Annotated in this window: 70 protein-coding genes, 2 tRNA genes and 1 pseudogene (1 of these 73 running past the window's edge); 3 read left to right on the top strand and 70 right to left on the bottom strand. The window is 41.2% G+C overall.

Annotated elements, in window-relative coordinates; genetic code table 11:
- Positions 1–161: the 3' portion of an anaerobic ribonucleoside-triphosphate reductase gene (gene nrdD, locus P22_RS17825; RefSeq protein WP_054261585.1), read on the top strand. 127 nt of this gene lie to the left of the window's left edge; only the last 161 of its 288 coding nucleotides appear in the window; the start codon falls outside the window, past its left edge; the stop codon is at positions 159–161.
- 566 nt (positions 162–727) lie between these two features.
- On the opposite strand, the gene P22_RS17820 is transcribed toward nrdD, so the two are convergent.
- The 10 genes and pseudogenes from P22_RS17820 to P22_RS17780 all read right to left on the bottom strand — a co-directional run bounded on the left by P22_RS17820 (position 728) and on the right by P22_RS17780 (position 7,265).
- Entirely contained in the window at positions 728–1,294 is a 567-nt protein-coding gene (locus tag P22_RS17820) for a hypothetical protein (RefSeq protein WP_054261584.1), read from the bottom strand.
- 198 nt (positions 1,295–1,492) lie between these two features.
- Positions 1,493–2,815, bottom strand: a complete 1,323-nt coding sequence (locus tag P22_RS17815; protein ID WP_054261583.1) for a replication-associated recombination protein A — start codon at positions 2,813–2,815, stop codon at positions 1,493–1,495.
- A 193-nt stretch (positions 2,816–3,008) separates the two neighbouring features.
- Positions 3,009–3,380, bottom strand: a complete 372-nt coding sequence (locus P22_RS21280; RefSeq protein WP_255351813.1) for a GNAT family N-acetyltransferase — start codon at positions 3,378–3,380, stop codon at positions 3,009–3,011.
- A 107-nt stretch (positions 3,381–3,487) separates the two neighbouring features.
- A pseudogene (tnpA, locus tag P22_RS17810) lies at positions 3,488–3,842 on the bottom strand (IS200/IS605 family transposase).
- 246 nt (positions 3,843–4,088) lie between these two features.
- Positions 4,089–4,292 carry a DUF1657 domain-containing protein gene (locus P22_RS17805; protein ID WP_054261582.1) on the bottom strand — a complete coding sequence of 68 codons (204 nt, stop codon included), beginning with the start codon at positions 4,290–4,292 and terminating at the stop codon, positions 4,089–4,091.
- A gap of 26 nt (positions 4,293–4,318) precedes the next feature.
- A complete protein-coding gene (gene spoVAE / locus P22_RS17800; protein ID WP_054261581.1) occupies positions 4,319–4,672 on the bottom strand; it encodes a stage V sporulation protein AE in 354 nt (117 codons plus the stop codon).
- Between the two features lie 16 nt (positions 4,673–4,688).
- The gene (gene spoVAD, locus P22_RS17795; protein ID WP_054261580.1) at positions 4,689–5,690 is read right to left on the bottom strand and encodes a stage V sporulation protein AD; all 1,002 of its coding nucleotides are present in this window, start codon (positions 5,688–5,690) and stop codon (positions 4,689–4,691) included.
- On the bottom strand, positions 5,691–6,170 hold the full coding sequence (spoVAC, locus tag P22_RS17790; RefSeq protein WP_054261579.1) for a stage V sporulation protein AC: 480 nt from the start codon (positions 6,168–6,170) through the stop codon (positions 5,691–5,693).
- A gap of 12 nt (positions 6,171–6,182) precedes the next feature.
- Entirely contained in the window at positions 6,183–7,043 is an 861-nt protein-coding gene (locus P22_RS17785; protein ID WP_054261578.1) for a DUF421 domain-containing protein, read from the bottom strand.
- Between the two features lie 15 nt (positions 7,044–7,058).
- Complete coding sequence (locus tag P22_RS17780) at positions 7,059–7,265, bottom strand: DUF1657 domain-containing protein (RefSeq protein ID WP_054261577.1); 207 nt, start codon at positions 7,263–7,265, stop codon at positions 7,059–7,061.
- 182 nt (positions 7,266–7,447) lie between these two features.
- Between P22_RS17780 and P22_RS17775 the strand changes: the two genes are divergently transcribed.
- Positions 7,448–8,161: a YetF domain-containing protein gene (locus tag P22_RS17775; protein WP_054261576.1), complete on the top strand. Its 714-nt coding sequence runs from the start codon at positions 7,448–7,450 to the stop codon at positions 8,159–8,161.
- The gene (locus tag P22_RS17770; RefSeq protein WP_054261575.1) at positions 8,134–8,544 is read left to right on the top strand and encodes a DUF4363 family protein; all 411 of its coding nucleotides are present in this window, start codon (positions 8,134–8,136) and stop codon (positions 8,542–8,544) included. The genes P22_RS17775 and P22_RS17770 overlap by 28 nt, the downstream gene beginning before the upstream one ends.
- A gap of 438 nt (positions 8,545–8,982) precedes the next feature.
- Here P22_RS17770 and P22_RS17765 read toward each other — a convergent pair.
- From P22_RS17765 to P22_RS17470, 60 genes are all read right to left on the bottom strand, one after another.
- A tRNA-Ala gene (locus P22_RS17765) sits at positions 8,983–9,058 on the bottom strand.
- Positions 9,059–9,131: 73 nt separating this feature from the next.
- Entirely contained in the window at positions 9,132–10,046 is a 915-nt protein-coding gene (locus tag P22_RS17760) for a chemotaxis protein (protein WP_054261574.1), read from the bottom strand.
- A 136-nt stretch (positions 10,047–10,182) separates the two neighbouring features.
- A complete protein-coding gene (locus tag P22_RS17755) occupies positions 10,183–11,055 on the bottom strand; it encodes a CvfB family protein (RefSeq protein ID WP_054261573.1) in 873 nt (290 codons plus the stop codon).
- 11 nt (positions 11,056–11,066) lie between these two features.
- Positions 11,067–11,417, bottom strand: coding sequence for a ribosome silencing factor (gene rsfS, locus P22_RS17750; RefSeq protein ID WP_054261572.1), 351 nt, complete (start codon positions 11,415–11,417; stop codon positions 11,067–11,069).
- Positions 11,418–11,545: 128 nt separating this feature from the next.
- Positions 11,546–12,511 (bottom strand): LCP family protein, encoded by a 966-nt coding sequence (locus P22_RS17745; RefSeq protein WP_054261571.1) that lies wholly within the window; start codon positions 12,509–12,511, stop codon positions 11,546–11,548.
- A 26-nt stretch (positions 12,512–12,537) separates the two neighbouring features.
- On the bottom strand, positions 12,538–13,119 hold the full coding sequence (gene yqeK / locus P22_RS17740) for a bis(5'-nucleosyl)-tetraphosphatase (symmetrical) YqeK (protein WP_054261570.1): 582 nt from the start codon (positions 13,117–13,119) through the stop codon (positions 12,538–12,540).
- A gap of 107 nt (positions 13,120–13,226) precedes the next feature.
- On the bottom strand, positions 13,227–13,478 hold the full coding sequence (locus P22_RS17735) for an RNA recognition motif domain-containing protein (RefSeq protein WP_054261569.1): 252 nt from the start codon (positions 13,476–13,478) through the stop codon (positions 13,227–13,229).
- A gap of 112 nt (positions 13,479–13,590) precedes the next feature.
- Complete coding sequence (nadD, locus tag P22_RS17730; protein WP_054261568.1) at positions 13,591–14,205, bottom strand: nicotinate-nucleotide adenylyltransferase; 615 nt, start codon at positions 14,203–14,205, stop codon at positions 13,591–13,593.
- 46 nt (positions 14,206–14,251) lie between these two features.
- Positions 14,252–14,416 carry a hypothetical protein gene (locus P22_RS20960; protein WP_172675873.1) on the bottom strand — a complete coding sequence of 55 codons (165 nt, stop codon included), beginning with the start codon at positions 14,414–14,416 and terminating at the stop codon, positions 14,252–14,254.
- A gap of 33 nt (positions 14,417–14,449) precedes the next feature.
- On the bottom strand, positions 14,450–15,577 hold the full coding sequence (gene proB / locus P22_RS17725) for a glutamate 5-kinase (RefSeq protein ID WP_054261567.1): 1,128 nt from the start codon (positions 15,575–15,577) through the stop codon (positions 14,450–14,452).
- A 30-nt stretch (positions 15,578–15,607) separates the two neighbouring features.
- Positions 15,608–15,910 (bottom strand): ribosome assembly RNA-binding protein YhbY, encoded by a 303-nt coding sequence (gene yhbY / locus P22_RS17720; protein WP_054261566.1) that lies wholly within the window; start codon positions 15,908–15,910, stop codon positions 15,608–15,610.
- Positions 15,911–15,920: 10 nt separating this feature from the next.
- Positions 15,921–17,192 carry a GTPase ObgE gene (gene obgE, locus P22_RS17715; RefSeq protein ID WP_054261565.1) on the bottom strand — a complete coding sequence of 424 codons (1,272 nt, stop codon included), beginning with the start codon at positions 17,190–17,192 and terminating at the stop codon, positions 15,921–15,923.
- 58 nt (positions 17,193–17,250) lie between these two features.
- Positions 17,251–17,493, bottom strand: a complete 243-nt coding sequence (locus P22_RS17710; RefSeq protein ID WP_054261564.1) for a Spo0B domain-containing protein — start codon at positions 17,491–17,493, stop codon at positions 17,251–17,253.
- A gap of 172 nt (positions 17,494–17,665) precedes the next feature.
- Positions 17,666–17,965, bottom strand: coding sequence for a 50S ribosomal protein L27 (gene rpmA / locus P22_RS17705; protein ID WP_054261563.1), 300 nt, complete (start codon positions 17,963–17,965; stop codon positions 17,666–17,668).
- Positions 17,966–17,983: 18 nt separating this feature from the next.
- On the bottom strand, positions 17,984–18,292 hold the full coding sequence (locus P22_RS17700) for a ribosomal-processing cysteine protease Prp (RefSeq protein WP_054261562.1): 309 nt from the start codon (positions 18,290–18,292) through the stop codon (positions 17,984–17,986).
- 3 nt (positions 18,293–18,295) lie between these two features.
- Positions 18,296–18,607: a 50S ribosomal protein L21 gene (gene rplU, locus P22_RS17695; protein WP_054261561.1), complete on the bottom strand. Its 312-nt coding sequence runs from the start codon at positions 18,605–18,607 to the stop codon at positions 18,296–18,298.
- Between the two features lie 152 nt (positions 18,608–18,759).
- Positions 18,760–20,199, bottom strand: coding sequence for an Rne/Rng family ribonuclease (locus tag P22_RS17690; protein WP_054261560.1), 1,440 nt, complete (start codon positions 20,197–20,199; stop codon positions 18,760–18,762).
- A gap of 31 nt (positions 20,200–20,230) precedes the next feature.
- Complete coding sequence (locus P22_RS17685; protein ID WP_054261559.1) at positions 20,231–20,929, bottom strand: TIGR03936 family radical SAM-associated protein; 699 nt, start codon at positions 20,927–20,929, stop codon at positions 20,231–20,233.
- On the bottom strand, positions 20,922–22,781 hold the full coding sequence (locus P22_RS17680; RefSeq protein ID WP_054261558.1) for a TIGR03960 family B12-binding radical SAM protein: 1,860 nt from the start codon (positions 22,779–22,781) through the stop codon (positions 20,922–20,924). The genes P22_RS17685 and P22_RS17680 overlap by 8 nt, the downstream gene beginning before the upstream one ends.
- Before the next feature lie 121 nt (positions 22,782–22,902).
- The gene (locus tag P22_RS17675) at positions 22,903–23,778 is read right to left on the bottom strand and encodes a M50 family metallopeptidase (RefSeq protein ID WP_054261557.1); all 876 of its coding nucleotides are present in this window, start codon (positions 23,776–23,778) and stop codon (positions 22,903–22,905) included.
- 5 nt (positions 23,779–23,783) lie between these two features.
- Positions 23,784–24,491: a murein hydrolase activator EnvC family protein gene (locus tag P22_RS17670; protein ID WP_054261556.1), complete on the bottom strand. Its 708-nt coding sequence runs from the start codon at positions 24,489–24,491 to the stop codon at positions 23,784–23,786.
- 92 nt (positions 24,492–24,583) lie between these two features.
- Positions 24,584–25,690: a rod shape-determining protein RodA gene (gene rodA / locus P22_RS17665; protein WP_054261555.1), complete on the bottom strand. Its 1,107-nt coding sequence runs from the start codon at positions 25,688–25,690 to the stop codon at positions 24,584–24,586.
- A 250-nt stretch (positions 25,691–25,940) separates the two neighbouring features.
- Positions 25,941–26,219, bottom strand: coding sequence for a cell division topological specificity factor MinE (gene minE / locus P22_RS17660; protein WP_054261554.1), 279 nt, complete (start codon positions 26,217–26,219; stop codon positions 25,941–25,943).
- 13 nt (positions 26,220–26,232) lie between these two features.
- Positions 26,233–27,024 carry a septum site-determining protein MinD gene (minD, locus tag P22_RS17655; RefSeq protein ID WP_054261553.1) on the bottom strand — a complete coding sequence of 264 codons (792 nt, stop codon included), beginning with the start codon at positions 27,022–27,024 and terminating at the stop codon, positions 26,233–26,235.
- An 11-nt stretch (positions 27,025–27,035) separates the two neighbouring features.
- A complete protein-coding gene (gene minC, locus P22_RS17650; RefSeq protein WP_054261552.1) occupies positions 27,036–27,644 on the bottom strand; it encodes a septum site-determining protein MinC in 609 nt (202 codons plus the stop codon).
- Positions 27,645–27,750: 106 nt separating this feature from the next.
- Positions 27,751–29,583 carry a penicillin-binding protein 2 gene (gene mrdA, locus P22_RS17645; RefSeq protein WP_054261551.1) on the bottom strand — a complete coding sequence of 611 codons (1,833 nt, stop codon included), beginning with the start codon at positions 29,581–29,583 and terminating at the stop codon, positions 27,751–27,753.
- A gap of 91 nt (positions 29,584–29,674) precedes the next feature.
- Entirely contained in the window at positions 29,675–30,172 is a 498-nt protein-coding gene (gene mreD / locus P22_RS17640) for a rod shape-determining protein MreD (protein WP_054261550.1), read from the bottom strand.
- Positions 30,169–31,083, bottom strand: a complete 915-nt coding sequence (mreC, locus tag P22_RS17635; protein WP_235814705.1) for a rod shape-determining protein MreC — start codon at positions 31,081–31,083, stop codon at positions 30,169–30,171. The genes mreD and mreC overlap by 4 nt, the downstream gene beginning before the upstream one ends.
- Positions 31,084–31,125: 42 nt before the next feature.
- Positions 31,126–32,157 carry a rod shape-determining protein gene (locus P22_RS17630; protein ID WP_255351811.1) on the bottom strand — a complete coding sequence of 344 codons (1,032 nt, stop codon included), beginning with the start codon at positions 32,155–32,157 and terminating at the stop codon, positions 31,126–31,128.
- A gap of 39 nt (positions 32,158–32,196) precedes the next feature.
- Positions 32,197–32,904: a RadC family protein gene (radC, locus tag P22_RS17625; RefSeq protein WP_054261549.1), complete on the bottom strand. Its 708-nt coding sequence runs from the start codon at positions 32,902–32,904 to the stop codon at positions 32,197–32,199.
- Complete coding sequence (locus P22_RS17620) at positions 32,901–33,476, bottom strand: Maf family protein (protein WP_054261548.1); 576 nt, start codon at positions 33,474–33,476, stop codon at positions 32,901–32,903. The genes radC and P22_RS17620 overlap by 4 nt, the downstream gene beginning before the upstream one ends.
- An 11-nt stretch (positions 33,477–33,487) precedes the next feature.
- Positions 33,488–33,766, bottom strand: a complete 279-nt coding sequence (locus P22_RS17615) for a DUF4321 domain-containing protein (protein WP_054261547.1) — start codon at positions 33,764–33,766, stop codon at positions 33,488–33,490.
- 325 nt (positions 33,767–34,091) lie between these two features.
- A complete protein-coding gene (locus P22_RS17610; RefSeq protein ID WP_054261546.1) occupies positions 34,092–34,619 on the bottom strand; it encodes a SpoIIIAH-like family protein in 528 nt (175 codons plus the stop codon).
- Positions 34,620–34,632: 13 nt separating this feature from the next.
- Complete coding sequence (locus P22_RS17605) at positions 34,633–35,238, bottom strand: hypothetical protein (protein ID WP_054261592.1); 606 nt, start codon at positions 35,236–35,238, stop codon at positions 34,633–34,635.
- A gap of 15 nt (positions 35,239–35,253) precedes the next feature.
- Positions 35,254–35,889, bottom strand: a complete 636-nt coding sequence (gene spoIIIAF, locus P22_RS17600) for a stage III sporulation protein AF (protein WP_054261545.1) — start codon at positions 35,887–35,889, stop codon at positions 35,254–35,256.
- 37 nt (positions 35,890–35,926) lie between these two features.
- On the bottom strand, positions 35,927–37,087 hold the full coding sequence (gene spoIIIAE / locus P22_RS17595; protein ID WP_054261544.1) for a stage III sporulation protein AE: 1,161 nt from the start codon (positions 37,085–37,087) through the stop codon (positions 35,927–35,929).
- A 21-nt stretch (positions 37,088–37,108) separates the two neighbouring features.
- Positions 37,109–37,495, bottom strand: coding sequence for a stage III sporulation protein AD (spoIIIAD, locus tag P22_RS17590; protein ID WP_054261543.1), 387 nt, complete (start codon positions 37,493–37,495; stop codon positions 37,109–37,111).
- Between the two features lie 30 nt (positions 37,496–37,525).
- Positions 37,526–37,723 carry a stage III sporulation protein AC gene (gene spoIIIAC / locus P22_RS17585; protein WP_054261542.1) on the bottom strand — a complete coding sequence of 66 codons (198 nt, stop codon included), beginning with the start codon at positions 37,721–37,723 and terminating at the stop codon, positions 37,526–37,528.
- A 15-nt stretch (positions 37,724–37,738) separates the two neighbouring features.
- Complete coding sequence (locus P22_RS17580; RefSeq protein WP_054261541.1) at positions 37,739–38,260, bottom strand: stage III sporulation protein AB; 522 nt, start codon at positions 38,258–38,260, stop codon at positions 37,739–37,741.
- Complete coding sequence (spoIIIAA, locus tag P22_RS17575; RefSeq protein ID WP_054261540.1) at positions 38,238–39,230, bottom strand: stage III sporulation protein AA; 993 nt, start codon at positions 39,228–39,230, stop codon at positions 38,238–38,240. Before spoIIIAA ends, P22_RS17580 begins: the two co-directional genes overlap by 23 nt.
- A 131-nt stretch (positions 39,231–39,361) precedes the next feature.
- Complete coding sequence (locus tag P22_RS17570) at positions 39,362–39,814, bottom strand: CD1247 N-terminal domain-containing protein (RefSeq protein ID WP_054261539.1); 453 nt, start codon at positions 39,812–39,814, stop codon at positions 39,362–39,364.
- Between the two features lie 123 nt (positions 39,815–39,937).
- Positions 39,938–40,495, bottom strand: coding sequence for an elongation factor P (gene efp / locus P22_RS17565; protein WP_054261538.1), 558 nt, complete (start codon positions 40,493–40,495; stop codon positions 39,938–39,940).
- Between the two features lie 29 nt (positions 40,496–40,524).
- A complete protein-coding gene (locus tag P22_RS17560; RefSeq protein ID WP_072169824.1) occupies positions 40,525–41,610 on the bottom strand; it encodes a M24 family metallopeptidase in 1,086 nt (361 codons plus the stop codon).
- A 2-nt stretch (positions 41,611–41,612) separates the two neighbouring features.
- On the bottom strand, positions 41,613–42,068 hold the full coding sequence (gene aroQ / locus P22_RS17555) for a type II 3-dehydroquinate dehydratase (protein ID WP_054261537.1): 456 nt from the start codon (positions 42,066–42,068) through the stop codon (positions 41,613–41,615).
- An 88-nt stretch (positions 42,069–42,156) separates the two neighbouring features.
- Positions 42,157–43,815: a peptidoglycan D,D-transpeptidase FtsI family protein gene (locus tag P22_RS17550; protein WP_054261536.1), complete on the bottom strand. Its 1,659-nt coding sequence runs from the start codon at positions 43,813–43,815 to the stop codon at positions 42,157–42,159.
- A 41-nt stretch (positions 43,816–43,856) separates the two neighbouring features.
- Positions 43,857–44,072: a DUF4911 domain-containing protein gene (locus P22_RS17545; RefSeq protein ID WP_054261535.1), complete on the bottom strand. Its 216-nt coding sequence runs from the start codon at positions 44,070–44,072 to the stop codon at positions 43,857–43,859.
- Complete coding sequence (locus tag P22_RS17540; RefSeq protein WP_156319041.1) at positions 44,069–45,295, bottom strand: peptidase U32 family protein; 1,227 nt, start codon at positions 45,293–45,295, stop codon at positions 44,069–44,071. The genes P22_RS17545 and P22_RS17540 overlap by 4 nt, the downstream gene beginning before the upstream one ends.
- Positions 45,296–45,297: 2 nt before the next feature.
- Entirely contained in the window at positions 45,298–45,912 is a 615-nt protein-coding gene (locus P22_RS17535) for an O-methyltransferase (protein ID WP_054261533.1), read from the bottom strand.
- Positions 45,912–46,922 carry an endolytic transglycosylase MltG gene (gene mltG / locus P22_RS17530; RefSeq protein ID WP_069972863.1) on the bottom strand — a complete coding sequence of 337 codons (1,011 nt, stop codon included), beginning with the start codon at positions 46,920–46,922 and terminating at the stop codon, positions 45,912–45,914. Before mltG ends, P22_RS17535 begins: the two co-directional genes overlap by 1 nt.
- Positions 46,923–46,992: 70 nt before the next feature.
- On the bottom strand, positions 46,993–47,328 hold the full coding sequence (locus tag P22_RS17525; protein WP_054261532.1) for a DUF1292 domain-containing protein: 336 nt from the start codon (positions 47,326–47,328) through the stop codon (positions 46,993–46,995).
- A 56-nt stretch (positions 47,329–47,384) separates the two neighbouring features.
- Positions 47,385–47,813 (bottom strand): Holliday junction resolvase RuvX, encoded by a 429-nt coding sequence (ruvX, locus tag P22_RS17520; RefSeq protein WP_054261589.1) that lies wholly within the window; start codon positions 47,811–47,813, stop codon positions 47,385–47,387.
- 59 nt (positions 47,814–47,872) lie between these two features.
- A complete protein-coding gene (locus P22_RS17515) occupies positions 47,873–48,133 on the bottom strand; it encodes an IreB family regulatory phosphoprotein (protein WP_054261531.1) in 261 nt (86 codons plus the stop codon).
- A gap of 163 nt (positions 48,134–48,296) precedes the next feature.
- Complete coding sequence (gene alaS, locus P22_RS17510; protein ID WP_373432683.1) at positions 48,297–50,906, bottom strand: alanine--tRNA ligase; 2,610 nt, start codon at positions 50,904–50,906, stop codon at positions 48,297–48,299.
- Positions 50,907–51,097: 191 nt separating this feature from the next.
- Positions 51,098–51,292: a hypothetical protein gene (locus tag P22_RS17505; protein ID WP_054261529.1), complete on the bottom strand. Its 195-nt coding sequence runs from the start codon at positions 51,290–51,292 to the stop codon at positions 51,098–51,100.
- 325 nt (positions 51,293–51,617) lie between these two features.
- Positions 51,618–52,739 carry a tRNA 2-thiouridine(34) synthase MnmA gene (mnmA, locus tag P22_RS17495; protein ID WP_054261527.1) on the bottom strand — a complete coding sequence of 374 codons (1,122 nt, stop codon included), beginning with the start codon at positions 52,737–52,739 and terminating at the stop codon, positions 51,618–51,620.
- Between the two features lie 5 nt (positions 52,740–52,744).
- Positions 52,745–53,116 (bottom strand): Fe-S cluster assembly scaffold protein NifU, encoded by a 372-nt coding sequence (gene nifU / locus P22_RS17490; RefSeq protein ID WP_054261526.1) that lies wholly within the window; start codon positions 53,114–53,116, stop codon positions 52,745–52,747.
- 25 nt (positions 53,117–53,141) lie between these two features.
- On the bottom strand, positions 53,142–54,347 hold the full coding sequence (gene nifS, locus P22_RS17485) for a cysteine desulfurase NifS (RefSeq protein WP_054261525.1): 1,206 nt from the start codon (positions 54,345–54,347) through the stop codon (positions 53,142–53,144).
- A complete protein-coding gene (locus P22_RS17480; RefSeq protein ID WP_054261524.1) occupies positions 54,328–54,783 on the bottom strand; it encodes an RrF2 family transcriptional regulator in 456 nt (151 codons plus the stop codon). The genes nifS and P22_RS17480 overlap by 20 nt, the downstream gene beginning before the upstream one ends.
- 267 nt (positions 54,784–55,050) lie before the next feature.
- Positions 55,051–57,144, bottom strand: a complete 2,094-nt coding sequence (locus P22_RS17475; RefSeq protein WP_054261523.1) for a glutamine synthetase III family protein — start codon at positions 57,142–57,144, stop codon at positions 55,051–55,053.
- A gap of 448 nt (positions 57,145–57,592) precedes the next feature.
- Positions 57,593–57,668: transfer RNA gene (locus tag P22_RS17470), tRNA-Asn, on the bottom strand.
- Positions 57,669–57,671: the final 3 nt, after the last annotated feature.

Below are 57,671 nucleotides of genomic sequence, written 5' to 3'. Positions count from 1 at the left end.
ACATTACTGTTGATAAAGAATACGTGGACATTCACTACCGTACCGTCCCGATTCCTTTTGAACGTATTCGCCGAATTACCGGTTATTTGGTGGGTACCACAGAGAAATGGAATAATGCCAAAAAACAAGAAGAACGTGACCGTGTAAAACATGCTATATAAAAAGCTACATATTCCATTGTTGGTTGCCCTCTAATTTCAGTATCCGAAAAAAACGGCATATTTGCCAGCATACTCTATCGGAATGATCAGCTTAAGATAACAGGCTGTTACCGTTTAAATAACCCGGACAGCGAATAAACGCTATTGAGTTAATTTTCAGATTATTCCGAGACCCTAATCATTATCATCATTCCCCGTCCGGTACGTAACAAAAACGGGAATTTATTTATGTAGATTTAAATTTTTTAATTATTATATGACACCCAGTAATACCAATCCTCCGAGTGTTCTCATGGTTTCTTCATGATGTGCCTTCTCACGTTACCGTTCACGTTACACAATATGTTGCTTAATAATAAACAGTTCTCCATTTTCATTTTATCGAATACAAAAAACCGTAATAAAAAATCCGGTAGCTGAAGCCACCGGACAAGTTCTTCCTCGAAACAAGTTTTAAATTAGTAGGTATGTAACATACCAATTATCGCAAAAATATCGTGAGAATGTTTTATTTGTAGAAATAAAAAAAAGGTGTTTATCTTTTTATTCTGATATATTTAAGCTATTCAAACACTAACATTAGTTACAGGAACGGCTGTTTTTTGTTCTACTTCTTCACGTCTAGTTATTTCGGCATTATATTCACTTTGAGTAATCTTACCGTTATTTAACATTTGCTTTAATTCATATTCACTGTATTGTGTAAGATTGGTAGAACTGGAGTCGGAAGTAGAGTCAGTTTCGCTATCTTCAGCGCTTTCCGTTTTATTCGCAGCCACACTGGCTTGAGAAATGATCGCAGAATCAGTAGAAGAACTTACTGCATTCTCCTTAACCGGTGATTGACTAGCGGTAGCTGTAGGTGCAATAGAGGAACCGAGAGCACTTAAGCGGGCACCCTCCTCGCTGATTTCAACCGTATATGCTGGGGAAACAGCTGCATTTGCATCTTCCGAAGTCGCTTTATCGGTACTAAGCTCAAATGATGATGCGACATTTACTGCGTTGTTAGTTGAAACCGCACTCTGAGACTTTTCTTCATCTTGCGTTATTTTTTGCTGATTTGCTTGCCTAGAAGAATTTAAGGTATTAGTCATATTAACATTAGATGTTGTATTAAGGATTGGGGACATTTTGCACCTTCTTTCTTAGATTTATTTTATAGATATTAAATCATTTACAATCATAACTTATCAATCTAAAATATATATCGAACAAAATTATGCATTAAATAACCAATTTTTTTACGTAATTTTGTTCTTATTTAATAATTCTTTAAGGAATACAAAAGTCCTTTAAAAAACAACTCCTTGCTTCTCCTTAACTGATTTCTAAGTTTTTCTAGTCTTCAGCTTTTTGATAAGCCCCAAGCGTTCTTTTATATTTTTTTCAAGGCCTTGATCAGTAGGCTGATAATACTGCCGGTCTTTCAAATTTTCCGGCAGACACTGCATATTGGTTACTTTATCTGCAACATTATGTGCATATTGATAACCCTTACCATAGTTGAGGTTTGCCATCAGCTTAGTTGAAGCATTTCGAAGGTGCAACGGCACACCATCTGCCATGGTGCTGTTAGCATCCTTCTTAGCGTTTTCATAGGCCATATATAGCGCATTGGACTTGGCAGCTACGGAAAGATATACCACCGCCTGGGTTAAGTGCACATTACACTCAGGCATGCCCAAATAATGGGCGGCATTATACACGGCGATAGTCATTTCCAAGGCCCTAGGATCAGCCAGGCCGATGTCTTCAGAAGCAAAGCGGATCAGCCTTCTGGCAATAAACAGCGGTTCTTCCCCGGCTTCCAGCATTCTGGCCAGCCAGTAGACCGCGGCATCGGGATCACTGTTGCGCATGGATTTGTGCAAGGCAGAGATAAGATTATAGTGTTCTTCCCCATTTTTATCATATAATAACGCCTTCTTTTGGATACAGCCTTCCACGATATCTTTACTTATTATCGTAGCGTCACTCCGCTTATCAGCGCTCATCACGGCCATTTCCAACACATTAAGCGCTGTCCTGGCATCTCCATTGGAATATACAGCGATTAAATCCAGCAGCTCATCGGCAATTTTAATATTCTGGCCGCCGTAGCCTCTTTGATCTTGCAAGGCATGCTTTAATAGCTTCAGAATATCTTCTGTTTGCAGAGAATGCAGAACAAACACTCTACTCCTCGAGAGCAAGGCAGAGTTAACCTCAAAAGAAGGATTTTCGGTAGTGGCGCCAATGAGAATAATATTGCCTTTCTCGACGTGAGGGAGAAAAGCATCCTGTTGTGCTTTGTTAAAGCGGTGAATTTCATCCACAAAGATTACGGTCCGCTCGCCCATCAACCTGCTCTGTTCCGCTTTTGCCATTATCTCCTTAATCTCTTTGATGCCAGAGGTTACAGCGCTAAAGGTTATAAACTTGGCGTTGGTTATATTGGCGATTATCATCGCGAGGGTAGTTTTGCCAACACCAGGAGGTCCCCATAGAATCATCGAAGTAATATTATCTGATTCTATGAGCTGTCTCAGTACCTTGCCTTTACCAAGGATATGTATCTGGCCAATATATTCTTCCAGGGTTCTTGGCCTGATTCTATCAGCTAGGGGAGCTTTATGCACATTTTCAAAAAAAGTGCCTTGTACATAATCCATTCATTACACCTAATTTCCTCAAATAGTACATATGTTCTATTATATATATTATCATCTAATTGCCAAATTATTCAATGGGTAGACCAACATATATAGTAAGGGTGCTGGTCCTCTCCCTACTTACAGGGTTTTTTTTAAACAAGCAAAAAGGGAAAGCCCCATATCCTGATAAACGACCAGTTCTCCTAAGGATTCAAACATTACAGTCACCTTCTTCTAATTTTCGGTGCAATAGCTGGGAAGATAAAGGACAAATGCCATTAAAAAATGGAGAAGTAAGTATATCAGCAGGTACAGTCTCACGGGAGACCTCGTTAAATCCATAACATTTCAGCATATCACCAATGGTTTCTGTGAGCAGATAGGCATCAATGATTTTTTCATTACGAGCAAATTGGAAAGCCTCTTTTAGTAATACACATGCTATTCCTTTGTTGCGATGTTCTTTACTGACAGCCAGTGAACGAAGCAGACAGGATTGTCCATACCTTTTTATACCAATCACTCCGATTATCCGCTTTCCTTCATCGAATCGACAAAAGAGAGTAAGTTCTTCCTTTTCCAGTCCTTCAGGAACTAAATCAGAATCAATTAATAATGTATGAGCTTGTGAAAGGAGGATCGCTATGAAGATCGATGTTAAAACTCCCGAATTACTTAATTGCTCGGTTACTATATATCTTCTTGCAGCTGCTCTCTGATGTATTTTTGCGATTGCCTCTTTATTTCGTCCTACTGTATCTACATAATATCCCTTACACCAGAAATGTCTGTTTCCGTACTTATATTTCAAATTCGCATGTTTATCAAATATCATTAGCGAACTTTTTCCCTTTAAGTACCCCATAAAAGACGCTACACTGATCTTAGGAGGAATGCTCACTAACATGTGAATATGATTTGGACACGCATTCGCTTCGAGAATTTCCACCCCTTTATATTCACATAGCTTTCTTAATATCACTCCTATATCTGCTTTTATTTTTCCATATATTACTTGCCTTCTGTACTTTGGAGCAAATACTATATGATATTTACAACGCTATTTACTATGTGCTAAACTCTTAGTATCCAATTGGATGTGCCTCCTTTGTTCAGAGTTATGAGGTCGGCAAACCTGCATTTATTCTAACAAAGGTGGCTCTTTTTTTCGCCCCATAGCTATAAGCTTTCTAGAACCACACGCGTAGCGTGTGGTATTCTGCTTACGCAAAAAATCCCGAGACAGCAATAAATGCTATCCCGGGCTACTAATGAGATATGACACCCTGCATTACTGTTTGAACTGTGGTTCTTGCTTTTCAATGTATTTTTGTCTTCCTTTTAATGTTTCAACTGCATTGTCAAGGGTCTGCGCCAATTGCTCAAAGGTTTGTTTTGCCTGCTGATCCTGCGTCTCCAAAGAAAATGTTTTCATGGTGGCGGCAGCGTTTTGTACAGTTGCAATAGCCTGAGTCATTTGAGTACCTACTGTCATTTTTTTCACCTCCTTTTAGGACTATTCTATCCTTTTGGTTTAAACAGTAACGCTGACAGAAATCCGAATATAATCGCCGCTGAAATGCCTGCGCTGGTAATTTTAAAAATACCTGTCAATACACCGACAAGACCGGTTTTTTCTGCCTCCTGGAGGGCCCCTTTTACCAGTTGATTTCCAAAGCTGCTTATAGGCACCGAAGCTCCGGCACCTGCAAACCTAACTAAATCGTCATAGAGCCCAAATCCTCCTAAAACAGCTCCGGATACGACTAGGGCAACCATCGTATGGGCAGGAGTTAATTTCAGTCCGTCCATTAAGAGTTGTCCAATTACACAGATCGTTCCTCCAACGATAAACGCTAATACAAACTTCTCCAAGCTTCAGCCTCCTTTGCTATATTTCTATTGATACTGCATGGGCAACACACGGTATTGTTTCTTTTTGTTGATAAGACATGGGCGAAAGTAAAGCACCTGTGGCAATGATCAGCACGCGGCTCAGTTCTCCTCGGCGCATACGATTTAAAAGATGCCCAAAGGTAGTTGTAGCAGCACAGGCACAGCCACTGGCGCCTGCTAAAACCGGCTGACTTTCCTTGTACATCAAAATACCACAGTCAGTCAATTTTTCCACAGGAATGATGAGTCCATGCTTGGTAAGCAAATCTCCGGCAATCCGGTGACCTATCTTACCTAAGTCACCGGTCGCAATGAGATCATAGTGTGATGGCTCGATATTCATATCCCTAAAATGGGCTTCGATCGTGTCAACTGCGGCTGGGGCCATGGCTGCTCCCATATTAAAAGGATCGGAAAGCCCCATATCAATTACGCGTCCAATAGTTGCCGCAGTAACACGCGGCCCCTGACCCTGCCGTGCAACAACCGCGGCACCTGCTCCCGTAACAGTCCATTGCGCTGTGGGAGGTTTCTGTGCGCCATATTCGGTGGGATACCGATATTGTTTTTCCGAGGCTGCGTTATGGCTGGATGTGCCAATAAGTGCATTGTGCGCAAACCCACTATCCACAATCAGTGAAGCGAGAGACAGGCCTTCTATCGAACTGGAGCATGCACCATAGATGCCTAAATAGGGAACGGCTAGAGTACGGGCAGTAAAGCTGCTGGGTATAATCTGGTTAATTAAATCTCCACTCAGGAAAAACTGGATATCCTCTTTTTTGAGTCCTGCCTTTTTAATCGCAGTCTCACAGGCTTGCTCCAGAAACTTTTTTTCCGCTTGTTCGTAACTGTCCTGCCCCAGCCATATATCACCGTGCAGCAGGTCAAAATCGTCTGCCAGGTTCCCTTGTGCCTCGAAGGGTCCGCCTATCGCCGCAGAGCCAATGATTACCGGTTTGGATGCAAAAATCCATGTTTGATGACCTAGTAACATTCACATCCCACCTAACAAATTAATAACTACTTTTATAATAGCAACTACAAAAGCGGAAAAAACTCCATACACAATAACCGGCCCGGCAATTTTAAACATATTTCCGCCGACACCTAATACAAACCCTTCACTTTTATGGTCAAGCGACGCTGACGCGATAGTATTGGCAAACCCTGTAACCGGAACGGCAGTTCCAGCCCCGCCCCATTGTGCAAGATGATCATATACCCCAAAGCTTGTAAGTAACACGGAAAGCAAAATCAAAACCGCAACGGTAGGGTCTCCCGCGGTCTTTTCATCAAAGTTAAAATAGGTCATAAAAAACCATTGTATTCCCTGGCCTATAGTACAGATAATGCCTCCGGCAATAAAGGCCCGTATGCAGTTCCGTACTATTGGGCGCTGCGGCTCTCTGGCATGAGCAAAGTCCTGGTACTGCTGTTGTACAGGGGTTAGGTTTTTCCTTTTTATGCTGGACATTAAAATCACCTTCTATCGCAATAAATACGGCTTAAGCTTTTTCATAAGTTGCTGTAAGGTATCAGCATGCTCCGAATACATCCTCTTAGCCGCTTCATTCTGTGTCTCCAACGCAAATGTTGTGAGATCCGCCTGAATTTTCTCGAAATTTGCATAAAGCATTTCCTTTACTTTAGGCTGTGGCATTTGCACACTATCGTCAAAAAGATCCAGATATAACTCGCCGGACGAATCTACTTGCCCGATAAAAACATTGTCCAGCGATACTCCCATGTTTTCCAACTGGATACCCAGCCATTCCTTATTAAACCCTAAAGAAGCGAGGGGTTCATTTAACATGTTGCCATCCAGTATAACGGTCTGCGGTTCCGTCTGTGGTGCCACTTTTATCCCTAAATCGTAGGCGGACACAGGCTTTTTATGAGATTTCAGAATTACATTTATATCTCCAGTGCCTTCCATTACGGCAAATTCAACATCCCCTAGATTAAATGCATTTTTTGAGCGAAGCTCCCGCAAAAGTTCCTCTCCTGTTAGCCTGGTTTGCAAAAGATTCTCTTCCATAATTTTCCCATGCTTAATTAAGACGGTTTCCTTCCCGCTAACAACGTCATGAACCCACTTGCTTTTTATGGACAAATAATCTAGTGCTATAGGAAGCAGTACCCAAACACCTAGCGCAATCAATCCGAAAACAAAGTTTGTAATTATATTCAAGGACATTAATGCCGCAATTATTGCAATTATCATGTAGTTTACAAACTGAAAAGGCGTCAAACGGACAATATTTCTTTTTCCCATGCTCCTGGTCATGAGGAGTATCAGAAAAAATAATGAAACTGAACTTAGTAATATCTGTATCCATTCCTGCATTTTTCAATCTCCTGATTAGTTTCCTTTAAATTGTGGCTCTTGATATTCTAGAGTCTGCATTCTTTTCTCAAGATCATTTGTTATTACCCCTACAGTCTCCAATGCTTCATTGTATACTAATTTGGTTTCTTCGTCCCCCGTCTGTAACGCATATAATCGTAATGTACCCTGACTGCCTTTAAGGGTCGCTAACGTTTTTTTTATTTGAGAAGCAACTGTCATATATATTCCCTCCATTTACTCTATTATTCTTCCAATTCCAACTTTAATCCGTCAAATATTGCTTAAAAATTATGGAAATTTCTCCTCTGTTTTTTATCCTCTCAACTATCCCGTAATTCCTGAATAACTGAATCTTACTCTAGTAATACTAGTAAACAAACGCATTAGGGGAGGTCGCTTTTTTGTCAATTACGCTGGTTGTAGTAATTCGATCTGTTATTTCTTTTGTTATTTTATTATTGCTTGTGCGACTTATGGGCAAGCAGCAGGTTGCCCAGCTGACCTTTTTCGACTATGTCGTTGGGATTACCATCGGTTCCATGGCTTCTACTTTATCTGTACAGGTAAATGAAGATTTACTGTCTACGTTGGCAGGGTTGGCTACATGGACAATACTGGCGATATTACTGGCAATTTTGAGCCTCCATAGCGTATGGATTCGTAAGATGGTAGATGGTGAAGCAACAGTTGTAGTTGAAAACGGAAAAATTCTTGAAGATAAATTAAAACAAATTCGTATCCCAATAGAACAGCTTATATCCGAACTACGCACCCAAGGAGTATTTAATATAACCGATGTAGAGTTCGCAATGTTTGAGCCAGGAGGAAAGATCAGCATACAAAAGAAATCTCAAAAGCAACCCGTTACTCCCGGAGACTTAAACATCTCCACAAAATATGACGGGCTGCCGACAAACCTTATTTTAGACGGTATTGTACTGCAAGATGCGCTTCATTCACTTAATTTAACCAAGGCCTGGTTAGAACATCAACTCAGTAAGCAAAATATTCAGGATATCACAGAAATTTCATTGGCACAATTAGATACCAAGGGAAACCTATATGTTGACTTAAAAGGAGATAAATCATGTTGTACAATATCAATAAAAAGATAAAATTACTGGATAACCGGTTTCGTCTAATCAAAACAATTGTTATCGCAATTTTATTGAGTAGTACTTTAGTAGCCTTAAGTGCCTGTACGTTACTGACAAAGCCTTTAGATAACCGTATAGGATTTTCCAAGCATTTGGAACAAGTGGAAAATAATATTCGTAATGAGGATTGGCAGCAAGCAAAAACAAATTTGGAAGATTCAAAAGAATCCTGGAAGAAATTAAAGCCATTTATTCAAGTAGATATTGACCATGATTACGTAAAAGACATTGAGGATGGTTTTACAAAATTAGATGGATACCTTGCCACCCAAGATCAATCAAACTCCCTGGTATCTATTCTCCTAATAGAAAGTACGTGGGAAAATATAGATTCATTATAGATGCAACCGCAGTCAACGTACTTCGCCCCCCTCCTGCTCAACCGCAAAAAAAGAGAATGGCTAGAAGGCTTTGTATCAATTATGTTAAATCTAAAATTTTTAGCATTGAGAAATCCGTTCGATTGTGGAGAACATCAATAAAAGTATTGCTGCAACCTCTGTTAATCATTTAACTGAAATAAAAGTCCTGGAAAAAGAAAAAAATCCGTCCTCTGTAAAATCGATAATCTGTATATCCCTGCAGAAGATAGCCAGATAGATCAATCTTTACGCGAACGGATTTCTCAAAATAAACGTCGCCTGGAAGATATTCACAATTCTCAATTTCGAGGAAATCGAAGATATACTAATACCGAGATAAGGTATAAAACTAACAAAAAAAGCCATGACAAACTCATGGCATAAATAACAATTATTTCCTATTATTGGTCCTATAAATGGTGGAGGTAAGCGGGATCGAACCGCTGGCCTCTTGAATGCCATTCAAGCGCTCTCCCAGCTGAGCTATACCCCCACATATATCTTACCAACAGATATAAGTATATACTAAAAATTAATTTGTGTCAACAAAAATTAATAGTCTATGTTTACAAAATTATTTTATCCACTAAATCAATTAACTGACCGATTTCAGGCTTAGATATCTGCCCATTGGCTCCTATGGCCTCGCCTTTACGCCGCATTTCTTCATTGATAAGTGATGAGAAAATAATAACTGGAAGTTCACGCAATCTTGGATGATTTTTTATTTTCTTTAATAAATGATGTCCGTCCATTTGGGGCATTTCAATATCGGTTATAACCATTTGAATTTTTTCGGCTATCGGAATTTCGCTTTCCGCCATAGCCTCCAAAGCCTCCCAAGCCTCCTTGCCATTATAGTACGCTTTAATGTTTTGATACCCGGATGTATGCAGAGTACCTACCAACAACTCACGCAACATGGGCGAGTCTTCAGCCACAACAATGGTTTTAGTCTGACGTATTTTTTCCAAATCTGGAGCACTCTGTGGAATCGTTGTCAGCTTTATGTTGATTTCAGGATTAATTACAGAAACAATCTTTTCGAAATCCAATAAAACGATGATCTTTTCATTCATTTTTATCAGGCCAACCACTAAATCTGAATCACTAATGTCCGGTGGTGTTTCCATTGCCGTCCAGGAGACCCGGTAGATCCGCGACACTTCATCTACTAAAAAGCCTACGAAATAATTATTAAGCTCACTAACGATAATATTTTTTGTATTGGATTGTTCTTCCGCATCCAGACACCGCGGCAAATTTACAAGAGGCATTACTCTGCCACGTAAGGTAAAAACCCCATCGACATAAGGATGAGAATGAGGCATTTTAGTTACCGGAACAGGATTAATAACCTCACGAACTTTGGCAACATTTATGCCATAGCTTACTTTACCGACCGTAAATTCAATAATTTCAAATTCATTTGTCCCTGTTTCTAATAATATCCCTTTTTTATTTCCGGCTTTCTCACTCATCTTTCTGCCTCCTTAGGGTATTTAATCACAATAACGACTTAGCCTAACTTGCCTATTATTAAATTAGATCATTTGTTAAAAAAATCCTTCACATTTATCTCAAAACTCAACAAAATTCGTAAAAAATCGCAACTTGTTAAATAGGATTTTTCTTATAGGTCCATCCGTCTTTTTGCTCGATTCTTTGTGCTTTTAGTAAACTGCCCATAGCTCTCTTAAAGGCGGATTTGCTGATCCCAAATTTTTCTTTGATCACTTCGGCAGGGGTATCATCCGTATAGGGAATCTTTCCATCGCATGAATCTAAAAGATCCCAAATAGCCTGAGCATCCAATTTCTGTGCCTCTTGCTTTACCGGCCGCATAGAGACATTAAGACGACCATCCTCACGGATGTAGGTAACACGAACTATAACTTCGTCACCTATACGTAAATTTCTTGTAGTTTCGCTGGTATGTAAAAAAGCTATATATCTTTCTTGTGTAAATAAAAAAATACCTTCCTCAGTTTGATTATAAACTACACCATTAAGAAAATCCCCGACTTTGACTTCAACTGCAGGCTTAGAGGCTTTTTGCAATTCTTCTGCAACATCCATAGTAACAGCCATACGATCGCTTTTATCTCGGTACAGCTTTACCCATATTTTGTCGCCTTTACGCACTTTACCGTGCATTTCTGAAAAAGGGAGAAAAACGCCACGTTCGGCACCAATATTAACAAAAGCACCATCCCGGGTTGTATTAATGACCACCACTCTAGCTACCTGCCCTTCCCGCATTTGTGGCAACCGCATGCTGGCTGTTAGCCGTCCTTTGGGATCAAGATAAAGATATACTTCCACTTGCTCGTTAATGTTTATCTCTCGCATTTGCTGTGCTTTATGCAACAGAATATCATCTGACGTATTGCCCGTTCCTGCGTCTAAAAATGCTCCCAGTTCATTCATACGAACCACCCTTAGTGAGACAACATTCCCAGGTTTAAGAGAACTATGTATACTCTTCATTGCTCTCCTCCTTATCCTTTAAACGAATGTACTTCTGCATCGCCCCAAAGTTGTTCCAAATTGTAAAAGACACGATCTTCCTCAATAAAGATATGTGCAACACAGGCACCATAATCTAACAGAATCCAGCGCCCTTCACGGTAACCCTCTCTGCTCAATGAATGGAAACCATGCTTAGCAAGCTTCTCCTCTATATTGTCGGCAATAGCTTTTACTTGTATTGAAGAATTAGCGCTACAAATAATAAAAAAATCAGTAACACTGGAAATTCCATCAACATCAAGAATTAAAATATCTCTTGCCTTTTTGTCACTTGCAGCCTCAGCCACTAGCTCGGGTAAGTATGAACTTATTTTGGTCATATAGGCCTCCTTGTTATTCAATGCATCATTCATTAATTATTTTCCATATCGCTGTATTATATTCTTGTTATTATATAGCTTTCCTGCAAAAAGCCCGCAGTAATCACTGCAGGCTTTCCAACATTCATTTATTTTTGTATTTTTTTAGAAACTTCATTCGTTTTTGTTGTATTATTATAAAATAATTTTTGCACTACTTGTTTGGTTTGCTCCTTATCATATATCCAGTAACTTATATCATTTATAGTGGCAAAATCGCCTGGAATCATTTCAGTGTAAACATTATCCGTCTTGAAACTTTTTAAACTGTTAGCTACCTTTAGCATGGTAAATGCCGTCATATCCGTATTCACATATTGATTAATTGTATTAACAATGGAAGGAAATTTCAGTATGGTTTCCAATTGAAAAACCTCTCCGCTAAGCGCCTTCAGAAAGCGTTGTTGCCGCTGTACGCGCCCAATATCACCAAGTTCGTCATGACGGAACCTTACATATTCACCGGCTTTTTCTCCATCTAAATGCTGATATCCCTTTTGCAAGTGTATGGACAAATTGGCATACGGATCTTCATAATCCATATCATTTTCAACGTATAGATCAACACCGCCTAAGATATCTATAACATTAATAAAAGCTTTCCAATCCACAGCTACATAGTGATCAATCGGAATATCCAACACGTCTTCAACTGTTCGTTTAGCCAGTTCAACACCACCATAATAATAAGCATGAGTGATTTTATCATAACCTTTACGTCCGGGAATGGTCACTTTTGTATCACGCGGAATAGAGATCAAATTCACTCCGCCGTCTTCCGGATTGATACTGGCAACAAGCATTGCATCTGAGCGTCGTGCCCCGTTTGCCATTTCCGGATCAACATCATCCAAACCAAGCAGCAGAATATTAACCCGTTCAGGAAGCTTTTTAGTTGACTCAGCCGGAGCATTGGCATTCACAGCCATTTTTTCCTGGAACACATTATGATAAGCAAATATTGCCGCACTAGTTAAAACTGTAAACAGGAACAATAGCACCATAAGCAACAGGATGACCCGTTTCCAACGTATACGTCGTCTTTTTCTACTCATTTTTCCTTCCCCCAAAAAAGCAACTATTACTTGTAGCAGAGATTTGGTCTTTCTATCAGCAAACTATTGCGTCCGGCAATTGTATCGGGATGGAGCAATGCATTCTTATCGACGATATGCTTCAGCGTATGATTGTACGCAAACAGCATAGCCCTGTCAATATCAACAGCTGTAAGTTTTCTAAGGTCTTCAACACCTGTAAAGGAACGGCTCGGTTCAATAAAGTCAGCTAAAAATATAATCTTGTCCAACAAAGACATATTCTTGCCACCCGTTGTATGCAAACGAATAGCTTGAGTAATCTCTGGATCATACATCTGGCACTCCACAGCAACTAGCACCGCTCCTACTTTAGCATGTAAGAGTACAGGTTCGTGACGTTCAATATCATCCATCACTATACCAAAGGTAAGAGCCTGATGCAATAGGAGGTTATTGGGTATTTCTTTAGCGTAATCATGCAGTAAGCCTGCTATCTGTGCTTTTACTGTATCCGCTCCGTATAGCTGTGCCAGTTCAACAGCCGCCTTACTTACCGCAACCGAATGCAGGAAACGTTTTTCCGATAATTTATTTTTTAATTTTTTAACTAGATCAGTGTATTGCAAGTTCATCACCTAGTATGATAAAATTCTCCGATTTTTTTAGATATCCTTCCATAAACAGACAAAAAGCCTCCTTTTCCGGAGGCATCTTTTTCTTGCTATTTTTTTTCTTATCCCTGTCGCGGCTTAGCTTCATTAACAACAATTTGACGGCCGCCTAAATCAGTACCGTTCATTGCGGAAATCATTTTTTCGGCATCAGCATCTTCTACTTCCACAAAACCAAAACCTCGGGAACGGCCTGTCTCTTTATCCGTAATAATCCTGCTGGATATGACTATACCATATTCCCGAAAAGCGTCTGCCAGACTTGTATCTGTAGTAGACCACGGTAGGTTACCAACGTAGAGAGTTTTTGCCATCTAGGGATCACCTCTCTTTCCATGAATTCTTAAACTACTGCTTTAACATTATTTACGAATTCATGGTATTTATGCCTGCCTTTATTTGGTACAGTGTATGTTAGTTTTAAAATTAAGTACGGTATAAACCTTCTTTTGCTATATAATTTTCTACATTTTCCGGAACGATATATTTTATAGACCTGCCCTGCTTTACTCTTTCGCGGATGTCTGTAGAGGAAATATCCAGTTCCGGTGTTGCCAAAAGATGAATATGTCCACGTCCCTGCTCACCAAAATATTCTATTACAGAATCTAATGTTCCACCACATCCGGGACGGGTAGCCGCAATGAAATGACAATTTTCTAAAAGAAGATCGACATTTTTCCACGTAGCAAGTTCTAAAATGGCATCTGTACCTGTTATAAAAAACAGTTCGGTCTGAAGGCCATATTGCTTTTTCAATTCTGTAATTGTATCAATGGTGTAGGAAGGGCCCTTTCGGTCCAATTCAATCCTGGATACTGCAAAGTGAATATTAGAATATGTGGCCAATATCGTCATGATGTATCTGTGCATAGGGAGGGTTACCGGTAAATTTTGTTTGTGCGGCGGATCAGCAGCTGGTATAAACAGGACTTTTTCCAACTGATATTCTCTACGCACAGCTTCGGCCGTAACAAGATGCCCGATATGGATTGGGTCAAATGTTCCTCCCATTATGCCAATTCTTTGTTTATCTGACATGAGCCATCTCCTAAATTAATAAAAAAGTGTATATTTAAAATAAAACTCATCTAAATAAAAAATACCGAACCCAATTAGCAGCAATGTCTATGGCATTACGTAACACAACCATCGTGGCAACGATAATAATCATAGCCCGGAGATAATCAATCATATCATGCTTTCCCTTAGAAGTTTTTAGATATCTTAGCAGGGAATGAACATATCCCATCAAATTCCACCTCTTATTTACAGCTTACAGCATTTATACCAGCAAGGCCATGTTATCCCGGTGTATAACTTCATCGTACGGTTTAGAACCTAATATGGCAGCAATTTCGTTAGTATGCTTACCCATAATTCTGCGGATTTCTTTTGCATTATAATTTACCAAACCACGGGCAATTTCCCGTCCCAATGGAGTCACAATGGAAATGGTTTTACCTTGCCCAAACTCGCCATCAACCTGAATAATCCCTGCAGCCAGCAGGCTCGATCCCTCGGACAGTAAGGCTTGTTCACAGCCTTGATCAACCATAACACTGCCGTAAATGCGCGCACCAAACGCCAACCAACGTTTACGAATCTGTAAACGGTTTTCCTTCGATATAAAAATAGTACCAACCTTAGCACCGCTTAAAATTTCCCGCAATACACCGTCTCGTGCCCCGGAGGCGATAATCATGGTAACTCCCGAATTAGTCGCGATTTTTCCCGCCTGGATTTTGGTATACATACCGCCTGTCCCTCGTAACGTACCAGGCTCATCTGACAATGCTTCAATTTGAGGAGTAATATCAGTAATTTCTTGAATAAGCTGTGCATTGGGATTTTTCTGGGGATTATCAGTAAATACGCCTTCAATATCGGACAGAATTATCAGGATATCGGCATCCACAATACTGGCAACCATCGCTGAAAGCGTGTCGTTATCACCAATTTTCAGTTCATCAATCGCTACGGCATCATTTTCGTTGATAATGGGTATGACACCCATAGCTAATAAGGTTAACAAAGTATTGCGTGAGTTGGTATACCGCGTTCGCTTTACGGAATCTTCCCTTGTCAACAGCACTTGAGCAACAATTTGTCCGTATTCTCCAAAAAGCTTTTCATAAGTGTGCATCAATATGCCCTGTCCAATGGCTGCTACCGCTTGTTTTTCGGGGATAGTTCTTGGTCTTTCCTTGATACCTAAACGTTCCATGCCAGCACTTACGGCACCGGATGTCACTAAAATGATTTCCTTTCCCTGATTTGCTAAGTCAGATAATTCACGAACCAATTTTTCAATACGGAAAAAATTCATTTTCCCCGTTTCATGCGTCAACGTGCTGGTTCCTATTTTAACGACCAGCCTTTTTGCATCAGTCAGGTTGCTCCTGGTAAACATATCTCCCCACACCTTAGCTAATAATAAGAATTAAGGCAATTCTATTTTTTTCTTTTCAGGGTTTCTTTTATATAAAAGTCCGTTACGGCCAATAACTTGTACTAACTCAGCCTGAACACAATCCGCCAAAGCCATCAAGGCTGATTGTGGTTCCTCCGGACTATTTTGCAAAACACGAACTTTAATCAGTTCGCGAGCTGCCAGCGCATCCCGGGCACTGGCAGCCACTGCCTCGATCATCCCTGCTTTACCAATCTGAACCACGGGATCCAGTGTACTGCCTAGCGACCGCAGATAACGTTTTTGTTTTCCCGTCAAAGTACTTTCCGACACGTTTGCCCTCCTATAGTTTGAATTCAAACTCCATATCACGAATACGAACAGTATCGCCCTCCTGAATACCACGCTCTTTCAAAGCTTCTTCAATACCCATTTTCCTCCAAACTAATTGAAAACGCCGTACACCCTCGTCATTGTCAAAATTAATCATAGCCACAACTTTTTCTATATCTTTCCCATGAATAATAAAAGTTCCGTCATCATCACGGCTGATTGTAAAGGCATCTTCCGGTTTAGCCTCATAAACTTTTCCTTCCCGGTCATGTTCCGGTTCTTCGATATATGCAGATAATAACTGCAGGGCCCGCCACATTAATTTTTCCAAGCCTTCTCCGGTAGCCGCAGAAACAGGAAATATTTCACGGCCTTCTTGTTTCATATACGCCCGAACTTTTTCATAGTTCTCCTGCGCTTCCGGCAAGTCCATTTTATTCGCTGCAATAATTTGGGGACGTTTAGCAAGACGTTCATTATAGAGTACCAGTTCTTTATTTATTGCCTGATAATCCTCCAGTGGATCGCGACCCTCCGTACCTGATATATCAAGAACATGAATAATCACTTTTGTCCGTTCAATATGCCGCAAAAAGTCATGACCTAATCCCACCCCCTCATGCGCGCCTTCTATTAGACCAGGGATGTCGGCCAGAACAAAACTTTTCCCCTGTTCCAGGCTGACGACTCCCAGCACAGGAGTTAGTGTCGTAAAGTGATAAGCGGCAATTTCCGGCTTAGCAGCCGATACTTTTGAAATTATGCTTGATTTGCCCACACTTGGATACCCAACCAGTCCGACATCAGCTAATAGTTTAAGTTCTAAAAAAACAGAACGGCTTTCACCCGGCTCACCCTTTTCAGCAAAGGTAGGTGCTCTGTGTACACTGCTTACAAAACGGGCATTGCCACGACCACCACGGCCGCCGCGTGCAATAACCGCCTGTTGCCCTTCAATAGTTAAATCCGCTATGATCTCTTCGGTCAACTCATCTTTTACAAGGGTTCCCGGAGGAACTTTAATCAATAGAGGCTCTGCATTCCGTCCATGCATATTCTTGGTCTGCCCATGCACTCCGTTTTCTGCAACAAATTTACGTTTATAGCGAAAATCAATTAACGTATTTACATTGGAATCCACGACAAAAATTACATCACCGCCGCGCCCGCCGTCACCACCGCTGGGGCCACCCTTTGGAACAAATTTTTCACGGCGAAAACTGGACATCCCGTTTCCACCGTCACCAGCTTTTAGCGTAATTTTGGCTCGGTCAATAAACATTAATAATCTCCTCTAAGTCTTTTTTGCAATAAGTCTTTATGTAATATGTACATTTTAATTAAAACTTAACCGGATTGTTCTTCTCCTTACATTCCGCCTTTTTTACATGCTGGCTTAGAGCATCTGACAGTAAAGAAGGATCTTTTGCTAAATCCTCAATATATTGAATAGCTTTTTCCGATCGTCCCAACTGAAGCATGGCATGAATGACTTGTATATGATTTATAAAATCGTGACGCTGTATTCGCAATAATCGGACTAATTCTTCACAAATCTGACTATTTAAGGGTTCATCAGCCACATGCTCAATCCTCCCTTTTAACTTACTATCATAGTAGTTAGCATCTGATTCTGTCATTGAGTACAACCATTCAAAAACAATTTTTACCTGTCAAAATCTGTTCAAGTTTCTATTATCCTTAAATATAATTTAAATGAAAGAACACCTGCGGGATTTCCGCAGGTGAATGTATTTAGATAGCCTCTTCTACAGTATAAATGCTAACTTGCCTGTCATCACGGCCTTTACGTTCAAATGCTACACGACCGGCAATTTTTGCATACAGTGTATCGTCTTTACCAATACCAACATTATGTCCCGGATGAAAATGAGTACCTCTTTGGCGAACTAAGATACTGCCTGCAGTTACTACCTCACCGGCATGACGTTTGACGCCAAGACGTTTGGATTCGCTGTCGCGTCCGTTACGTGAACTGCCCACACCTTTTTTGTGAGCAAACAATTGCAAATTAAGCGAATTGAGCTTAAACATTACAACTCACCCCCCGTATTATAAAATTTGCACAAATTTACGATAATTACTGGCTATCTCCTTAAAACCCAACAGCGTCGTTTCTAAAACCACACTGGTTAATTCATCTGGTGGATCCATAAGTTCAAACACCATATTACCCTCAGCCATATCCAGCTTAATTTCCCGCTTGAGATGGCGTTCCAATCCGTATACTGCCGTATGAGCCAGCACAGATACCGCAGCACAGACAATATCCTGTCCGTGCGGACCGGCATTAGCATGGCCTGTGACAGAGAAACCGACAATCATTCGGTCTGTATTCACGATAGGACTAATGGTAATCATATCTTATGCGTAAATCTTTTCGATAACTACTTTGGTAAACGGCTGACGGTGTCCCTGGCGTTTACGGTAATTCGATTTAGCTTTATATTTAAAGACCAAAATCTTCTTACCTTTCCCCTGAGCTACAACCTTACCTGTAACTTTAGCGCCTTCAATTAGCGGTTTGCCGATAACAACTTCGCCTTCTTTTACTAAAGTAAGCACATTATCAAATTCTACTACATCGCCTTCAGCGGCTTCAAGTTTTTCAATAAGCACTACGTCACCTTCGGTAACACGGTATTGTTTACCACCAGTTTTAATAATTGCGTACATGAACTACACCTCCCTGCATCATTACTCGCCGAATTTGGTACATTGCCTACAATGACACGACAATGTTTGTAACCTCTCCGTGCGGTCGGGGCATAAGCCTAATCGCCTACATCATAGAATAATAGCATAAATGGCGACTTTTGTCAACAATGCTAATCATCTTGGTACACAATGGAAAAAACCTCATCGTGCATTGCCGGATTACTTTCAATGATAAGTTTTCTCGCCAGTCCCTGCCTTAGTTTCAACAAATCCACTTGTTTTTCTAGTACTTGCGCAACTCTTGGACTTGACTGAATCAGCAAATTTCCCTGTACCCTGGGACGACCTGCAAGTTTGCGCAGTTCACGGCAGATTCGGATCGCTACGGTTTCCGGCGATTGTATTCTGCCCCGTCCCTGACAGTAATGACAATCAGCATATAGTAGATTTTCAATATTTTGCCTTGCCTTTTTTCTAGTCATTTCGACTAAACCTAACGCTGTAAGGCCTAGAACATTGCTTTTTGTCCGGTCTCTTTTAAGCTGTTCTTCCAAGGCATTTAAAATGCTCTTTTTATGTTCCTCTTTATCCATATCAATAAAATCAATAATAATAATACCGCCAATATCACGCAACCGCAACTGTCTGGCTATTTCTACAGCAGCCTCAATATTCGTCTTCAGAACGGTCTCAGATAAATTTGTATTTCCTACAAACTTGCCGGTATTTACGTCAATAACGGTGAGTGCCTCGGTTTTATCAATGACAATATAACCACCACATTTTAACCATACTACTCGTTGACTAATTTTCTCCAGGGCGGTATCTAAACCATAGTGGAAAAAAATATCAGTCTTGTCTTTATAAAGAACGACTTTAGGTATTAGCTCCGGGCCGCTGAATGTTAACAAATCACACACCCGGTCATATGCATCTTGATTATCTAAGATAAAATGATCCACATCTGCCGATAAATAATCGCGTACAATACGGATAATTAAATTAACATCACGGTACAGCAAAATAGGCGCGCGCGACCTTTTGGCCCGGGAAGCTAAAGTGCTCCATAAATCACTCAGATATTTGATATCTTTGGACAAGTCTTCTTCTGTTTTTCCCTCCGCCACTGTTCTGACAATGATCCCCATACCAGCAGGCCTCACCTTTTCGGCTAACAGCTTTAAGCGTTCACGTTCCTCTTCACTGCCAATACGCCGGGAGATGCCGATATAATCAACGGTAGGCATTAAAACTACATAGCGGCCAGGGAGGGTCAAATGGGTAGTGGCGCGCGGCCCCTTATTCCCAATCGCGTCTTTTATAATCTGTATCAGGATGTCCTGTCCTTCCGTCAATACCTCATCTGTCATCGGTGACAGATGAGCATGGAAGATGTCTCCCGTATATAAAAAAGCATTTTTATCTCTGCCGATATCCACGAACACCGCTTGCATTCCAGGAAGGACATTTTTTATTTTACCCAAATAAATATTACCGACAATATTGGAACTTTCCGTCCGTTCCACCGACAACTCCATCAACTCTCCATTTTCCAAAAGTGCCATTCGTGTTTCTTCCGGAACAATATTGGCAATAATGGTCTTAGTCATAAAAATGGCCTCCCTCCAAGAACCCTTTAGTTTATATATCTAAGGGGGTCAATTTTCCCTGCTGGGCGAGTATATACAGACCATCTCTGTTGATAAGAGCGGCATTCTTATCGGCAGGAAAAGTGAATTGTTCCACCAGAACCTGTAAAATATCGCTCGGCTTTATACTCCCTATCGGTGTAATTTTAATATCTGCTTTTACCTTTATTCGGCCGCCGGTGACAGCGATCTCTAATTTCTTCAACAAAAATTGCTTAACGTCAATTACTCGCCTGCCCTTTGGGGATTCCTTCGTATAAAATATCTGTTCAGCCCTATTAAAACTTTCTAGACTATGGTAAGCCATAGCGGCTGATTTATCCGGCAATAAAGGGGTATCAATCGTAAAGGCAGCCAAATTGACCGACGCCATGAGTGATTGCCCTCGTTCCGGAATTGATTTAGCTTTTTGGATACGGATTCCCTGCGGTACTCGTTGCAACAACCGGAAAACAATAGTCTCAGGCTGAACTGCTTCTGTAAACTCAATATCGACATACTCGGCATCGCTTGTTATTCCTACAGCTAATGCAGAAGCAAATGACAATTTCATATGTGGGTTAAATCCCTCTGAATAAGCTACCGGAAGCTTCGCACGACGAATCGTCCTTTCTAAAGTTCTGGCATAATCCAAATGTGATATATAGCGGATAGCCTCGTCCTTCGTAATCTCAAGTCGCAATTTAGGCATGGGAAGCCACCTTCCAATCAACAACTTGTACGCCGAGTTCCTGGCAGACACCACAAGCACTGCAGGTAGTACGGCGACAATCAGCTGTATGGGCTTCGGCTATAGCCTGGTTGTATTCCTGAAGTAAAAATTCTTTAAAAACACCGGAATGCAAATGTTCCCATGGCAGTATTTCATGAGCTGAACGTTCACGCCTTGCGTAAAAACCAGGATCGACCTTTTTCCTAGAAAACGCATCCATCCACACGTCGAATTTGAAATGTTCTGACCAACCGTCAAATTTAGCGCCTTGTTGCCATGCCCGCAGTATGACTTTGCCCAAACGGCGGTCACCTCGTGAAAGCACGCCTTCCAGAAAACTCGTTTTGGCATCATGCCAGCTAAAGGAAACTCCGCTCTGCTTAAATAAGCTTCTAAGCAACTCTTGTTTCTCTTCTATTTCAGCAATACTATTTTGTCCATACCACTGAAACGGAGTATGCGGTTTAGGAACAAAGGAAGATACACTTACCGTTACCCTTGCACCTCGGCGCCCCTTTATCTCCTTATACCAGGCTGCCACCCGTTTTGCCAGTTCTGCAATGCCGCGGATATCCTCTTCCGTTTCTGTAGGCAACCCGATCATAAAATAAAGTTTAACCGTTGACCAGCCAGCACGAAAGGCTGCCGTCACGGCCTCTTCCAAATCTTTTTCCGTAACACCCTTATTAATGACATTACGCATACGTTGAGTTCCTGCTTCCGGAGCAAAGGTTAGTCCACTTTTGCGTACTTGCTGTACTTCCTGTGCCAATTGGATGGAAAAACTATCAATTCTGAGCGAAGGTAAGGAAACACTCACACTTTCATCCTTAAATTCTTCCATCAGGCCCCGAACCAGTTCATGTAAACAAGAATAATCTGCCGAGCTTAGTGATGTTAGGGAAATCTCATTGTATCCGGTATGATCAACTAACTGTCGAGCCGAGGCGATTAAAGTTTTCAGCTTTTTTTCCCGTACCGGTCGATATAAAATACCGGCCTGACAAAAACGGCAACCACGCGTACAGCCACGAAATAGTTCCAGCATGATCCGGTCATGAACAATATCTAGAAAGGGTACTACCGGTTTCGTTACAAAGGTTGCCGCATCAAGATCACGTACCACCCTTTTCTCCACATGCGGCGCTGCCTGTTCATATTTCGGCCTTATACTGTCAATTGTACCATCCTGCTGATAAAAAACCTCATATAATGAAGGGACATAAACTCCGCCAACCGTTGCTACTTGTTGTAAAAAGGCTGATTTTCCGCCCTTTTTCCCGGATTTTTTCCAAAGTTTATAGGTATCCACTATTTCCTCGATCACTTCCTCGCCTTCCCCCAGCACAAAGAGATCAAAGAAATCGGCAACTGGTTCCGCATTGAAAGCACAAGGCCCGCCTCCAACGACAAGCGGATAGTCTTCATTACGCTCTTTGGATAAAACAGGTATCTTAGCTAAATCCAGCATATTTAAAACATTGGTATAACTCAGCTCGTATTGCAGTGAAAAACCAATCAGATCAAAATCAGCCAGAGGCGTGAATGTTTCTAATGAATATAGTGGAATATTATTTTTTCTCATCAATTCTTCCATATCCACCCACGGTGCATAGACTCTCTCCGCCGCCGTATCCCTGCGGTCATTCAAAATCTGATATAAGATTTTCAGGCCAAGATTGGACATTCCCACTTCGTATACATCAGGCAATGCTAATGCTATGGTGACATCAACCTGCGAATGGTTCTTTTTTACGCTATTTAGTTCATTGCCGGTATAACGGGCAGGCTTGGCAACTTGTGTTAGGATTGATTGACTAATATTAATCATGCTTACCTCCAGGTATGTACTACAACTATGCGGCGTACGATAATGACTCTCCTAGTATTTTCCCAATATCAAACCACATTTAACCCTACGTTCTACGTATAAAAAAAAAATCCTGCCAACATCATAAAAATTGGCTAATGGAAACACTCACACCTTTTTCCGTAAGGCGATCCCATATTTGTGTCTCGGTAAGCGTACCACAATAAGTCATACGTTCAGGATCAATAACTAAAACAATATGATATGCCTCCGGTACAAATAAACGGATTACATCCTGAACAAGCATTTTGTCAGCAACGGTAAAATGATTAGTCGGTAAAAAACCGCGGGAATTTAGCTGTTCTTTTTTATTAGCTAACATACGCATTGTCCGAAATCCGGCAAAAACGATTTCCACATTAGCAGCCATGTAAATAAAAATTGCGCCGATAATAAAAGTCAGATTGATTTCATTCCTAAAACAGTATGTGTATAACACCCAGATAAGCAAAAACAAACTAATACCTCTGCTGAGCTTGACAGTTATCATGGTTGCTTTTTTATAGTCAAATACTGTGTTCAAACAAGCCCTCATGATCCGCCCACCGTCGAGCGGTAAGGCCGGCAGCAAATTAAAAAGTACCAATACTATGTTGACTTTATATAAAAATTGCCAGCCTTCCAGCCAGTCCTTGCTATAAGTCATACCAATATAGGAAACGGCCGCCAGAACCAGGCTTGCCAACGGTCCCGCAGCCGAAATTAAAAATTCTTTTCTGATTCCGGTCTCATTCAAGGAACTAATTCTTGCTACGCCGCCAAAAGGAAGCAACTCAACCTCCCGTACTTTTAATCCGGCTGCCCGAGCAGTTATGGCATGAGCCAGTTCATGCCACAGCACTGCACCATATACAAGCAGGATTTTATACAAATAACCTGACAACACAAACAGTACTGTTAAAACAAAAAACCAATTGTTTACTTTTAGCTTTATACCAAAAAGGCGGATAATCTGCACTCAGTTCACTTCCTTTCCACAGGTGCAGAACTGCCTTTAACCTTAGTTAGCGGATCAACCGCTTTTCCCTGTTCGCGAATTTCAAAATACATTCTGGGGCCACTCGTCCTGGCTATGACCTGGCCCTGACTCACTTGTTCACCTTGCGCTACCAAAACATCATCTACATAGCCATATAAGGAGTCCGTATCTTGATTATGTTCGATAATAATCACCTTTCCATATACTTTACTGTCAGTGATAAGTTTTATTGTGCCATTCGCGGCAGCTTTCACAGTAGTTCCCGCCAAAGTTTCGATATCAATACCTTGATGTATACTCGCTTGGTTTCCCTTATCATTTTTCCAACCGAAAGGAATGAGAATCTTCCCCTCCACCGGTTGAATCATAGGAAGGGGTTGCTCTGCCGAACTTACGCCTGGGCTTGTTATTTTTTTAAACACGGCCACATCCATATCACGGGGAAATTTACGTACTATTTCGTCTACAATATAGTTAAAATCGGTTTCAGTCGTTAACAGATAAGTAATTTCATTATCTATTTTTTCTCCTATAAAGGTTTCTGAGCAATGGATTCCATAGACAATAGTAAATAACAGGGTAGATATTATGATTTGTTTGAGCCATCCATAACTAGTTTCATTGACTTGACTATAGTACCAGCCCTCCCCTAAATTCCGGCTGTTTATCCAGCGATTCCAATGCCTAATCATAAACTCCCCCCAGAACAAGCACCTTCTAATTCATATATATGCTAAAATCCGGTGAATATAACGAAAAGGTACACATCAGAAATGTGTACCTCCTAAAATAAGATTTTTTGCCTGCGCATGTATATATTTAAAAGGATTCCAAGGCTTATCATATTTGTAGTCAAAGCACTGACCCCATAACTCATCAATGGCAGCGGTATCCCGGTAACCGGCATGATTCCTGCTGTCATCCCTACATTCACCAGAATATGAAAAGTCAGCATGGCAACGATACCGGTGGCTAGTAACGTTCCAAAATTATCTTTAGCCATCCCCGCAATTTTAATGCCGCGATAAAGCAAAATGAAATATAACAGTAACACAATTACTGCTCCAACAAAGCCTAATTCCTCACCGATAACAGCGAAAATAAAATCAGTATGATTTTCCGGCAAAAAATTCAACTGACTTTGTGTTCCCTCAAAAAGTCCTTTACCAAACAACATCCCCGAACCAATCGCAATTTTAGACTGAATAATATGATACCCTGAACCAAGAGGATCTACATTGGGATCAATAAAGACCGTAAGACGCATTTTTTGATAATCTTTTAAAAAATGCCAGAATATCGGTAGAATAGCCACACCAGCCGAAAAAATCATAAAAAGATATTTTGTACTGATGCCGGCAACAAAAAGCATTCCAAACAAGATGGCTAAAAAGACCAGTGAAGTACCCAAATCCGGTTGCTTCAATACTAATAAAAACGGAACTCCAACATAAAAGAATACAGGCAAAATTTCTTTAAAAGAATTAAGCTTGCCCGTTTTTTTATCCAGCAGGCTGGCCAGTGAAATAATCAGAATCAGTTTCGAAAACTCAGACGGCTGAATACTGATAGGACCAATTTGTATCCAGCGTTGTGCCCCCAGAGCAGATTGTCCGACAAACATGACTGCCAGCAGTATAATTAAATTCAATCCATAAAGCAAAGGACCGAATCGTTCCAACGATTTATAATCAAAATGTAACATGATAAATACAATAACAACATTAACCAGGGCGAAAATCCCTTGTCGCTGCACATACCAATAACGGTCCTCACTAGGAGAATTAATATGCGTAGCGCTGCCAATAATAAGCAAGCTTATTAAAATAATAATAGCGGTCACTATAATAACCATGAAATCTAGATTACGTAAAAGCCGTCGACTAAGCATTCATACTACACTTACCTTTCCGCATTTTAGCCATGTTCTTTATTATTATAATCGCATTTTTTATTTCCGTCCAGCAACTATATTACAAAGTCTATTTTTGTTGAATGATTGTTGCGCATAACAGAGCTCGGAAAGTAACGAATACCTGTCGGTACTAATATCAAACAGGAATTCAGCTTGCTAGATAGACCTGTTTCCTGAAAAAAAAACAAGGTATAGTGCCTTCGCGCTTTACCTTGCCCCATGTACCTTACTCGTTGACCCATGCGCTGCGTTTCATACGGTTTACAGGAATGTTAGCCACCAACGCCACCGAAGAATTTGTATTCGTAAGGCTGACTTCCATATCCTCCTCATTGATTTCCATGTAATTGGAAATCACACGAATCATATCATCTTTTAATACTTCCATAAACTGAGGTGAAACATTGGCACGATCATGCACCAGAACAAGACGCAGCCGTTCTTTGGCGATATCTTTTGATCTGGAAGACTCTTTGCCAAACAATTTTTGAATCAGCTCAAACATCTTAATCTCCTCCTCAAAAGCCAAATATCTTTTTGAGTTTTTTTATAAATCCTTCATTTGTTTCAAGCGTCATTAACGGAATGTTTTCTCCCATAAGCCGGCGCACAATATTGTTGTACGCGGTTCCTGCCAGGGAAATAGGATTAGCTACTGCCGGCTCCCCCCGATTTGTCGAGATGACAATATATTCATCTTCCGGAATAATACCTAACAGATCAACAGCTAAAATTTCAATGATATCATCAATATTCATCATATCGCCTTTTTTAACCATCTGTGGACGGATGCGGTTAACAACAAGCTTGGGATTGTGCTTCCCTTCAGACTCCAATAAACCGATAATTCGATCGGCATCCCGGACAGCTGAAACCTCAGGAGTAGTAACTATAACAGCCCGGTCGGCCCCGGCGATGGCATTTTTAAAGCCTTGCTCAATACCGGCAGGGCAATCAATAATAACGTAATCAAACTCTTGGGACAACTCCTGCGACAACTGACGCATCTGTTCCGGGCTGACGGCCGTTTTGTCCCGAGTCTGCGCGGCAGGTAAGAGGTACAGCGTTTCATAACGCTTATCCCGGATCAAAGCCTGTTTCAAACGGCAATTTCCCTCGGTAACGTCAACCAGATCATATACAATCCGATTTTCCAGCCCCATGACCACATCCAGATTTCTCAAACCAATGTCAGCATCAATTAAAACGACCTTTTTCCCCAATAAAGCAAAACCTGTTCCGAGATTTGCAGTCGTTGTTGTTTTACCAACACCGCCTTTACCCGACGTAATAACAATTACTTCTCCCATCAATAAACCTCCTAGAGATTAGCTGGTTCAATAACTACCGCACCGTCTTTTACGCGAGCGGTCTCTACATATTCCGGAGACTCAAGATAATCCGGAGATCTTGCAATAAGTCCTGCAATCCTAATTTGAGCCGCCATGAGCCGATTTGCTGTAATTGTTGCCTGATCATTTCCGTAAGCCCCGGCATGTACCACACCTCGGCAAGTACCATAAATAATGATATCGCCTCCCGCGATCACCTGAGCTCCCGGGTTTACATCGCCCATAATAACAACAGAACCGCTGTATATGATTTCCTGCCCGCTCCGCAAAGTTCTTTTAATAACCATATTCTCCGGAATGGTTTCTTTTTCCTCTTGCTCCGCATTATTCGACATATCTCCCGCAAATGTCCACATAAGCCCGTATTTGGTAAATAGATCAGTTAGTTCTCCCTGCTGTTCAGGGGTAAGTATACGAGCGGCAGATGAAATATTCACTATAGCACCATTACGAAAAAATTGCGCTGCTGAATCCAGTTTTTCCTTAAGCTGGTGCATAACTTCACTAAAATCGGCAGTTTCGCTTAACAACAAATGCAGTCCAGTCTTACTTCCCTTAAATACTACATCTTCCCGCATAAATATTCTCCTAAATTTTACCACACAGTACATATTACTTAATTAAATTATATTTCGTGATAATTGGCAAATTTTCCTGCCATTATAATAAATTCCTTTATCCTTTTTAAAGTGCTGTCTTAGCTTTTAAAACTCTCGGAGCTTCTGCCGGAACTTGATTAATATTAAAAGCCGCTTCCATAATTTTTTTTGCTATGGGAACTGCCGATGAAGAACCAAATCCACCCTGTTCCACGATAACCACAACAGCCACACGCGGATCATCAAAGGGAGCATAAGCAACAAACCAGCCATGGTCGTCACCATGGGAATTTTCAGCCGTTCCTGTTTTACCGGCAATAGGAATGGGAAAATCACCAAATGCCTCTGCTGCAGTCCCCCCTTCCATAGCAACGTTACGCAATGACTGCCGCACCAAGGAAAGATTGCGTTCAGAAACCTGCACCTGCCCCAGTTCTTCCGGACCAAAACTTTGTAAAACCTGACCGTCGGAAGAAAGTATCTTGTTGACTAAATGAGGTCTATACCGGTGCCCGCCGTTGGCAATCTGAGCAATCAATTGTGCCATTTGCAATGGCGTAGCCAACTGAAAGCCCTGACCAATCGCGGCGTCAAAAGTTTCAGATAAATACCAGTCTTCTCCATAAACTTTTTCCTTATAGCGTCGGTTAGCAACCAATCCTTCCGATTCTCCCGGCAAATTAATACCGGTAGCCGCTCCCATGCCAAACATTCTCGCATATTTTTCCAAATTATCAATTCCCAGCCGATTACCCATCTCATAAAAATAAACATTGTCGGATTTAGCCAGTGCTTCTTGAAAATTAATCCAGCCTAACGCTTCCCCCGATGCATTTCCCTTAGGAATGATCCAGTGTTTACCAGTATCCAGTATTTTTTCTTCCGGAGTCACTTTACCAAGTTCCAAGGCAGCAATACCGGTTATAATTTTAAAAGTTGACCCCGGTGGATATTCACCGGCAATCGCTTTATTATCCATTGGGTGATTTGGATTTTCGTTAATTTCCTTCCATTCTTTGGAGGATATTCCCCGAGCGAAAAAGTTGGGATTAAATGCCGGCCGACTGACCATGGCTAAAATCTCACCATTTTTTGGATTAATAACCACGGCTGAAGCGGCACGTGCTTTAGAAAATTCGGACTTTGTCTGTAAATATTTTAATTGCTCATCAATAGCCTGTTCAGCCGCTCTTTGTATCCGTGAATCAAGGGTCAACACCAAATTGTTTCCCGGCACAGGTTCTTTTTTACCAAGAACTTGTACTGGTCTTCCCGTTACATCAACTTCTACCTGTCCACCGCCGTCAATACCTCGCAGTTCCCGGTCATAAACCTTTTCCAGGCCGAATTTTCCTATTATATCGCCGGACTTATATCCGTCAGCTTTTAATTGTTCTAATTCAACATCGTTAATTTCGCTAACATAACCAAAAATGTGGGCACCCAATTCATTGTTGATATAATTCCGTATTGGCTGTATTTCAATAACTACACCTGGTAATTCATTTCGGCGTTCTTCAATTTTAGTAACGATATCCTGCCCGATATCGGTCTTAATCCGTACAGGTTCAAAGTTCCCGGAATGCTGCTGCAGCTTTGTTTGAATCTCAACCATACTGATATTCAGAATTTCGGATAATTTTTTAACAACTTCATCCGGAACCGGGCCAGTAAGCGGCAGCAAAGATACAGTAAAACCCGGACGGTTAGACACTAAAGTAATTCCGTTTCGGTCATAAAAGATGCCACGCGGAGCTATAATGGGAATAAGCCTGATACGGTTACCATCCGCTAAATTCCCGTAGTATTGTCCCTGTGCCACCTGCAGATATCCTAAACGGCTAATCAGTACCACAAAAACCAAAATTACAAGAACTCCCAGTATATCAAGCCTGTAACCGGAACGCTTAGCAAGCACAAGCAACAGCCTTCTTTCTCACAGAATCTAACAATATAATCACACATTGCAGTATACATAACAAAATTTTAGGTATTCATAGAACGAACACCTAAAATCTCATTTCCCGCTGTATTGTTAATACACGGGATACAATTCGATGGATAGGAATGGAAAAAACCAGATTATACCCTAACAAAGGAAGAATATAATTAAATACTATTGCCACAAGATTAATTTTATAATCCAAAAACAATAATAACATCGCTATGGAAACAAGACTGCTAAAAACAGTTGCTATTACTATCGACAAAAGCGGTAAGAGGAGATGATCTTTAAATACCTTCCTTTCAGCCAGCCCCAGCACATAACCTGTTGCCAATTTAGAAAAAATGTTGATTCCAAACAAATTTCCCACCGCTAAATCCTGAAGTAAGCCGGAAAAGAATCCAATACCCACTCCCTTTTCTTTTCCTAATAATAATCCTGTTGAGACAACTAAAATCAGCAGCAAATCCGGTGCTACCCCATTAATAGCAATTAACGGAACTATAGTAATCTGTAAAACCAAAACAAACAGCAATAAAGCCGTCCATATCAGTAAGATCATGGCGCTGCTCCTTTCGGAGCAGTTACTTGATTAGAGGTTCCACCGGCATTGGGTGGATTTACGGAGGGTAGCTGCGGCACAGACTCACGCGAACGGACAATGACAAGCACTTCCTCTAAGCGGTCAAAGTCCACTGCCGGTTTTAAAACAGCATATTTTAATAAGCCGCCATCTTCATTAACCACGTCTGTAACCTCACCAACCAGCAATCCCTTAGGGTAGATACCGCCCAGTCCGGAGGTGATGACCTTATCTCCCTTTATGATATCTGCATCGCGGGCAATATTAACCATGCGAGGTGTCAGCGGATTGGTCGCATAACCTTCGACTATTGCCGTAACCCTGGACTCAGGACGCTGAATCATCCCCCCCACCGCACTGCGTGGATCAAGCAGCAACTGTACTTTTGCCGTATTATTAGTGACACTTACCACATCACCTACCAACCCCTGCGGTGTTACGACCGCCATATCTTTGGCGATTCCATCCGAACTTCCCCGATTGATGACGATGATATTCGTCCACGAACTTAAATCACGGGCAATAACACTTGCAATAATGAAATCAAACTGCGGCGAGACTTTTTTATAATCCAGCAGGGCATGCAATCTGGCGTTTTCCGCCATAATCTCCGTTGTATTTATCTGCTCTTGTTTTAATTTTTCATTTTCTGCTTTTAGTGTCTGATTGTCGCGATATACAGTAAGCAATTCACCGGAAAACATACCAGCTTGCCGCACGCTATATCCGACTTTACTAAACATGTATTCTAGCGGTGCTAAAACCGTTGCCGTAATTTGTTCCATAATGGGAAATTTATATTTCCCCTGAGCTGCAAAAATCAGCAGAAAAAAGACGGTGATTACCGCCACCAACAAGATGACCGTCTTTTTATGAAAACCGCGCACCATTTTGGCTCCCTTCTACGCTACGATACAATACGGTACCTGGCATTACCCGAGCTTCTTCGGAGACATAAGGACTCTTTTCAAAAGATCAATACTCTCCAAAGCTTTACCAGTACCAATACCTACGCAGGACAGGGCATCTTCGGCAATGTGTACTGGCATCCCAGTTTCACGGCTTAACAGCCTGTCAAGGCCTCTTAACAGAGAACCGCCTCCTGTCATCACAATTCCCCTGTCCATAATATCCGACGCCAATTCCGGAGGAGTTTTCTCCAGCGTAACTTTTACCGCTTCAATAATCCCGGATACCGGCTCATTTAAGGCTTGTTGTACTTCACGGGCCCGGATCGTCAAGGTTTTCGGCAACCCGGTTACCAAATCCCGGCCGCGAATGTCCATACTTTCATCTACCTCAGGGATAAGTGCGGCACCGATTGTCACTTTAACTTCCTCCGCAGTACGTTCACCAATCATTAGATTATAGGTGCGTTTAATATATTGAACGATAGCCTCATCCATTTCGTCTCCGCCTATACGGATAGAACGGCTGGTAACTATACCGCCTAGTGAAATAACGGCTACTTCTGTTGTCCCGCCGCCAATATCGACAACCATATTACCGGTAGGTTCATGTACCGGTAACCCAGCTCCAATAGCAGCTGCCATAGGTTCTTCAATTAAGTAAGCCTCTCTGGCACCTGCCTGTATTGTGGCATCAATTACTGCCCGTTTTTCCACTTCTGTCACGCCGGAAGGAACCCCCACCACAACACGCGGCCTGATGAAGGACTTCGTATCAATAGATTTGCGAATAAAATATTTAAGCATGGCCTGAGTAACATCAAAGTCAGCAATAACACCATCTTTTAACGGGCGAATGGCCACAATATTTCCGGGAGTACGCCCAATCATCAGTTTTGCTTCTTCACCGACCGCCAAAACTTCTCCCGTATCTCGCTGAATCGCCACAACGGAAGGTTCTCTTAACACAATTCCCTTGCCTTTAACATGCACTAATGTATTGGCCGTACCAAGATCTATTCCCATATCACGCGATAATGACCGAAATAAATTCACAAAAACTACTCCTTTCAAAACCCAAATAAAATCAATCAATTATATTATTCCCTTTTCTTTTAAGCTAACATACTTGCTGTCACCAATAATCACATGGTCAAGCACAGAAATATCTAGAAGCCGTCCGGCATCTACCATCTTTTGTGTCAAACGGATGTCTTCCTGGCTGGGAGCAGGATCACCACTGGGATGGTTATGCACTAAAATAATCGAAGCAGCCGAATGACTGATTGCTTCCCGGAAAACCTCACGCGGATGTACTAGGGATGCATTTAAAGTTCCAACAGAAATAATAGGTGTCGCTATAACATGATGCTTGGTGGACAACAATACTACCACAAAGTGTTCTCTTGTCTCATACCGCATTCTGGGCATTAGCAAATCCGCTACCTCACGGGGTGAACGGATAATAGGTCGTTCCATTGCCGCTACTGAATGAAGGCGTTTACCTAATTCAATAGCCGCCACAATGGTAACCGCTTTAACAAGCCCGATCCCTCTGATCTTGCTCATTTCTTGAGGGGATAATGTTGAAAAAGCACTTATGCCTAATGTCTCATATTGTTTAAGTAAGCGTTCAGCAATCCTCATTGCCGACTCCTGTTTTGAACCGGTTCTAAGTAAAATAGCTAATAATTCTGCGTTGCTTAACGCCAGTGGCCCTCTTGACAACAGCTTTTCCCGTGGTCGCTCTTCCTGTGGCAATTCCTTTATCATCAAAGGTTTGTCCTTATATTCCCCTGTCATACCAGGAAAACACCAGCCTTTTTTAAAATTCCATACAGCTTGGAAACAGGTAGCCCAACTACATTAAAATAACAACCGTTGATACTTTCAACCAAAAGCGATCCCCGCCCTTGTATTCCGTATGCACCGGCTTTATCCATGGGTTCACCGCTAGCAATATAACAGTCAATCTCACTTTCCGAAAGCACAGAAAACTTAACTTGCGTAACACTATAGTCTGTCCACATTTCGCCGGTAGAACATTTTACAACAGCCACACCGGTTATGACCTCATGCTGCCTGCCGGATAAAGCCATGAGCATTTGTTTGGCTTCCTGAACACCGGAGGGTTTGCCAAAAACCTGGCCAGCAAAAACCACAACAGTATCTGCCCCGATAATCACAGTATCGCTATCCACTTTATCCCTTGCAGCAAGAGCCTTAGATTTTGCATGTAAAATAACCAATTGACAGGGAGCTACTTCTAGCCGGTTATCCTCTTCAACCTGGCTGGCAACAACAGTGAAACTACACCCGATTTGCTGTAAAATTTCCTTTCTTCTCGGCGATGATGATGCTAGAACTACTTTCATAATTGTTTCTCCTAAAACCGGCGGAAGATAATGATCGCCGCAATTACTCCTAAGATGCTGATTAAGTTGGGGTTAAGTGCAAAACCAATCACAAGCTTTATCACATATAAGTTTATTATTACCGGAGGTAAATCAAATATATAAAAAGTTTTAGTCAAATAAGGAGCAATTCCTGTCATAACTGAGGAATTAGTTATAAGTTCTCCCAATATTCCACCTAAAACAGCCCCAGTAATTAAAAATAATGCTAAAACTCCGTAACTTTTGTGATTAGCACTCGTATTGCGCACATCATTCCCTCCAAACATAACACAACATACCCGGTACAAATGTTATATAGTTCGACAATAAATAAAATAATCCTTGTATTTACAAGGACCCTCTTTAGAAATCCGGCATAAAATAAATTTAAGCCGATTGGCAAGATAATTATGAATCCCCGGTATCTTTGTCACGCTCAAATACTGTGCGAACTATGCAAAAACTATCTTCCGTTACATAATTGTACATCAAAAAGAATATGAATGCAATTCTTCACTTTAAGGATTTTATGTAATCATAATAAAACACACCGTATTTCCTATCCCTTACCTATACGGTGTGCCCCTTTTATTATTATGGTTTGGCACGGATTGTAATATCTTCCGTTTTAACCCCGGATACTCTGGTTACAATATTTGCTATATTTTCAACTTCTTCGCGTGTTAAGGAAGAAGTCTTCACCACGATACTGGCTGAATTTTCCCAAAGAAACACTAATGCATCGGCAAAACCATGCGCTTTGATTAACCCTTCTATCTCCGCCTCACGTTCTTTCTCTACAATGATCTTCAAAACGGCTTCCTGTGCCTGTTGAATGGATTCATCTGTTTTAGCATTTTTGATACTGGCTTGCAGTACTTCGGAACGTTCGCTCCGAAGTTTATCCCTTTCCATCCGATATTCTGTAAAAAAATCAGAACCGGAAGCAGTCATTACGCTTTCCGGGAATATTACTTTATTAACCTGCATTGAATTTGAACGATCAGCCTTGCTTACCTCATGGTTCTTTGGCCAGTAGGTAATACAGCTCAATAGTATTCCAATACCTACGCCAGCAATAATTACTATTAGTACTTTATAAGATTTTAAAGCCACTACCATGCTTTCCTCCCCCTTATCTTTTTTGTGGCAAAACCGTTATTTTATGAGCGGGTATTCCTAATCCCGCCTCTACAGCCTTCATTAAATTGGCCTTTACCGCAGAATCATATGCACCTTCGGCGACAACTAATACTCCCTTTACAACTGGTTTAATTTCACGGACTACGACGGGCTTATCTGTTCCATTATCTTTTGTCAGCAATACTTGTTCACTCTCTTTGGTCTCGGTTGTCGTACGTATGCCGCCAGCCGTGTCTTTTTCTGAAATAGTCCGGCTTTCTTTGGTTATATTCTTTGCATGTTCTTGCGTACTGCCGTTTTCCAATGTAATCGTAACGGCTACCTCGCCGGCTCCCTGAATACGCGACAACAAACCAGATAACTTATCAGCCAAAATTTCTTCATAACTTTCCGTTTTTACAGAAGCAGGCGCTTTCATATCGGGCAACTGTTTTTCCGGTATCTGTACAGCATCATTTTCCCAAAAGCTGCCCAAAATCAATAAAATAACCCCTAACAGCCCCAGCCATAATAAACGGGCGCTAATATTCCCGTTTTTCAGGAGGTGTACCGGCCACATACTTTTGCCTTTAGTAAAAACTTTGGCTAATTCAAGCATAATAAAAACCCCCATCTAATAGATCTTACGTACTTCTATTTGCTCCTTGGAGATAAAATACAAATTTGCTATCGTATCCTGTATTTTATCTTGTAGTGATCCATCCAACGTAGTGTCTTCGTTTTCTTTTCTACTATCCTGACGCTGATTTTCTTTGTCAGGAATCGAAACTTTATTTATTGTCTCAATTGCGCTAACTTCTTTAGACTGGCTCCCTGGCTTAACATATACGATAATTTTTTTGATACCGCCTTTACGACTATCAGCTTCATTATCTTGAATTTCAACCGATACTTTGGCATCGGCAACTCCCTTCATAGCCACTATCAGTGTGCGAACCTGTTTACTCAAATCTTTAATATAGAATTCTTTAGAGATTTTTTCCCGTTCAGCAATTACATCCTGCATTAAGGTATCAATATTGGCAACTTCGCTGGTATCTGCCGAAGTGCTGGCTATAGCAATTTCCGGATTCCACTTATTCTGAAAAAAATTCACTATAGGGTTTAAGATAGTCAACATAATAAACAAGCCAACAATAGCCTTTACAAACCGCTGCATACTACTGCTCGGAAGCAATAAATCCAGAAAGGATGCAAATAAAACTACTAAAATAATATTTTTTATCCAGAGGGTTAATTCATTGATCACGTTATGCACCTAACTTCTTTTTTGTAGGCCGGCTTTGTCATCGCAGCATCATGGTTACATTTCCCACACCAATGATCATTGTAATGGCTAAGAAGAACATCAATGCTGCTGTAAGTACTCCACCAAAAACCAGCAATAAATTATTCCCCATAAGATCAAGGCATTTCGCCATTTTTTCATCCCCCATAGGCTGAATCAAAGCGCCGGTTAATTTAATGATGACAATCAATGAAAATATTTTTAACAGCGGCCAGACGCATATCATTAGAATAGCCAATACTCCAAAAATTCCTACCGCATTTTTTAAAAGCAGTGACGCTCCCATCACCAGTTCGACAGTATCGGCAAACATTTTTCCGACTACAGGAATGAATGTGGCGGTAGCATACTTAGCGGTACGCAGGGTGATTCCGTCAGATACGCTTCCTGATACTCCTTGAATTGTTATAACGCCGATAAAAACCACTAGAGATAAACTTAGTACGATAATTCCTCCCTGCTTTAGTACGGTTGTTAAATTACTCAGTTGATATGTACTGGATAGATAATTCACGCATTCCAGGGCCGTTGTCAAAAACAGCAAGGGTAATACAACGTCTTTAACAATAATACTAACCATACTAATTAAAAAAAGCATCAACGGTGTAAGTAATGCTGCCGACGTCACAGCACCCACCCCGGCCAGCAGGGAAATTAATATAGGTAAGAGTGCCTGCATGAAACTCACCATAGTACCCACTGTCTGCCTAGCCATTTCTAATACATTATAGATTGCAGTAAGTGCGATCACTGCTAAAAAACAGAAACAAACACTATAGGCTAACAAAGAAATATTGCTGCGTTCAAAAGAATTTTGTAAGTTTTGCAGCAAGGCGCAAAGTACAGCTAGAAACAATAACTTCCCGCATAAATGCAAATGCGCGGCTATCTCTTTAAAAAAAACAGAAACCAAAATATTGCCGATCTGACTCCAATCGACATTCAGTCCTTTTTCCACCAGATCATGAATAGTTACCATTTGAAATCCGGGCAGTTCCTCATTGAGTTCCCGATTAATTTGATTCACAAATGAGTTAATTTCTTCCAAAGACAGTTGTTCAGTTATCTGCTGCATTGCATTTTCCTGATCCATTGACGCTCCCGCCGTGCTGGAAGTTAAAATCAGGCAAAGAAAAACGGATATTAACAGTATCTTCATGTTATTCCACCTTAGCCGGAATTATGGAATCAAACGTACCACAGTGTCTAAAACCAATACAATAATGGGAATTGCCATGACCATGACCATCACTTTACCCGCCAGTTCGATTTTTCCCGCTATTGCACCTTCCCCGGCGTCCCGGCATACCTGTGCACCAAACTCAGCAATATAGGCAATGCCAATGATTTTTAAAATGGTATTTAAGTACAATTGACTTATATTCGCCTTTTCTGCTAAATCACGAAAGAGGTTCAGGACGGTATTTATTTTGGCAAGAATCAGTAAGAAAATAATAGCAGACAGGGCCAGAGTTAATTGTAAAGCAATTTCCGGACGCTCTCGCCGGATAATCAGGCTAAGTAAAGTCACAACAAACCCTATTCCGATAATTTGTATGATGTCCACCTTTCTTACACTCCCTATCCCCGTCAATCATTAAAATAATTTAAATACATCCTGAACAGTAGTAAATAACCTTCCCAGAAGCTGAACCACCCACAATAATACCATTGCAAAACCGGCTAATGTGCATAAATGTGCCATATCTTCTTTTCCCGCCTGCTTTAGTGCAGTATGCAATACGGAAACTAAAATGCCCACTCCTGCAATTTTAAATAACATATCTAACCCCATCTTTTTGCCTCCTTCCTAAACCAAGCATATGATCACGGCCAAACTGCCACAAATACCCAAGTAACGGTATAGTTTCACATTCTGATCTCTCAGCTTAATGGCGTTCTGTTCGATCTTTTCTAGTTCACTTTGAATCATTGATAAAAATTTTTCTTGTTCTGTATGGTCTGCTGTTCCCAAATTTGCCCCTAAAAGTACCAGCATCTCTAATTCAGGCTTGTCTAACGCCATGTTTTTCTCAAACAAGGCTATCGCCTGGAGCATGGCATCCTTCGGTGTTATCCAGCCAGTTCTCTCTAAAATACCGGACATACCTTCAAATAGATCCCGAATTACCCCTTCCGTGCTGTTGGTACATAATTTTAATGCCTCCGGCAGGGGAATGGCTGCATAATTAATATAGGAACGCAATGATGCTAAGCAATTCAAAATGTGCCGTATCTGTTTGGGTCGCTCACTACATCGGTTAGCAAAACTGCATCCGATGGATGTTCCGGCAAAAATAATCAGTAAACTACCTAGAAGTTTCAACCACATGGTCTTGCTCCTTTTCATTATAAGAATACAAAATTTTATCTTCCTTGACTGCCACAACTTTCTTAATAGTCCCTATCTTCGGTTGATTATCCAGAATTATATATCGATCAAAAAATCGATTTTTTATCAGTTCGCTCACATAAGGCCGATGCAAAATTTCTTTTTCATCATTTCCGTGGACAGTAGTAATTACACTGATTCCCGCATTAAGTGCTTCCCGAACCGCCTGAACATCCTCATGACGACCTAACTCATCGGTAATAATGGCTTGCGGGGCCATCGAACGGATAAGCATCAGCATCCCGCTTGCTTTTGGACAGCCGTCCAGGACATCTACCCGATGTCCTAAATCCATGGTGGGAATACCATGTTGACATGCTGCAATCTCAGAACGTTCATCTACCAGCCCGATCTGTACCCCGTTAAAGCTTTTATAATTAGAGCCGCTACTAAGCTGCCGGATTATATCACGCAGAATGGTGGTTTTCCCGCAACGCGGCGGCGAAATAAGTAAAGTACTGGCTATTCTCTTACCTAAAATATAGGTCATAAGCGGATCTGCACAGCCTTTAACCTCTCTGGCAATACGTATATTAATCGAACTAATATTTTTTAATGCCTTGACTTGTCCGTTTTCCATAATAGCCTGACCAGCCACCCCAATCCGATGCCCTCCGATAATGGTGAAATATCCCATACGAAGTTCTTGTTCAAAAGCATATAACGAATTTTTACTGACGAGCTGCATTACCTGTATTAAATCTTCACGTGAACATCTGTATGCTTTGTTTATATCGTTCACGGTTTCTCCTGAGGAATTAAACATAATATCGCGACTCGTTAAAACCATAAGTAAAGGCTGATTAATGCGCATTCGGATTTCTGTCACGTCCCGCATGATTGCATCAGATATCTTTTTCACTATACCGGCCAATACTGGTGGCAAAATTGAACAAACATTGCTTATCATCTACTTTCAATCCTTTCTTTACATAGATATGAAAAAAGAATTACTTTATACCAATAACAAAAGAAAAAAATCCCGGTTACCCAGGATTTTTAAAATAGTTATATTACATATTCCGTATATAGAGCAAAGTCCTACACTCCCGGATGAATAGTGCTGCGAACATCCACGACGTCATCCGTATCACTTATATCAATCGTCCCGGGAATATACTCTGAATCCAAGCTGTTATATACCACTTTACCACAATACGGACAAGTCACTTCTACCTCCCCGGCTTCTTCCAATATATCTGCTTCAAAATTTACCCGCTCGTGGCAATGAGGGCAATCCACTTCGACAAGTTCATCTGCCTGATACAAATCTTCTTTATACAGTTCTTCCAGTTCTGTCAAGTCCTCATCCATTGTTTCCACATAATCCTCAAGATCTTGGTGCGCTAGATTCATATCGTAAAATTCATCTGCCACTTCATCTAACACATCAATAATATTTAAGATTAATTTACCTTCTGCCGAATGTTCGCTAATGTTTAGCCCTTGTGTCAAGCCCTGCAGATATGCAACTTTTTCTTTTAAATTTCCCATGATTACCCCCCTTTATATAGCTATCATCATGTACAATACATAGTATATCCAGCCAAACAAAAAACATAATATAGACCAAAAACAAAAACCGCTGTTTTCCACAGCGGTTTAGTTTAAATATAACTAAGCTCTCTCAATATACTCACCCGAACGAGTATCGATTCTTAACACTTCACCCACATTAATAAACAGCGGCACACGTACAACATATCCTGTTTCCAGCTTGGCCGGTTTAGTTCCTCCTGTAGCCGTATCACCACGAATTCCGGGATCGGTTTCAACAACAGTTAACTCGACAGAAGTCGGCAAATCCACGCCAATCACTGTTCCCTGGAAAAATATAACGTTAATATTCATATTTTCCTTTAAATATCTTGTTGCCTCACCTAACTGTTCACTTGACAAGGAAAATTGCTCAAAAGTCTCATTATCCATTACATTATAGGCGCCATCACTTTCATACAGAAACTGCATTTCGCGGCGATCAACATGAGCTTTAGGTAGTTTTTCACCAGGATTAAACGTACGCTCAACAACCGCCCCCGTACGTGCATTCTTTAACTTTGCACGCACAAAGGCGGCTCCTTTACCCGGTTTAACGTGCTGAAAATCAACTACCTGCCAGACATCATTATCAATTTCAATTGTTACTCCATTACGAAAATCACTTGATGAAATCATTACTGTTTACCTCCAAACAATACCTATAATTACTGTATTTCTATTAATTGTTTACTGCTGGCAGTTAAAATTTCACTGCCACCAGCACAAACAACTACTGTGTCCTCAATCCGCAAACCACCCCACCCCGGCAAATATATTCCCGGCTCAACCGTAACCACCATGTTTTCCTTTAACACCACATCCTCACTGGATACAGTCAGCCGCGGTTCCTCATGAATGGCAAGTCCAACGCCATGACCTAATCCATGCCCGAAGAATTCGCCATATCCGGCATCAGAGATTATATTGCGGGCAACTTTATCAACATCCCGGCATACTTTCCCGGAAGCGACCGCCGCTACTCCAGCAGTTTGGGCGCTAAGAACAAGGTCGTATAATTTTTTTTGTTTCTTATTGGCACACCCCAAAACTACAGTTCTAGTAATATCCGAATGGTAACCCTGATAAACCGCGCCAAAATCCATTGTAATGAATTCGCCTTCAGCCAGCAGTTTATCAGACAGTGGTGTGGCATGCGGCAACGCACCACGCAGACCAGAAGCCACAATCGTATCAAAAGCGGGCTTTTCTGCTCCTAACCGCCGCATTTTATATTCAAGTTCCAAGGCTACATCATACTCACTAATCCCCGGCTTAATAACGGATAATATATGTGTAAACGCCTGATCAGCAATGTTTACGGCTTTCCTGATAAGCCCCAGTTCCCTTTCGTCTTTTACCACCCGCAATCCGTCTAGTTGAGCCGACTCGAAAAGACAGCCGGGTACCTCCCTTATCAAACTGGAATAAATCTGAAAGGTTGTAAAATCACCTTCAAACCCAACTTTACAAAGCTTGTGATGAGCTACAAGTCCGGACACAACTTTATAAAGACTATTATCTGTACTTCCTCCATACCGGATGATATCATATTGATCGCCTGCCTGGTCGGTAGCTTGTTCCATATAACGAAAATCGGTCAACAGCTTGGCCTGATTTTCCGTAATAAACAGAACTCCGGCCGAACCGGTAAAGCCACTAAAATATCGTCTATTTTCCGGTTTACTGACTAAAAATCCGTCAAGACCATGATTAGCCATGAAATCACGTAAACGTCGTATTCTTGGCTGCACACCTAATTCCCCCTATGAATCATTCTGGCCGCTCCTTCCAAAGCCAAAAGATAGCTGTCCGTTCCAAAACCGCTAATCTGACCGCACACCACAGAAGAAATAACCGAATAATGCCGAAACTCTTCCCGCTTATAGATGTTAGATAAATGAACTTCAATAACCGGAGTGGAAACAGCAGCAATTGCATCCCTCACTGCAATGCTGTAATGTGTAAATGCCGCCGCGTTTAAGATAATACAATCATAACGTCCGTCAGACTCTTGAATACTCTCAATCATTTTTCCCTCATAATTGGTTTGAATAAAATCAATACCTAAGCCCAACTCATCTGCCCGCTCTTTTAGTTGCCCATTAATATCCTCTAAAGTGAAAGTTCCATATATTTCAGGTTCCCGTCTGCCCAACAAATTTAAATTTGGTCCATGCAGCACCAAAATACAAGGCTTCTTATCAACCAAATTATCACAACCTCTAGATCAATTAACTTTATAATTTTACCACGATTTTATATTTTTGCCTATATTACAAACTGTTTTTTGCAAAAAATCATGACTTTTTCAATATTTGGGTAAAAATCTCATGAAATAGGGGGGCAGCAACATCACCGCCCGATCTCCCCTCCTCTACAAAAATAACGGCGGCATACTGTGGCCGCTCAAGCGGTGTATAACCAGCAAACCATGCATGATTTACACTTTTTCCTTTTTGCATCCGGCCAGTTTCTGCTGAACCGGTTTTACCAGCCGAGCCAAAATCCGGTATGTCGGCTGCTTCTCCCGTCCCATAACGGGTGACAGCTGTCATCATCCGACGCATCGCTTGGGCTGTATTGCTTGAAAATACTCTAACCCCTTGATTCGGACTAAATGTTTTTATTACCTTACCATCAACATTAGTCAGTTTGCCAACTATATATGGATTAACTTTGATTCCATCATTGACAATCGTTGCCACTAAAGCGGCAAATTGTAAAGGCGTCGCCTCGAAACTCCCCTGGCCGATTGCCAGGTTAGCCAGTTCACCGGGATAAATATTGTCACTTACTGGCAAGTTTCCCGCAGCTTCCTCGTCAAAAGACAAGCTGGTTTTTGAACCAAATCCCAGTTTATGGGCAAAGGATATTAATTTTTCAGCTCCTAGTTTTAACCCTACCGTAATAAATGTTGGATTGCTTGAGTAAGCCATAGCATCAGTAAAAGTAATATAACCACGTTCGCCCCGTTCATAGTCCCAGCCATAAAAACGCAAATCATTAACTGTTACATAGCCGGGATCAAAAAACACATCTTCAGGCTGAACGATATGGTTTTCCAGAGCAGCGGCAGCCACCACCAATTTAAAAACCGATCCAGGCTGATAAGCGGAAAGAGCCCGATTGAGGAAAGGAGCTGTATTTAGATTTAAATAACTTTCAATATGCTCAGGATCGAAATTGGGACGGGATGCCATGGCTAGAATTTCACCGGTATAAGGCTGCAGGATCACGATTGCTCCTTTAATGCCATACCTATCCATAACCGTTTCCACCACTTTTTGAATCCGGCTGTCCAAAGTCAGTACAACATTACTAGGCTCCGTATTACTCCCCAATTTCAGTCGGGTATAACCCAATCCCGGGATTAGCCGCTGCCCCGCATCAACCAGAGCGGCAACATGCTCAGTCTGATCCCCTGCTAACAACTCATCGTACATACTTTCAATGCCGCTAACACCCCGATTATCCGCTGCATTAACATAGCCTGTCACATGAACGGCTAGTGAACTATGTCCATAGCGATTTTTTTCGGCAATAGCCAAAACACCTGGCATATGCATTTGATTGATCTGTTGTGCCTCAGCCTCAGTAAGAGCCGTATTAATTTTAAAAGGACGCCATTCTTCCATTAACTGTTGCGAAATTACTTGTTTATCTAATCCCAACAGATTGACCAATTGATCTACCGTCTGTTTTTTATCTTTTATCTGCCCCGGGAAAACAGTTAAATAAAAAGACTGTGCAGTATTAGTTAAAGGAATTCCGTTTCGGTCATAGATATTGCCGCGGGAAACTCCCACCGGGACTTCTTCAACCCGTCCGCTTAAGCCTTCAATGGCAAGTTTAGGACTTTCCAGAACCTGCAAATAAAATAACCGGGCAATTAACAAGCTGCCTATCACGAAAAAAAAGCAAGCAATTTTATAAATGCGACCAACAGAATAAGCCATCCTATCACCTCTGTGTGTAGTATGGCTTTTCATTAATAATTTTAAGCAACAGGCGGAATCATTTCCACTGTGACCGGCAAATGCGATAAGATCATTTCCACTTCATCATATGTGTCCGGTGTAACCCTGACCTTTAAAATACCCTCCGAACGGTTAATTGTAGTCACTATCCCTAAATATTCATATCCCTCCATAATTCGATTAATATAATTTATATCCGACGGAAGTACCCGAATGTATATGGCTTCCTTATTCACGATGGTCTCACCTTTCTACGTATCATAGCATATGGTACCACAGCTTGTTTAACAGGCAGGCGAATCATTTGTTGCGGATGCGGCGCCGCAGAAATTGCATTTCCTTCACTATCAAACATTTCTTCAATTTTTTGCGTAAAATTAGGACAACCGGGCTGTGCTATTTCAACTATATCCCCAACTTTCATATGATTTCGCTGCTCCACCAGAGCCACACCAGTATCACTCTGATAAGAATGTATCAATCCGATAAAATCATGCGTCTGCGTGTAGGAAGAAGACCCGTAAATCTGATCCGCTTCTGTCGTTTTCTTAAAATAAAAACCGCTGGTATACTCGCGATGGGAAACCTTATTTAATTCTTCCTGCCAAACAGATTTCATGTGATAACCCTGAGGATCTTGTGCCAAGCTGTCCAAAGCTTCACGATAGGCTTTTACTACTGTAGCGACATAATGTATACTCTTCATTCGTCCTTCAATTTTAAAACTATCAATACCTGCCTGGACCAATTGAGGCAGATAAGGAAGTAGACACAAATCTTTAGAATTAAAAATATAAGTGCCGCGCCCGTCTTCCATAACCGGAAAATACTGCCCGGGACGTTTCTCTTCAACAAGCGAGTATTTCCAACGGCAAGGCTGGGCACATTCACCATGATTGGCGTCACGACCAGTAAAATAGTTGCTCAACAAACAACGACCGGAATAAGAAATACACATGGCCCCATGTACAAACGCCTCCAGTTCAATATTGGCCTTCGAACGGATGACTTCAATATCCGCTAATGATAATTCACGAGCCAAGACAACGCGACTGGCCCCCATCTCCTGCCAGGCAAGTACGGAAGACCAGTTAATGTTGTTTGCCTGTGTACTGACATGAATCGCCATCTCAGGTGCTATGTCTCGAACTAAACGAAAAACACCTAGATCGGAGACAATCACTGCATCCGCGGCAATTTGAGATAAAAACTCAATATAGTCCGGCAACTTAATTAAATCTTCCTGATAAGGAAAGATATTAACTGTAACATATGCTTTCTTTTTTAAACTATGTGCAAACCGGACTGCATCCTGTAACTCATTATCGTTCAGATTACCGCCAAAGGCTCTGAGGCCAAAATCTTTTCCCCCCATATAAACAGCATCAGCGCCATATAATAGGGCCATTTTGCATTTTTCTAAATTGCCTGCCGGAGCCAAAAGCTCAGGTATATGCACATTCATTCGCTCCTTTGATAATATGAAATTGCCAGGCCGTCTCCATGCTCATACGTCTGTGTGGTAAATTCGGGATGGGTAGTCACAAAATGCAAATAATCGCGTAACCGTTTTACAATGGTTTTAAATCGTCTGGGCGGTTTTGCATCCGACCTAACCATGCCGCGAAATAAAACATTATCGGCAATAATCGTAGCCTGCGGAGCGAGCCGGGTCTTTATTTTATTCAGATAATCTAAATATTGCCCCTTAGCTGCATCAATAAACACAAAATCAAAACTCCCCTGCAGAGTGGGAAGAACAACAGCCGCATCACCCTGAATTAACTGAATGCGGCTGGCAAAACCTGACCTGGCTATATACTCTTGCGCTGTTTCGATCCTGTCGTCATTAATTTCAATCGTTATAATAGAAGCCCCCGGCGGCATACACATAGCCATCAGTAGCGTCGAATAAGCAATAGCCGATCCGATTTCCAAAATAACATGCGGCTGACGGGCAAGAATTGCCTGAAGTAATAAAGAAGCTCCCTCCGGTGCTATAATAGGAATGTGATTTGTTTTTGCATAGTTTCTCATTTCATTTAACAGATATGATTCTTCAAAAAGTTCAGTCATTAGTTACGCACCTTTTCAATTTCTTGCAGATGTTCATCGTAAGTCCGGCTAAAATGGTGAGCGCCATTTTTATCGGCAACGAAATACAAGTAGTCGGTCGGAGCGGCGTGCAACACCGCATTAATAGATGCCATGCCTGGGTTGGCAATAGGGCCGGGAGGCAAACCTCTATGTTGATACGTATTAAAAGGCGACGCTATTCGAGTATCTTCAACCGTGAGTTCGGGCTTAGGATAACCCAGAATATATTGAATTGTAGCACAGGATTGCAAAGGCATGTCCTGCTTTAACCGGTTAAGAAAGACACCAGCTATAACCGGGCGGTCCTTTTCCAATTGTGCCTCTTTCTCCACTAAAGAAGCCAAAATAATCAGTTCCTTTACAGACAATCCCATTGTCTTTGCCCTTTCCCGCATTTGCGAGGTAAGTTTTTCATTGAACTGATGTAATAGCATATTTAGCAATTCTTCTTCAGTAGCCCCCTTCGCGATCTGATAAGTATCGGGGAATAAATACCCTTCTGTGGCATACATAACCGCCGGATCAGTATCTGCCATATAATCATATCCTGCCTGCCGTCTGGCTAGTTCCCGAAATTTCTCCGGATTCCCGAGCTGTTTATCACCAATCAATTTTGCAATTTGATTGACAGTATATCCCTCTGGGATTGTCAACTGTTGATAATTAGTCTGACCTCTCGCCAACATATCGACAATTTTAGTTACAGCTGTCCCCTTAATAATGGAATACTCGCCGGCCTGCAGGGAATTCCCCAGACTCTTCCATTTAGCCACAAGTTGAAACATACCTGCGCTTTCAATAACTCCCTGTTTGTATAGCATTTGGGCAATTTGCTCGGAATTCATTCCTGTCTTTACCACAATCACCACGGCCTCTCCCTTTGCCGGTGTTGCAGGCTGCATCATACCTAATATAAACATACTAAATGAAAAAACTGCCAAAATTACCCATAACGGCCACTTTACTGTTATCCAAGTCCGTTGTTCCAATTTATTTCACCTGCCTAACTATCCCCTTACAATGACTTTATTATACACAATCAGACAAAAAAAATGAAGCCTATTCAGCTTCATCTTCCTCTTCCATAAGCTCCTCATAGGCCTTGCGAACTTCTTCAAATTCCTCGTCCGTGGGATCAACATATACATCCTCACCGGAATCATCAACATCAACACGAGCTATGTATACATCAATCTCTTCATCATCGCAATCACAATCATGATCTTCACAATGACAATCTTCAATATCAATGGGAATCAGGATTGCATATCGTTTTTCCCCGACAGGAATAATCATATCTTCACGATAGTAATATTCATTTCCCTCTTCGTCAGTCATAACCACTACTGATTCTTCGTCAAGTTCATCTAAATCATCATTTTCAAAATCAGCCATTCTCTCACCTCTTTTGTTTAGTATCTTGTAAATTCTATCCCAGAAACCATGCCCTGTCAAGGAATTTGATGACGTGGCAGGCTATCAAGGTATCCCTGCAGAATAAAAACCGCAGCCATCTTGTCAATTACCTGGCGACGCTTATTCCTGCTAACATCTGCTGCAATGAGCGATTTTTCTGCAGCCACGGTGGACAAGCGTTCATCCCACAAAACAACGTTAAGCAGAGGAAATTTTTTCTCCAGATCTTCAGCAAATTTTTGAGTGAATTCTCCCCTGGGACCAATAGTTCCGTTCATATTTTTCGGCAGCCCTACAACAACAGAATCAACTTCATATTGATTAATTAACTCATTTAGTCTGGAAAAATCGTGATCTTCTGTACGCCGTCGGATCACTTCAACCCCTTGTGCAGTGAGCTGCAACAGATCGCTAACTGCTACGCCAATTGTCTTATCGCCAACATCAAGTCCCAAAATACGCATATTACCTCGCAAACTTACGGCCCTATTTTTTGATAAACCCTCCGATATTATACTTAACATCATTCCTTATCTTTCAGATATGCCCGAACAAACTCTTCCAATAATTCATCACGTTCTAATTTTCTTATTAAACTCCGGGCATTATTATAACTTGTAATATAGGTGGGATCACCGGATAAAAGATATCCTACTATTTGATTAACAGGATTGTACCCCTTATCTTTCAAAGCTTTATCGACTATGGCAATAATAGCGGCCGCAGCCATGTTTTCTTCATTTTCCACACGAAACATCATGGTTTCTTGCGATACATTTGACATAGGGCATCCTCCTCTTTTCTATTATCTCCCTATATATACCATATATTCGGGCTCAAACAAACTTTTCCTTTAAAATAACACACCTTATTATTTAAATCTTGGATGAATTTTATTGCCACTATTACAAAAATCAGGCGAATTACCTTCGCCTGATTTTTGCTTCTTATCCCAGTTGTTGCTTAATGATATTCAACATAGCTTCCAACGCCACCCCGGCTTTTTCAGGCTGTTTTGCACCGGCCTGAGCCATATCCGGACGGCCACCGCCACCACCGCCGGCTGCAGAAGCTGCCGCTTTGACAATATTCCCGGCGTGGATTCCCCTGGCAATAACATCCTTGGTAGCCATAACTACAAAATTGACTTTATCGCCAATGACGGCACTAAGTCCCACAACTCCTGAACCAAGCTGTTCACGTATCATATCAGCCACGGACCGCAATCCGTCAGCATCGTTAACAGCCACAGCTCCGATGACGACCCGGACGTTTTGAATGGTCTGTACTTTGTCAAGCAAATTCTGTACTTCTCCCTTGGCCAGCTTAGTTTTCAGTAAAGCAAGTTCGTGTTCCAACTCTTTTACGCTGTTTAAAACTCCATCTAAACGTGGAAGGATTTCCTCCGGACGAGTTTTTAAAAGGTTGGCTGCTGTCAGCAGAAGAGTTTCACGGGAATTTATATATTCTAATGCTCCAAAACCGGTAACAGCTTCTATTCTGCGTACTCCTGAACCAATTCCCGCCTCACTGGAAATTTTAAAGATACCAATCTCACCGGTACTTGCTACATGAGAACCGCCACAAAGTTCTTTGCTGAAATCGGCAATGCGGACTACCCGTACAATATCGCCATATTTTTCTCCAAATAAGGCAGTAGCCCCCATTTCTTTGGCTTTATCTTGAGTTGTCTCCATTTTTTCTACCTGATTATTCGCCAATACTTCCCTGTTTACAAGCATCTCCACTTCCGCCAACTGCTCTTGGGTAACAGGCGCAAAATGGGTGAAGTCAAAACGCAACCGTTCCGGCGTTACCATTGAACCGGCCTGATTAACATGGTCGCCCAACACCTTGCGGAGAGCTGCCTGTAATAAATGGGTAGCTGTATGATTACGGGTAATATGAGAACGTTTTTTCCAGTCAATTTCAGTGCTAACTGTATCACCGGTTTTTAGTGTTCCCTCACTAACACGTCCCAAATGATAAATGGTGCCATCAGGAAGCTTCTTTGCTGTCATAATTTCAACCTTCCCCAATGGCCCTGTAAAAAGACCGCTATCGCCAACCTGCCCTCCACTTTCAGCATAAAAAGGAGTTACGTCTAAAATAATGGCCACATTATCATCATCATGCACTTCTTCTACAACCTTACCGTCTTTCCAAAGAAGGACAATGTTGGCTTGGGTTGTACTTTCGTCCCGTATAAATTGCTCAGTATTCAATCCTGATAAATCAGGGATAATCACTCGTTCCTCATTCGCCTGCCGGGCGGCACGAGCCCGCTCACGCTGCTCATTCATGGCCCGGTCAAAAGCTTGCTTATCAAGCTCTAGATTATGCTCAGCAAGAATCTCTAAAGTTAGTTCCCAGGGAAAACCAAAAGTATCATATAACTGGAAGGCAACCGCACCATCCAGTACTTTTCCCCCGGTTTGTGCCAACCTCTCAATATGACCATTCAGCAGTTCCATCCCTTGTGCTAGAGTAGTCTGAAAACGTTCTTCTTCCTGACGGATAACTTTTTTAATATATTCTCCCTTTTCCGCAAAATCCGGCCAGGCCTGAGCAAAAATGCCGGTCACTACATCAACAATATCTACTAAAAAGGTTTTTTCTATACCCATAAGCCGCCCATGACGGACAGCCCGCCGTATAATACGGCGCAACACATACCCTCTGCCTTCATTTGAAGGCAGAATACCATCGCCAATCATAACTGCCATGCTGCGTCCATGATCGGCAATGACCTTTAACGATACATCAGTTTTAGCTGATTGTCCGTAAACAATACCGGCTACTTTAGCCGTATGTTCAATAATGGGAAAAAGCAGATCAGTTTCAAAATTGGAATTCTTATTCTGCAGCACAGAAGCGATCCGTTCCAGCCCTGCACCGGTATCAATATTTTTCTTGGCCAGTGGGGTATAGTTTCCGTCTTCGTCACGGTCATATTGTGTAAATACTAAATTCCAGATTTCCAAGAACCGGTCACAGTTACAGCCAACCCCACAATTATCTTTGCCGCAGCCGCGTTCATCGCCAAGATCTATATATATCTCTGAACAGGGGCCACAAGGTCCCGGGCCTATTTCCCAAAAATTATCCTCCATTCTAATAATGCGCTCTTCGGGTATTCCAATATCATTTCTCCATATGGCAAACGCTTCATTGTCCTTAGGATGGATAGTAACCCACAACTTGTCCTCAGGCATCTGAAGGTGTTCGGTTAAAAATTCCCAAGCCCAGGTTATGGCTTCTTTTTTAAAGTAATCACCAAAAGAAAAATTCCCAAGCATTTCAAAAAAAGTATGATGCCGGGCAGTTCGTCCTACATTTTCAATATCTCCTGTCCGCACACATTTTTGACTGGTAGAAATTCTCACATGCGGCGGTTTCATTTTACCTGTAAAAAATGGTTTAAACGGAGCCATGCCTGCTCCAATCAGCAGCAATGACGGATCATTTTCTGGAACTAAAGGAAAACTAGATAAAACCAAATGGTTTTTACTTGCAAAAAAATCAAGGAACTTTTTTCGTAATTCGTTTCCTGACATATAAATCAAAATAATCAACCTCCACTGGCATTTGGGCATATTCTTTTAGCATTGTACATAATTTATTTCAAGTTGTCAATAATTGGCGATTAACATAACGGTTTCCTTCTGTATTATCTCAGTCAGGAAGAATACTTTATCTACTGTGAATATGCTCAACGAAAAAAGAGACCAAAAGGCCTCTCTTAAAATTAACTCATTTTTTTTACTAAACGTTTGCGGGCTCTCCGGGCCTGCCTCATTAAACCGGCTGTTGTAGATACCAATGAATCGGCACTATAATCAGCCAATGGCTTTTTGCTGGGACGAGTCATCGGCCTCATAAACAAACCCAAAGCAGCCCCGACCATACCTCCCCAAATCATACCTTGCCAAAACCTGCGCATCATCCCACCCCTTTCCAGATTAATTACATACTTTGTTCCTGAAAATTATTATAAAGGGTTAAGGAACCATCAAGCTCTACATCAAATACTTTAATTTCATCGTTCCGCACTACAAATTCTACACAACATTCCCAACAATAGTACTGTATTGTACCGACCTTCCCAACAGATCTTTTTCCACAAACAGGACAATTCGTAACCATAAGCGCACCTCTTTTATTTCATCAACCTGATTACCGGATCCACTATCGGAAAGTCGTTGAAAATGGAATGTCATCATAACAGGCCTTTTGAATAGATTGTACTATTAGTATGGCCCGGAAAATTAATTTTTATTATCACTATCGGTATTTTTATTACAAGCTTCAAAAATAATGCCGCCTCCGACAACCACATCTCCATCATAGAAAACTATGGATTGCCCTGGTGTTATCGCCCGCTGTGCTTCCGCAAATTCAACATGTACCTTTCCCCCGGACAAAGGCGTTATCCAGGCCTTGGCTTCACGGGCACTATACCGTATCTTAGCCGTAACCTGGATGGCTCTTTCAATAGTATCCATCGTAATCAAATTTAAATCTCCGGCTATCAAGCTGTCACCAAAAACCTCTTGATCAGAACCAACAATCACTTCATTGGTTGCCGTATTGAGAGCCACAACATATAATGGTTTTCCAACAGCTAGCCCAAGCCCCTTACGCTGACCGACCGTATATAGCGGCAATCCCTTGTGCCGCCCCAAAACGCGTCCCTGGATATCTACTATATTCCCGGGTCTTAAAGATTCAGGAACTCTTTCTTCCAGGAACCCTTTATAATCATCATCAGGAATAAAGCAAATTTCCTGGCTGTCGGGTTTATTGGCAACCGCTAAACCAAATTCTCTAGCCATTTCACGGGTTTGGACCTTAGTATATTCACCCAGCGGCATTAAAAAATGCTTTAACGTATGTTGATTTAAATGATAAAGTGCATAGGACTGATCTTTGGTATGATCTATTCCTTTTTTCAAAACATAGCGGTTGATGTGCTCATCAAATTGAATACGGGCGTAATGGCCTGTTGCTACATAGTCAGCGCCAAGAGCTTGTGCCTTTTGTAATAATCCTTCAAATTTAACATAACGATTACAAGCAATACAAGGATTGGGCGTTTTACCAACCGTATATTCATGAATAAAATAATCAATTACATTTTCTTTAAACATTTGTCGAAAATTAAGCACATAATAGGGAATTCCTATTTTTTCAGCGACTCTCCTCGCATCATCAACGGCTGTTAAAGAGCAACAGCCCCGATTATCGTTATCATCCGTCGGAATGTCTTTATCCCAAATCTGCATAGTTACACCGATTACCTCATAGCCCTGACGCACAAGGAGGGCGGCAGTCAATGAACTGTCCACCCCTCCGCTCATAGCTACAACCACTCTGGGTTTAGCACTCATGAATATCACTTTCCTCTTTTTTGTATATAGTCTTTAATCGCTTCATGTAAAGCGTCAGCAGCTAAATTGGAACAGTGCATCTTAGCCGGAGGAAGACCGTCCAATGCTTCGGCTACCGCTTGATTTGAAATTTTTAAAGCCTCATCTAGGGTTTTCCCCTTAACCATTTCCGTAACCATACTGCTTGTGGCAATCGCAGCACCACAGCCAAAGGTTTTAAATTTTACATCTTTGATTATATCATTTTCTATATCCAGGTAAATTCTCATAATATCGCCGCATTTTGCATTTCCGACCTCACCAATTCCGCTGGCATCCTTTATTTCACCAACATTACGCGGATTTGTAAAATGATCCATAACTTTATCTGTGTACATAAGGTGTATCCCCTTCCAAACTTCATTAATGCAGGCTACAGGAACTGCAAGGGTTAGACTCATGAATAATGCTGTTAGCACCCAGCGGTGACATACTACGTAATCGTTCAACTATTTCCGGCAATACTTCCAGACAGTATGCGATATCTTCTTCCGTATTGTATCGCCCTAACGATAACCGTAATGATCCATGGGCTGCCTCATGCGTCAATCCCATTGCCAACAGTACGTGTGAAGGATCCAATGAGCCTGATGTACATGCCGATCCACTGGATGCAGCAATCCCCTTCAAATCCAGATTCAACAACAAGGATTCTCCCTCTACATATAAAAAACTAAAATTTACATTGCCTGGCATACGCAATTCTGGATGACCATTTAGCTTTACATCGGGAACTTTCTCAACAATACCTCTCATTAATTTGTCCTTCAAATCACTCACATGAGTAATCTCTTTTTCCATATTATTTTTGGCAATTTCAGCCGCTTTACCTAAACCCACTATGCCAGGCACATTTTCGGTACCGGCTCGCATTGTCCGTTCCTGTGCGCCCCCTTGTTGTCCAGGTGCTATTTTTACTCCCCGGCGTATATAAAGAGCGCCAACCCCCTTGGGTCCGTAAAATTTATGGCCAGCCATTGACAGCAGATCAATATTATACTCACCGACGTCAATCGGATAATGGCCAACGGCCTGTACTGCGTCGGTATGAAAATATATCCCCTGTTCGCGTGCAATTTCCCCGATTTCTTTAATCGGTTGAATTGTTCCCACTTCATTATTGGCAAACATGATACTAATTAATATCGTTTGATCTGTAATTGCCTTCTTTACATCTTCAACATTTACCCTTGCATTTTCATCTACAGGTAAGTAGGTAATAGAGAACCCTTGTTTTTCCAAATATTCACAGGTATGCAAAATGGCATGATGTTCAATGGAAGACGTAATTATGTGATTGCCCTTTTTCCGATTTGCGCTTGCTATTCCTTTAAGAGCCCAGTTATCAGCTTCAGTACCACCACTAGTAAAAAAAATTTCTTTTGAACTGGCACCAATCAAGGCAGCTACCCTTTCCCTGGATTCTTCAACAGCCTTACGGACTTCACGTCCAAAAGCATGGATACTGGATGGATTCCCAAATTTCTCTGTCATATATTCCATAACTACTTTAGCCACTTCAGCATCAACAGGAGTCGTTGCCGAATGATCAAAATAAATTCTTCTCAACTATATCATCTCCTTCAAGCTTTGCTTTCCGACATAAATCTGCAAGAGAAATAGAGTCTAATACCTCGGCAATGCTATCGCGAACTCTAGCCCAAACGCCGCGTGTTACGCACCTTCCTGCACGATCACAGTATTGATTATCACCGGTATCAGTTAAAAGACAATCCACTGGGGCAATCGGACCTTCCATAATCCGAATAATATCCCCAACAGAAATTTGCTCAGGATCCTGTGTAAGTATATAACCACCTTGGGCACCTCGGATACTTTGTACATAACCGGCCTTACGCAATATTCCCATCAGTTGTTCCAAATAATGTTCGGAAATTTCCTGACGGCTGGCAACACTTTTTAATGGTATCGGACCTTCACCATAATGTAAAGCCAAATCATACATAGCAGCAACACCATAACGACCCTTTGTTGATAACTTCAATGTTTAATCTCTCCCGTATATCCGAGTATTATGATAGGTTTTATGAGATCAAATATAACAGAAAAATCCTGGCTTGTCAAAATACTTTCTTTTATCAGCGAGCTACTACTATTGTGATTCCGTAGCAAAATATTATGCTTGTTTGCATATCAAAACCTTCACGAAATTTCGTGAAGGTTTTGATATGCAAACACACAGCCTCTTCTTTGTGCTTGGATTAAGAAAAAACAAAGAGTCTGGCTGACCAGACTCTTTAAATCATATATACTATACATTAAACAACAGGTCTCCATAAGTCGGCATTGGCCAAACATCTCTATCTACCAGAGTTTCCAGAGTATCAGCAACTTCTCTTAAAGCACCCATTTTTTCGAATACATCAAATCTAAATAAAGAAGCTTGTTCATACGTATCGCCGTGGGCATTCGAAGCCTTTTCTACAGCCTCTTCAAGGATAGAAATATTTTTCTTCAACGATGCAGTTAAAGAGGAAACTTCAGTCAACAATTCGGTTTGTGCTGTTAAATCAGCAGCAACACCAGTTGCCTTAATTGTATTAATAGAGTCGGCAAGACCTGTAGCAAATTTAATTACCGCAGGCAGGATTTGTCTTTTGGCCATTTCAAGCATAGTCAATGCTTCGATATTAATCGTTTTGATATAATTTTCAAGATTGATCTCGTAGCGGGATTCCAATTCAACTTTACTTAACACAGCATGTTTTTCCATTACTGCTATGTTTTTAGGAGCAATTAAAGCTTTAATGGCTTCTACCGTAGTCTTAATATTGGGAAGTCCTCTTCTTTCAGCTTCTGCAACCCATTCATCCGAATATCCATTACCATCAAATACGACTTTCTTATGTTTGGCTACATATTCAGTAAGAATTGCTTTTACTTCAGCATTTACATCTTTAGCCTTTTCCAGTCTATCAGCAACTTCGCTTAGTACTTCAGCAACAATTGTATTCAGAACAAAGTTCGGTCCGGCAATCGAAGCGGAGGAAGGGCACATTCTAAATTCAAATTTGTTACCAGTAAAGGCAAATGGAGAAGTTCTGTTTCTATCTGTCGCATCTTTAGGTAAAGGAGGAAGTGTAGTAACACCAATTTCCATCTGACCACCGGTCTTGGAAGTAGTTGCCCCACCATTTTCAATTTGTTCCAAAATATCCTGCAGTTGTTCTCCCAAAAAGATAGAAATAATCGCTGGAGGAGCCTCATTGGCACCTAATCTATGGTCATTCCCAGGATTTGCAGCAGATACCCTTAATAAATCAGCATATTCGTCCACAGCTTTTATAACAGAGCACAAAAATACGAGAAATTGCTTATTTTCATGAGGCGTGTGACCTGGATCCAGGAGATTCATTCCATCATCAGTTCCCATGGACCAATTATTATGCTTACCGGAACCATTAATTCCAGCAAACGGCTTCTCATGCAATAGGCATACAAGATTATGGCGTAAAGCAACCTTTTTCATTGTTTCCATAGCAAGCTGGTTATGATCCGTTGCTATATTGGTAGTGCTGAATATCGGAGCCAATTCGTGCTGTGCAGGAGCAACTTCATTATGCTTGGTTTTTGCAGAGATTCCAAGCCTCCAAAGTTCCTCATCCAACTCTTTCATATAAGCGGAGATTCTCTCTTTAATAGATCCGAAGTAATGATCTTCTAGTTCCTGACCTTTAGGCGGTTTAGCCCCGAAAAGAGTTCTACCGGTAAAAATCAAGTCTTTTCTCTGATCATACATTTTTTTATCAACAATAAAATATTCTTGTTCCGGTCCAACCGTCGTGATTACTTTTTTAGCCGTTGTATTTCCTAAAGCTCTTAATACACGCAATGCTTGTTTCGAAAGCGCTTCCATAGAGCGCAGCAACGGAGTCTTCTTGTCCAACGCTTCCCCAGTATAAGAGCAGAAAGCTGTCGGTATGCACAGCGAACCATCTTTTACAAACGCCGGTGACGTACAATCCCATGCGGTATATCCTCTAGCTTCAAAAGTAGCTCTAAGACCACCGGACGGGAAGGATGAAGCATCAGGTTCTCCTTTAATCAATTCTTTTCCCGAGAATTCCATGATAGCTTTGCCATCAGAGGTAGGCGATATAAAAGCATCATGTTTTTCCGCAGTGATACCTGTCATTGGTTGAAACCAATGTGTAAAATGTGTCGCACCTATTTCAAGAGCCCAATCTTTCATTGCGCTGGCTACTACATCTGCAACTGCCGGATCTAAAGGAAGCCCCTCTTCAATTGTCTTCTTTAAAGCTTTATAGGTAGCTTTAGGAAGACGCTCCTTCATAACAGCATCATTGAATACATTTGATCCAAAAATTTGATTTAGGTTGCTCATCAACAAAACCCCTTTCAATTTTTCATCTTGCATGTAAATCTTGACTAATTTATGTCATAAATAGAGCCAGCGTTAAAAATCTGCTATCAAATCAAAGAATGTGGCAATATATACATTATGAAAAGCAGTTTTCCTTAAAATTCAAGGCTATATCTGAAAAAAAATAGACTCCTCCCACTATTCAGTGATAGGAGTCGTCATTGACTCAGACATATCAAAGGAATCATCATTGACTCACGTTTGCCAAATATGTTTATATTATAGCATAAAACTGGGTTTTGTCTAGATAGTAAATCACTTTTTCGCAATTATTCTATATACTTTTCATTGTGTAAGATTATCCAATTGATTTGATTCGTTAAGAATAAAAGAGATTGTCTAACACAGATCTACTGTTCTGTATACAAAAAAAACAGACTTTATGTACAAAGCCTGTTTAATCATCTTTTGGCTCCTCGAGTAGGACTCGAACCTACGACCGATCGGTTAACAGCCGATTGCTCTACCAACTGAGCTATCGAGGAATA

It is taken from the genome of Propionispora sp. 2/2-37 (assembly GCF_001298735.1).
In the GTDB taxonomy this organism is placed as follows: domain Bacteria; phylum Bacillota; class Negativicutes; order Propionisporales; family Propionisporaceae; genus Propionispora.
This window is presented reverse-complemented; position numbering and strand designations above follow the sequence as displayed.

Excerpts from the sequence above, each read along its gene's own strand:
- minE (WP_054261554.1), bottom strand. The coding sequence starts at position 26,219 with ATGTTTGAGCTGATTCAAAAATTGTTTGGCAAAGAGTCTTCCAGATCA.
- P22_RS17570 (WP_054261539.1), bottom strand. The coding sequence starts at position 39,814 with ATGGGAAATTTAAAAGAAAAAGTTGCATATCTGCAGGGCTTGACACAA.
- alaS (WP_373432683.1), bottom strand. The coding sequence starts at position 50,906 with ATGTCAGGAAACGAATTACGAAAAAAGTTCCTTGATTTTTTTGCAAGT.
- rsfS (WP_054261572.1), bottom strand. The coding sequence starts at position 11,417 with ATGACCAAAATAAGTTCATACTTACCCGAGCTAGTGGCTGAGGCTGCA.
- P22_RS17805 (WP_054261582.1), bottom strand. The coding sequence starts at position 4,292 with ATGACAGTAGGTACTCAAATGACTCAGGCTATTGCAACTGTACAAAAC.
- P22_RS17475 (WP_054261523.1), bottom strand. The coding sequence starts at position 57,144 with ATGAGCAACCTAAATCAAATTTTTGGATCAAATGTATTCAATGATGCT.
- nifU (WP_054261526.1), bottom strand. The coding sequence starts at position 53,116 with ATGTACACAGATAAAGTTATGGATCATTTTACAAATCCGCGTAATGTT.
- P22_RS17670 (WP_054261556.1), bottom strand. The coding sequence starts at position 24,491 with ATGATTAGGCATTGGAATCGCTGGATAAACAGCCGGAATTTAGGGGAG.
- P22_RS17770 (WP_054261575.1), top strand. The coding sequence starts at position 8,134 with ATGTTGTACAATATCAATAAAAAGATAAAATTACTGGATAACCGGTTT.
- P22_RS17785 (WP_054261578.1), bottom strand. The coding sequence starts at position 7,043 with ATGCAGGAATGGATACAGATATTACTAAGTTCAGTTTCATTATTTTTT.
- spoVAC (WP_054261579.1), bottom strand. The coding sequence starts at position 6,170 with ATGTCCAGCATAAAAAGGAAAAACCTAACCCCTGTACAACAGCAGTAC.
- spoIIIAE (WP_054261544.1), bottom strand. The coding sequence starts at position 37,087 with ATGAAGATACTGTTAATATCCGTTTTTCTTTGCCTGATTTTAACTTCC.
- P22_RS17780 (WP_054261577.1), bottom strand. The coding sequence starts at position 7,265 with ATGACAGTTGCTTCTCAAATAAAAAAAACGTTAGCGACCCTTAAAGGC.
- spoIIIAC (WP_054261542.1), bottom strand. The coding sequence starts at position 37,723 with ATGGGGTTAGATATGTTATTTAAAATTGCAGGAGTGGGCATTTTAGTT.
- rplU (WP_054261561.1), bottom strand. The coding sequence starts at position 18,607 with ATGTACGCAATTATTAAAACTGGTGGTAAACAATACCGTGTTACCGAA.
- P22_RS17760 (WP_054261574.1), bottom strand. The coding sequence starts at position 10,046 with ATGAGTGAGAAAGCCGGAAATAAAAAAGGGATATTATTAGAAACAGGG.
- P22_RS17515 (WP_054261531.1), bottom strand. The coding sequence starts at position 48,133 with ATGTCAAATGTATCGCAAGAAACCATGATGTTTCGTGTGGAAAATGAA.
- P22_RS17700 (WP_054261562.1), bottom strand. The coding sequence starts at position 18,292 with ATGATTACCATTAGTCCTATCGTGAATACAGACCGAATGATTGTCGGT.
- P22_RS17820 (WP_054261584.1), bottom strand. The coding sequence starts at position 1,294 with ATGTCCCCAATCCTTAATACAACATCTAATGTTAATATGACTAATACC.
- P22_RS20960 (WP_172675873.1), bottom strand. The coding sequence starts at position 14,416 with ATGGGATATGTTCATTCCCTGCTAAGATATCTAAAAACTTCTAAGGGA.
- P22_RS17755 (WP_054261573.1), bottom strand. The coding sequence starts at position 11,055 with ATGAAGAGTATACATAGTTCTCTTAAACCTGGGAATGTTGTCTCACTA.
- mreC (WP_235814705.1), bottom strand. The coding sequence starts at position 31,083 with ATGGTGCGCGGTTTTCATAAAAAGACGGTCATCTTGTTGGTGGCGGTA.
- P22_RS17685 (WP_054261559.1), bottom strand. The coding sequence starts at position 20,929 with ATGCCTAAATTGCGACTTGAGATTACGAAGGACGAGGCTATCCGCTAT.
- minC (WP_054261552.1), bottom strand. The coding sequence starts at position 27,644 with ATGCGGGAAGATGTAGTATTTAAGGGAAGTAAGACTGGACTGCATTTG.
- ruvX (WP_054261589.1), bottom strand. The coding sequence starts at position 47,813 with ATGCGTATTTTGGGACTTGATGTTGGCGATAAGACAATTGGCGTAGCA.
- obgE (WP_054261565.1), bottom strand. The coding sequence starts at position 17,192 with ATGTTTATTGACCGAGCCAAAATTACGCTAAAAGCTGGTGACGGTGGA.
- mreD (WP_054261550.1), bottom strand. The coding sequence starts at position 30,172 with ATGATCTTACTGATATGGACGGCTTTATTGCTGTTTGTTTTGGTTTTA.
- spoIIIAA (WP_054261540.1), bottom strand. The coding sequence starts at position 39,230 with ATGATAAGCAATGTTTGTTCAATTTTGCCACCAGTATTGGCCGGTATA.
- spoVAD (WP_054261580.1), bottom strand. The coding sequence starts at position 5,690 with ATGTTACTAGGTCATCAAACATGGATTTTTGCATCCAAACCGGTAATC.
- P22_RS17580 (WP_054261541.1), bottom strand. The coding sequence starts at position 38,260 with ATGTGGTTGAAACTTCTAGGTAGTTTACTGATTATTTTTGCCGGAACA.
- nadD (WP_054261568.1), bottom strand. The coding sequence starts at position 14,205 with ATGTCAGATAAACAAAGAATTGGCATAATGGGAGGAACATTTGACCCA.
- P22_RS17610 (WP_054261546.1), bottom strand. The coding sequence starts at position 34,619 with ATGGTAGTGGCTTTAAAATCTTATAAAGTACTAATAGTAATTATTGCT.
- rodA (WP_054261555.1), bottom strand. The coding sequence starts at position 25,690 with ATGCTTAGTCGACGGCTTTTACGTAATCTAGATTTCATGGTTATTATA.
- P22_RS17690 (WP_054261560.1), bottom strand. The coding sequence starts at position 20,199 with ATGACTAAGACCATTATTGCCAATATTGTTCCGGAAGAAACACGAATG.
- mnmA (WP_054261527.1), bottom strand. The coding sequence starts at position 52,739 with ATGAGTGCTAAACCCAGAGTGGTTGTAGCTATGAGCGGAGGGGTGGAC.
- P22_RS17620 (WP_054261548.1), bottom strand. The coding sequence starts at position 33,476 with ATGAAAGTAGTTCTAGCATCATCATCGCCGAGAAGAAAGGAAATTTTA.
- P22_RS17605 (WP_054261592.1), bottom strand. The coding sequence starts at position 35,238 with ATGCTTGAATTAGCCAAAGTTTTTACTAAAGGCAAAAGTATGTGGCCG.
- P22_RS17525 (WP_054261532.1), bottom strand. The coding sequence starts at position 47,328 with ATGGCTGATTTTGAAAATGATGATTTAGATGAACTTGACGAAGAATCA.
- minD (WP_054261553.1), bottom strand. The coding sequence starts at position 27,024 with ATGGGAGAAGTAATTGTTATTACGTCGGGTAAAGGCGGTGTTGGTAAA.
- P22_RS17735 (WP_054261569.1), bottom strand. The coding sequence starts at position 13,478 with ATGGCAAAAACTCTCTACGTTGGTAACCTACCGTGGTCTACTACAGAT.
- P22_RS17550 (WP_054261536.1), bottom strand. The coding sequence starts at position 43,815 with ATGGCTTATTCTGTTGGTCGCATTTATAAAATTGCTTGCTTTTTTTTC.
- P22_RS17680 (WP_054261558.1), bottom strand. The coding sequence starts at position 22,781 with ATGATTAATATTAGTCAATCAATCCTAACACAAGTTGCCAAGCCTGCC.
- P22_RS17745 (WP_054261571.1), bottom strand. The coding sequence starts at position 12,511 with ATGAGTAGAAAAAGACGACGTATACGTTGGAAACGGGTCATCCTGTTG.
- radC (WP_054261549.1), bottom strand. The coding sequence starts at position 32,904 with ATGACAGGGGAATATAAGGACAAACCTTTGATGATAAAGGAATTGCCA.
- efp (WP_054261538.1), bottom strand. The coding sequence starts at position 40,495 with ATGATTTCATCAAGTGATTTTCGTAATGGAGTAACAATTGAAATTGAT.
- proB (WP_054261567.1), bottom strand. The coding sequence starts at position 15,577 with ATGTTTACCAGGAGCAACCTGACTGATGCAAAAAGGCTGGTCGTTAAA.
- P22_RS17505 (WP_054261529.1), bottom strand. The coding sequence starts at position 51,292 with ATGCGCAGGTTTTGGCAAGGTATGATTTGGGGAGGTATGGTCGGGGCT.
- P22_RS17815 (WP_054261583.1), bottom strand. The coding sequence starts at position 2,815 with ATGGATTATGTACAAGGCACTTTTTTTGAAAATGTGCATAAAGCTCCC.
- P22_RS17535 (WP_054261533.1), bottom strand. The coding sequence starts at position 45,912 with ATGACTGAACTTTTTGAAGAATCATATCTGTTAAATGAAATGAGAAAC.
- rpmA (WP_054261563.1), bottom strand. The coding sequence starts at position 17,965 with ATGTTTAAGCTCAATTCGCTTAATTTGCAATTGTTTGCTCACAAAAAA.